The organism is Borrelia turcica IST7 (assembly GCF_003606285.1).
Lineage (GTDB): Bacteria > Spirochaetota > Spirochaetia > Borreliales > Borreliaceae > Borrelia > Borrelia turcica.
Genome location: NZ_CP028884.1, coordinates 749728 through 807398, shown reverse-complemented (window position 1 = coordinate 807398; position 57671 = coordinate 749728). Strand labels below are relative to the sequence as shown.

Sequence of the window (57671 nt, the reverse complement as noted above, 5' to 3'; positions counted from 1 at the left end):
TCCAAACATAGTCTCAGGTCTAGTAGTTGCAACCTCAATAAAATTACCATCATCTAATAAATACTTAATAAAATAAATTTTCCCAACAATTTCTATATACTCAACTTCTTCGTCGCTAACAACGCTTCCAGTACCAGGATCAAGATTTACAAGATATTCCCCCTTATAAATCAACCCCTTATTATACAAATCAACAAATGCTTTATTAACAGCTCTACAAGCTTCCTCATCAAGAGTAAATCTCTCTCTTGAATGGTCATAAGAAGCTCCAAGCTTTTCTATCTGGCTAACAATTATTTCTCTATGCTTGTCCTTTAATTTAAAAATTTCATCAATAAATTCTTCACGAGTAAAATCATCTTTATTCTTTCCAAGCTCTTTAAGCTGTTTTTCAAAAACTGATTGAGTCGCAATCCCAGCATGGTCTGTTCCAAAAAGCCAAAGTGTATTATTCCCTTTCATTCTCTTGTAGCGAATAAGAATATCCTGCAAGGTAAAATTAAGAGCATGTCCCATATGAAGAATGCCTGTAACATTTGGAGGAGGAGCTACCATGCTAAATTTGTGTTTAAAGCTATCATTGGGACTAAAAACCCCATTATCTAGCCATTTCTTATAAATTCTATCTTCAAAAACCTTAGAATCATATTTTTCTGAAACCTTACTACTCATTACTTAACATAATCTCCCTAAAATCCACTCGACCTAGATTTTCAAAAAGCTCCTCATAATTAGTTGAACTCATAATATTATGAAAATATTCACTATTCCTCTCACTTTCATTAAAATAAATCTTGAAGTATTTCTTAAGTTTATTAAAATCCTTAGTAAGGCTCCAAGTAGAATGAAAATCTTTTATATGAAATTTTAATATATTTAATCTAAAATTTAAATTATTACTCAAAAAGTTAGGAGAATCTTTTTTAAATAAATTTAAATTCTTAAAAATTCCACGCCCAAACATTACTCCATCAATAGAATAATCTCTTATAATTTGAACTGCTTGTTCCAAACTTAAAATATCTCCATTCCCAATAATTAATGTAGAAGGATTTATTTTGTCTCTAAGTTTAACAACTTCATCAAACACATTAATATCTATGGCACCTTCACTTTGATTGATAGCAAGCCTTGGATGAATTGTCAGCATATCAATACCCAATTCCAGTAAAAATCCTAACCAATCCTCAACTTCAGAACAAAAAAATCCATGTCTTGTCTTTACGCTAAGAGGTAATCCAAATTTTAAACACGCCTCCTTACTAGCCATGACTATTTCATAAGCTAAGGTTTTATTTAAAATTAAAGCAGAACATACTCCCTTTTTAACTATCTTTTTCTTAGGACAACCCATATTAAGGTCAATTCCCCAAAATCCTAGTTTGCTTAAAATTTCTATGGCATTAAAAAAATCATCGGGATTCTTACCCCAAATTTGAGCAAACAAAGGGCGAGTCAATTCATCATTTCTTGTTAAAACATGTTGCATTGACTGTCTAGATCCCCTTACAAGCCCCGCAGCAGAAATAAACTCAGTAAAGTAAATATCAGGTCCCTCTTTTCCATTACCTATTAAATGAATCAAATTCCTAAAAACAGTATCTGTTACATCTTCCATCGGAGCTAAAATCATAACCGGACGACTAACATTGTTTAAAAAATTCATAAAATAAATATATAATAAGAAAACACCATGGTAAAGAAGGACACAGAATGAATTTCAAAGAAATCAATAAAAGAATAGATAAAGCATATGATTCAATCAAAGACAAGTCAGAATTTAAACCCAAAACAGCAATAATACTTGGCTCTGGACTTAGCGACTTAAATTCAATATGTGAACATGGTATTGAAATTCCTTATAGAGACATAAAAGAATTTCCAATATCAACTGTAGATGGACATAAGGGTACATTAAACATTAATAAAGACATAGCTATTTTTTCTGGAAGATTTCATTATTATGAAGGTTATCACCCTAAAGAAATAATAATGCCTATACTGCTTGCAAAAAAAATCGGAATTCAAAATTTAATCATTACAAATTCCTCAGGAGCAATTAATAGTCAATTTAAAATAAATGATCTTATTTTAATAAACAATCACATAAATTTTATGGGAATCAATCCCTTAATTGGAACAAATGATGACAACTTGGGAGCAAGATTTCAAGAACTAAATTCAATTTACAGTAATTCAAGTTTAGTGGAATTAACAAGAAACGTTTATAAGAATATTTTTAAGGAAAACATTAAAGAAGGTGTTTATCTTGCCGTTTCAGGTCCTTGCTATGAAACAACAGCCGAAATAAGCTTTTTTAAAACAATAGGTGCAGATTTAGTTGGTATGTCAACAGTACCTGAAGTAATTACAGCAGCGTATCTTAAAATGAATACAGTAGCAATTTCAAATGTCACAAACCTAGCATCAGGTATGCAAAAGGAACCTTTGAGTCACGAGGAAGTTAAGATAAATTCATCAAAAATATCTAAAGAATTCGAAAAATTAATAAAAGGAATTATCAATACAATTGAATTTAATTGATTACATACTAAAAAAAGCCGAACTAAATATCAAAGGATTTGTAAAAAGAGAACCACAGCTCAGAATGATAGAGAAGGTCAGTAAAGCCTTCGATAATGAAAATTTTCTAGTTATTGAAGCACCAACAGGGACTGGCAAAAGCCTTGCTTATTTAATCTCTGCTATTGATTTCATTCAAAAAACACAAGAAAAGGTCATAATCTCAACAGCCTCTATTAATCTTCAAGAACAACTAATTAAAAAAGATATTAAATCTTTAGAGAAAATCATTCCTTTTAAAATAAAGTTTGGACTCATTAAAGGAATGAGAAACTACCTATGTCTTCGTCGACTTGAAGAACTTGAAAGAAGTCTACTAATACATACATTTAATAAAAACAATCTGGAATCATTATTCCATTGGGCAAAAAATACACAAACTGGTGATAAAGACGAACTTAATTTTGTAGACGAAAAAATTTGGGAAGAAGTATCAGCTAGCACTGAAACATGTTCGGGAATTACCTGCCCTGATGAGAATAAATGTTTCTTCAAAAAAGCAAGAAGAAAAGCATTAGAATGTGATATTATCATAACCAATCATCATTTACTCCTAAATGATCTTTATATAAGAAATGAAATATTGACAGAAAAAGAAAATTATGAAGATACTTCTGAAAAAGATGAGATAGAAGAGGACCTTAACTTAATTCTGCCTAATATAAAAAACATAATAATTGATGAAGCTCATTATCTAGAAGAAGCTGCAAGGGCTCTATTTAGCAAAAATTTTTCAAGAGTTGGTTTAAAACAACTTTTTGCAAAAGTAGATAAAATCATCAAAAGACAAAATATAAGTGGTATATACAAGAAAAATTTTGAAATTGCAACAATGCTAAGTTTTGAAAATATAGATTATATAATAAGAACAAAAAAAGATTTTCCCTCCGTTTACAGAATAACTAGTAATACACATAAAATCGATTTTTACATACGAATTAAAACACACTTAAAGGACATTGTCTATAATCTAGAAAATTATCGATCAGCTATGTCATCAATAACACAAGAACTTGAAAATAAAACAGCAAAAATTGAACTTGAAAGACTAGTTAGGAATATAGAAGAAAAAGAAACATTAATTAAAAATTTCATATCTTTAAATAAAGATGACAATCTTTGTTTTTGGATAGAAAATAAAAAAAATATAACCACATTCAAAACATCAGAAATTTATTTAGGTCCTGGACTAAATAAAATTATGTACAAAAGAGCAAAAAGAATAATTTTTACCTCAGCTACTCTGCTTATAAATCAATCATTTTCATATTTCCTAAACCAAACGGGATTAAACTTAAGCGATAAAGACATAGAAAAGGAAAAAATACCGTATTCTTTTCCTTACAAAGAAAAATCAATGCTAACAGTTACATCTGACATTGAAAACCCCAATAATGAAGAAAAATTTTTAAGTCAATCAATAAAATACATTAAAGAACTTGTATTACTAAATAAAGGCGGAACTTTAATTCTTTTAACATCATTTAAAAGCTTAAAATATACAGAAAAAACAATTAAAGATTTTCTACTTGAAAATGATATAAATCTTTTTATACAAGGAGATTTACCAAAACATGAGTTAATAAATTCTTTTAAAAAATCACAAAAAAAAAGCGTACTCATAGGGATTAAGAATTTCTGGGAAGGAATAGACATTAAAGGAGATAAATTGACAATGGTAATAATGCCCAAACTTCCATTCCAAACTCCCTCAGACCCTGTTTTAATAGCAAAAAATGAATTGGCTATTCAAACAGGAGAAAATTTTTTTAGAAAAGAAACACTACCTCAAGCAATCATGAAATTCAAACAAGGATTTGGAAGGCTAATTAGAGATTCAAAAGATTATGGCATTATAGTATGTTTTGATAAAAGAATTTTCGAGAAAACTTATGGGGAGCTTTTCCTAAAATCCTTACCTAATATAGAAGTCTATTATTCAAAGTTTGAAAACATAAAACTAAAAATAGATATATTTTTTCAAAAAATAGAACAAAATACTATTCTATAGTTAATCTATCTCCCAAAATCTTAGTCTTTCTTACTAAAACATCCTTGTACCCTGTAGATTTAATAAGTTCAACATTTTTATGTACATCATCAGCAGCAGTAGGAATAAAAACTGTAAAAAAAGGACCATGAACATTTACTAAGACATTCAAACCAACTTTCTGCAATGTTTTATACGCTCTCTCAGCATAATCTTTCATTTTATAAGAGCCTACTTGTATATAAAAATCTGGTTCCATCTCAGTTTCATTTAAAAGTTTCTCTGCAACAGCATTTTCTTTAGTTTCCTTTTTCTCTATAAGAACATCTTTATCTAACTTTGAACTAATAACAGAATCTTTCTTAGAAGAATCTACTGTATCTAAAGATTTCTTATTCTCTTGTGCCACAACTTTCTTTGCATCCAATTTTTCCAATATCTCAATTTTTACAGGAGCAACGCCTATTCCTAGAAAATCTAGTTTTTCAGCAGCAGATTTTGACAAATCAATGATTCTGTCTTTTCTAAAAGGACCCCTATCATTAATCCTTACAACAACAACCCTATTATTCAATAAATTAGTAACCCGTACAACAGTATTAAACGGGAGTTCCTTGTGAGCAGCTGTAAGAGCTGTCATATCAAATTTTTCACCATTAGCAGTAACCTTCCCATGAAAAGCTTCTCCATACCAAGAAGCAAGACCCACAGTAGCACTATCCAATTTAACAACAACAAAAGATAGGAGAGAAAAAATAAGAACAAAGTTACAAAGATTAAGCAAGCTTCTCATATTGCTTATTATAATATAAAATTTAAGATTTTCAACAGGAAAATTAAACTACACATTACCACAAATTATTTATTTGTAAATTTTTTGATTTAATAAAAAATATTTAATAAATAATAAATAAAATTATAAAATATGGTTATGGGTTCAAATAAATGAAAACAGAGATAATAGAATGGCAAGACATAGAGAGAGCAGCAAAGTATATAAGAGAGGGAGAATTAGTAGTATTTCCTACAGAAACAGTCTATGGAATTGGAGCTAATGCATACAGTGATGATGCTGTTCGGATGATCTTTTTAGTTAAAAAGCGTCCTATAACAAATCCATTGATAGTACATGTTGACTCAATAGAGAAAATAAGAGAACTTGTAGAATATATTCCCAGTAGTGCTTTGCTCTTAATGCAAAAGTTTACCCCAGGACCTATAACATTTGTATTAAAGAGTGCTGACAAGATATCTAGATTTGCAAGTGGAGGACTTAGTAGCATAGCCGTACGAATACCAAGAGAACCTATAGCCCTTAAGCTAATTAAGATGAGTGGAGTTCCAATAGTAGCACCATCCGCCAACTTGTCAAGACGCCCTAGTGCTACGAGTTCTGCAATGGCAAGTCGAGAGCTTAATGGGCTAGTCAAAGGAATAATTAAACATAATGGATGCTCAAACATTGGAATAGAATCAACTGTTGTAGGTTTTGATGATAAAGGGAATGTATTAATCTTGCGTCCAGGTTCAATTACAAGAGAGAAAATACAAGAAGTACTTAAGGAAGAATTTAGAGTAGATTACGCTGTAGATGAAGAAAGAATATCTGCATCTCCTGGCAACTTACTAGAACATTACAGACCTCGAATACCTGTTTATTTATTTAAAAAACAAGACAATATAAGAAGATATGCAGCAGACAAAGATACACGAATACTTATTATGAGAGATACTCTTAATTCATATTGGTTTAATAGGTTTTGGAATATGAAAAACATTTCCGTATACAACACCCTTGAAGAATATGCAAAAAACATATACAAGGAATTTGTAGAATCTGAGAGAGTATATAAACAAATACTTGCCGAATTTACCCACAACAGTGAACTTGGTTATTCAATTAACAATAGACTTATTAAAGCTAGTCTAAATAAATTCATTACTTCTTAAAAATACAATATATAAATTACTCATACCTTAAATACTTTCAAAATTCTTGTCCATTTTATACATTCGAATAAACCCCCCATAAAGAATTAATATTGAAATTATTGGGGGTCCAAATTTTAAAGAAATAACCTACTAATTAAAATAATCATGAATTAGCATAGTATATTCAATAGGAATTTCTTCCTCATGAAAGGCAATCCCTAAAGCTAAAACTTTACCATTAGGAGTCTGAATAACACTCAAATTCTTTGCCTTCCCCTTAATAGGCACTTCCTTATCTCTAATATTAAAATTCAAAGTTAAATTAATTTCCTTTTCTTCCAATTCCTCATATTCAAAATAAGAAATCAATAACGCCCCTCCATAAGATAAATCTTTAATTAAACATTTATGCTTATTTCCATTAAATTCAATAAAAGCCTTGTCTGAGTCAAGTTTAAGTTTTCTAAGTGAATCCTTATCAACAATAATACGCTCATGTATTCTTTGGTTTTGCCCAAGTTTTAAATCAAGAAGTTTACCAATCTTAATAGCAAACTCTTCCGGCATAGGAGATAAAAAATCCAAAGTTAGCAAATTATAATTCCTCTCTTGAGCTTGAGAAGGATAATCCGATGTATTTGCTAACTTGACAGTTAAGGATGGTATAAAAAAAGAATTATTTTCAAAATCATCGAATCTTCTAAGTTGAATATTTCCTGAATTTCTATTTTTAGATAAGGTCCGTAAAATTGAATCTTCTTGAAAAATAATCTTAATACTATTCATAGAAATAGAATAAATCACTCCATATGCTACATAACTGCCAACTTTCATCTCAACAGTATTTCTAATATTAAGAAAACTGTTTATCTCAGTACTCATTTTAATTTCTTTACCTTTATACTTAGCCTCATAATCCTTTATTTTCCTAGACAAAAGCATAAACCTCTCCTTTCAATCTAACAAACAATAAAAACACAGAATAATTAAAAATGACATTTAGGAACCTTATTGAAACAAAATCCAAAATTCTTAGGTCATTCATAAATTATTTAAAATAATTCCATTCAAAATACTAGGGACAATCCGTCACCCATAAGTTACTACAATAAACTCAAAAATAAAATTTTTACTCTAAAATAATAAAAAACTCAATTGCACTAAATAAAAATAATAATGAATAAACACTTTTAAAACCATATTCTTATTTACTGTTAACTTGCATTATAGAATCTACATAATACATATGAATAAAAACTATAGCAATATTTTTATATTATCACAATCTAAATAAAAATATTATTAATTCTATTTTATTTATAGTATAATTGCATAAGAGGATATAACTTGAAAAGTCTTAATTTAAATAATAAAGGCAATATACTCCTTTATTTAACATACTTTACTATTAGCTTTTCTATTATTTTACTCTCGTTTGCTTTAGTTGAAACTATTAACATACAAAAAGACAGAAATTTTGGTAATTCAAATCCTGCAATACCTTCAAAACTTTTTGATGCTAATGGCAGAATAATCACACAATTTATATCTGATGAGAACAGAGAATTACTCTCTTTAAAAGAAATGCCTGATAACCTAATAAAAACTCTATTAATACGTGAAGACACTGAATTTTATTCTCACAGAGGGTTCTCGTTAATAGGAATGCTTCGAGCTGCTCTTAATATTGCACTTGGTAGATATTTCTCAGGGGGAAGCACCTTAACACAACAACTAGCAAAACTCCTTTACACCAATCAAGCAAAAAGGTCTATTTTAAGAAAACTAAATGAAATTTGGTGGGCTATACAACTTGAAAAAAAGCTATCAAAGTACGAAATACTTGAGAGATATTTAAATAAGGTTTATTTTGGAAATGGAAACTACGGAGTAGTTGCAGCAGCTAATTTCTTTTTTAATAAAAGCGTTAAAGATATTAACACCGCAGAAGCTGTTTTAATGCTTATACAATTACCTAATGCAAAACTCTATTCTCCATTTTACAATCCCGAATTTTCTAAAAAAATACAAAAGGCAGTGCTAAATCAAGTAGTAGCCAATGGAATCATAAGTCCTGAACTAGCTGAGAGAGAGTTTAATGCATACTGGGAAAACTATGATTGGACTCGTATGGCAGACACATCTGCTATCTCATACAAGGAAGACAATGCCCCTTATTTCTCAGAATACATAAGACAGAGAATAGTTAAACATCTTCCAGCTGGAGCAAACATATATAAAGATGGGTATTCAATATATACAACACTTGACCTTGATGCACAAAAGTGTGCGGATGAAGTTACCCATGACATGATTTTGAAAGCTCGCAAAATGTACAATTCTACAAAATCATCTGAAACATTAATAATTAATTCAGAGATAGTTCCTGTTCTTGATACAATATCTGATTTGTTTGGCATAACAAGCACTAGAGTAAATGGTAGGCAATATAAAAAACTCAGAACAAGAAAATTTTATGAAGATAATATTGATTTGATTGCAAGCTTTGCTGCAATTTTAGGTATTGACACAGTAGATAAAGCAACAAAAGAATACACAATGAAAAATAAAACAAACCCAAACTCTGTAATACAACCGGAAGGTGCATTTATCGCAATAGATACTACAACAGGAGCAATAAAGGCAATGGTTGGCGGAAGCGGATATAGTAAAGGAAGTGAATTTAATAGAGCAACCCAAGCCAAGATACAACCTGGAAGTGCATTTAAATCTTTATACTTTTCAGCTGCTATTGACCTTAAAAAGATTACACCTGCAACAATGTTTTCAGATTCTCCAGTAGCTTTTTTCAATGAAACAGGAGATGTTTATGCTCCTGAAAATTATGGAGGAAAATGGAGAGGCAATGTATTAACACGCAAAGTGCTAGCTTTATCCCTAAACATCCCATCTCTTAGAGTATTAGATACATTAGGATTTGACGATGCTATTAGTTACTCTGCTAAATTACTAGGAATAAAAGATCAAAATGAAATTAATAAAACATTTCCCAAAGTTTATCCTCTTGCACTTGGTGTTATCTCAACATCACCAATACAAATGGCAAGAGCATTCGCAATTTTGGGAAACAGTGGTAAAGAAGTAGAGCCATATGGAATAAGGTATATTGAAGATAGAAATGGCAAAATAGTAGCAAATGTAGAATCCGATATTTTAACCGAAATAAAGAACAAGGGAGCTAATGCACAAATAATATCTCCTCAGGCTGCATACATTATGACAGACATGATGAAATCAACAATTCAATACGGAACTTTAGCAAACCAAAGATATACAAACCTTAAGGATTTCAGTTCTGACATTGCCGGTAAATCAGGAACCACACAAAACTGGGCAGACGGATGGGCAATAGGTTACTCTCCTTACATAACAACAGCTCTTTGGGTTGGTTTTGACAAAAAAGGATATTCACTCGGAACCGCTGGAACAGGGACAGGCCTTGCCGGTCCTAGTTGGGGTAAATTTATGGCAGAGTATCATAAGAATTTACCTAAAAAAGTTTTCATAAGACCCACAGGAATAATCAATGTCAATATACAAGCAGAAACAGGTTTGCTACCAGAAGGAGTTCCAAACGAAAAAATAATAAACGAGATTTTTATAGAAGGCACTCAACCATTTGAGAAGTCAAAATATTACGAAAATCAATCTGATTTTTTAAATAAAATGGAATTTAATGTATATGGAATTGATAACATTGATAGCAATGATGACTTAAATCTTGAAACACATGAATTTGAGTATCTAAACTACGATTTTGATAAATTAAATGAAGTAAAAAAAGAAGATCAAAACAACCTAAACAAGGACAATAATAATAGTTTTGAAAGCGAGTATAACAACAAAGTTGATTCTCAGAATACACAAGATGCAACAACAAATGCTAATATTAATACGGATAAGGTAGAGGAAGAAAATACCTCAAGTATTAAAGAAAGTGATGTTAAAGAAAATGATACTAAGGAAGAAAGTTCTCTTATTTACGAAAATGGAAACAAAGATGTAAATGGAGAAAATATTCAATTGGATTAATAACAATGTTAATAGACTTAGAACAAATAAAAATAAAAGGCAGAATCAGACAAAATATAGGAGATACAACAACTCTTAAAGAAAGCATAAAAAAGCATGGCTTAATTTATCCAATAATAATAGACAAAAACAAAAATTTAGTAGCAGGATTTAGAAGATATCAAGTTTTAAAAGAACTTGGTTACAAAGAAGTTGAAGTTAAGGTAATACCCATAGAAGATAAAAAAACTCTACTTGAAATTGAACTCGATGAAAATAATGCTAGAAAATCATTTACAAGAAGTGAATCAAATGCTGGAGAAGAGCAACTAAAAATTTACTCAGAAAAAAATATAATAATAAAATTTTTAAAATTTATTATTTTAAAACTAAAAAAATTCTTTAAAAGAACAAAAACACACTAAAATTTAAATTATATAACAACATTATTGGAGGAAATTTATGCCCAATTACCAAAATCTTAATAAACTTAAAAATTTTCAAGCGCTAACAAAAATCAACCCCGAAGTACTAAGTCAAACTTTAAGTTCAGATAGAATAAAAAACTACGATATTAAAATAGACGGTAATAATGTACATTACAACTATGCTACAAAACAAATTAATGAGGCTCATCTAAAAATATTTCAAAATTTAAGTGATGAAGCAAACTTAATAGAAAAATATAAAGAAATAATTGATGGGAATAATATTAACATCAGTGAAAACAGAAAAGTTTTACACCATTTAACAAGAGGCCAGCTGGGTACAGAAGTAACAGAGAATAATGAAAATATGCGAGAATTTTTTAACAGAGAGCTTAAAAGAATTTTCGAATTTGCAAAACAAGTTCACAATGGGTCAATTAAAAGCATAAAAGGCAAGACATTTAAAAATGTGGTACAGATTGGTATTGGTGGTTCAAGTCTTGGTCCAAAAGCACTATATACAGCAATTAAAAATTATGCTAAGCAGAAAGACTTACATCTAATGAAAGCTTATTTCATTTCAAATGTTGATCCAGACGAATCTGAAGAAGTTTTAAGCGAAATAGACCTTAATGAGACTCTATTTATTATAGTATCAAAAAGCGGAACAACACTAGAAACTGCCTCTAATATGCAATTTTTAATTAAAAAATTAGAAGATAATGGCATTACAGAATACCAAAAACAAATTATAATCATTACCTCAAAGGGAAGTATGCTAGCACTTGAAAAGGGATATCTTGAATACTTCTTTATGCACGATTCAATTGGTGGAAGATTTTCACCAACATCCGCCGTTGGAATTACTCTTATTACTCTTTGCTTTACAGAACATGTTACAAAAGAAATATTGCAAGGAGCTCATGAAGTTGATAAGAGAGCATTAAACAAAAACGTAAGAGAAAATGCGCCTCTTCTGGCAGCTCTAATTAGCATATACGAAAGTAATATACTTAATTATAGTAGCAATTGTATTGTTGCATACTCAAAAGCAATGGAAAACTTTTATCTTCACTTACAACAACTTGAAATGGAAAGCAATGGAAAAAGCGTAAACCGATTTGGAGAAATAATAGATTATAAAACAGTCAGAATCATTTGGGGAGGAATTGGCACAGATGTGCAACATTCATTTTTCCAAATGCTTCACCAAGGAACAGAAATTGTACCAATGGATTTAATTGGGTTTAGTGAATCTCAACTAAAGAAAGATGTAATTGTAGAGGGAACGTCAAACAATGACAAGTTAAAAGCAAATTTAATAGCTCAAATCATTGCATTCTCTCAAGGTAAAGAAGACATAAACAGAAATAAAAACTTTGAAGGAGGGAGACCTTCATCATTAATATATTCAAAAGAACTTACTGCTTATGTAGTGGGTGCACTACTAGCTCACTATGAAAACAAAGTAATGTTTGAAGGCTTTTTACTTAACATAAATTCATTTGACCAAGAAGGAGTTCAACTTGGGAAGATAATTGCAACTCAAATCCTAAATAAAAATGATATCAAAAACGAAATAATAACATCTTACGAGAACTTACTGTAATGATAAAAATTTAGAAAGATTTTAAAAAAATATTATAATATCATTATTATTAAACAATTATTTAAGTTTAGATATAAGAGGCAAAAATGAATATAAGAATAATATACACATTATCAAACATAGTGATTATGTTTGGTCTACTAGGACTACTCTATTTTTTTCATAAAAAACATATCTCATTTACAAAAAGAATATTTATAGCGCTAGGTCTAGGATTAATTTTTGGTATGTCTATGCAATATTTTTATGAATCAGAGCCTATGATAATAAAAGAAAGCGTTAAGTGGATTAATATTTTAGGAACTGGTTATGTAAGACTTCTTAAAATGATTGTAATACCTCTCATAATTGTCTCAATAATATCTGCAATAATAAAATTAACAAACACCCAAGATGTTTGGAAAATGAGTTTATCTGTAATATTAGTACTTGTATTTACAGCAGGAATTGCATCCATAATTGGAATTTACACATCCTTATTCTTTAATTTAACAGCAGAATCACTTCAATTTGGTGAAGATGAAATTGCATATGGAAAAAATTTAAACCAAGGTCTTGATCGACTAAACCATACTTCAATTACACAAAGACTATCAGAACTTATTCCTGAAAACATATTTGAAGACATGGCAGGAATGAGACCAAGCTCAACAATTGGAGTAGTAATATTTGCTGCTTTAGTAGGCATAGCTGCTCTTAGAGTTTCAAGGAAAAAACCAGAATCAATAGAATTTTTCAAACAAATAATGGCAACAGCACAAGATTTAACTTCAGGAATACTAGTTTTAATTTTAAAGTTAACACCCTACGCCATATTAGCAATGATTACAAAAATATCGGCAACAAGCGATATTTCAAGCATAATGAACCTTGGAAAATTTGTACTTGCTTCTTATGTTGCTATTGGTATTACCATTTTAATGCACATGACATTAATTGCCCTTAATAGACTAAATCCAATTACTTTCATTAAAAAAGCATTTCCTGTTTTAACATTTGCATTCATATCTCGTTCTAGCTCAGCAACAATACCTGTTAATGTAGAAGTACAAACTGAACAATTAGGAGTTAGCGAAGGTATTGCTAATCTTTCTAGTTCATTTGGAGCTTCAATCGGACAGAATGGTTGTGCGGCACTCCATCCTGCTATGTTAGCAATAATGATTGCCCCTACTCAAGGGATAAATCCAACAGATCCCTCATTTATACTTCAACTCATAGGAATAATAATAATAACCTCATTTGGAGTAGCTGGAGTCGGAGGAGGAGCAACAATGGCATCTTTAATGGTTCTCTCTTCAATGAATCTACCTGTAGAACTAGTTGGACTTTTAATATCTATTGAACCTCTAATTGATATGGGGCGAACATCTGCTAATGTAAGTGACTCAATGGTTGCAGGAGTAATTACGGCAAAAAATCTAAATCAATTAGACATCAACATTTACAACAACAAAAATAAAATAGAAAATAAGGAATTTGAATGAAAATAATCATTATCGGAGGCACTGCTGCGGGTACAAGTGCTGCTGCTAAAGCAAAAAGAATAAATAAAGAATTAAATATTACTATTTATGAAAAAACAGATACTACATCTTTCGGAGCTTGTGGACTACCGTACTTTATTGGCGGATTCTTTGATGATGCAAATAAAATGATAGCTAGAACACCTGATGAATTTGAGCAAAATGGAATATCTGTATGTACCAGACATGAAGTTATTCAAGTAGACATCAAAAATAGTACTCTTAAAGTTAAAAATCTAAAAACTGGGGAAATATTTAATGATACTTATGATAAATTAGTGATTGCAACAGGAGGTAACCCTATTATTCCTCCTATTAGTAATATCCAACTAAGTAATTTTTATACACTAAGAAACATGCAAGACGGAAAAGAAATAAGAGAACTCTTTAAGAAAAAAGAAATAAATGACATAGCAATCATTGGAGCTGGATATATTGGAATTGAAATGGTAGATGCCGCTAAAAATAGAGGGAAAAATGTAAGAATTATTCAACTAGATAAGCGAATACTTATTGAATCATTTGACAAAGAAATTACTAATATAATGGAAGAAGAACTAATTAAGAACAACGTTTTACTCCATACAAATGAATTTGTAAAAAGTTTAGTAGGAAAAGAAAAAGTTGAAGGCATCGTTACAAACAAAGGTGAATATAAGGCAGACCTTGTAATTCTCTCTACGGGAATACGTCCTGCTACTGAATTTTTAGAAGGACAACTTGAGACTTTTAAAAACGGTGCTATAGTTATTAATGAATATGGCGAAACTAGTGTAGCGAATGTTTTCTCTGCAGGAGATTGTGCTACAGTATACAATATTGTAAGCAAGCAGAATGATTATATTCCTCTTGCAACAACAGCTAGCAAAATAGGCAAAATAATAGGTGAAAATTTATCAGGACAACGCGTTTCTTTTAAAGGAACGCTAGGGTCCGCATCCATTAAGGTTTTGTCTCTTGAAGCAGCAAGGACTGGTCTTACGGAAGAAGCCGCTTTAAGGCTTGGTATAAAATATAAAACAGTATTTATAAAAGATAAAAATCACACAAATTATTACCCAACACAAGAAGACCTATACATTAAGTTAATCTACAATGAAGAAACAGAAGAAATAATCGGAGCACAAGCGATCGGAAAGAACGGAGCCGCTTTAAGAATGCATGCACTATCTCTTGCAATTTATTCAAAAATTACAACAAAGGAACTTGGAATGCTAGATTTTGCATATTCACCTCCTTTCTCAAAAACTTGGGATGCTCTAAATGTCGCGGGTAACGCAGCAAAGTAAATATAAAAAAGGACCTTGCAAAACGGTAAGCCCCTTTTTATGCTAAACGGACTGGTTCTTATCAATAAGAAGTAAGAATCCTACTCATGGTACTCAAGATTAATAAAAAAGAAAATCAACATTCAAAAATAGGTAAAATAATAGAAAAGGTCTTATACAAGCAAGACCTTTTAGTCCAGCCCACACACGTTTTATCAAATCTGTTAGATTTTTATCTTAGTTCTTCATACTAAATGGCTGACCAGTACTTGCAAGAACATCTCTCCAAAAAGAACCATTTATATTAACTTTATTTCTGTCAATTACTGCCATTTCTATTGGGATATGCACAAATTTTGTACTCCACAAGCTAACTAATAATTTTGTTTTCCCCGCCATAGCAGCATGAACAGCATTTGAGCCAAGGCGAGCACAATAAAGAGAATCACTAGCATTAGCTGGTGAACTTCTAATAATATAACTAGGGTCAATATACTTAAGAGTGATTGGAATATTTTTAACCTTAAAATACTCTGTAATCTTATCTTTAAGGTAAAGCCCAATATCCTCATAAAGCAAATTACCAGAATCATCTCTTCTGCGACTACTAGGATCAAAATATTTTTGTCCCGCTCCTTCTGCTATTAATATTACTGCATGAGGTATTTCATCTAAACTCTCTTTTTCCAAAAGTCTCCTCTCAAGATGCGCAAGAAATCCATTAGGGCCTTCAATGTCAAAATCTAACTCTGGTATTAAACAAAAGTTAACATCATTCGAAGATAAAGCAGTATAAGCAGCAATAAACCCAGAATCCCTACCCATAACCTTAACAAGACCAATTCCATTATAAGCACTATTTGCCTCAAAATGTGCACCAGCAACAGCAGAAACTGCCTGCTCTACTGCTGTTTCAAATCCAAATGATTTTTGAACAAACATAAAGTCATTATCAACTGTCTTAGGTATTCCCACAACAGCAATTTTTAAATTTCTCCTAGCTATCTCCTCAGCAATTAAAATAGAACCCTTCTGTGTTCCATCTCCACCAATATTAAAGATCATATTAATATTCATTCTCTCTAAAGTATCAACTATTTCAACAGGTTTAATTCCTCCCCTTGAGGAACCAAGTATTGTACCGCCAAACTGATTAATATCATCCACTATATCCGGATTAAGTTGAACAAAAGGCGAGTTAGACTCTGGTAAAAGCCCTTGATACCCAAATTTAACACCATAAATATTACGAACTCCGTACACTTTCCATAATGTCCTCACAATGGAACGAATAACATCATTAAATCCAGGACAAAGCCCCCCACAAGTAGTAATAGCCGCCTTAACATGTTTTGGAATAAAATATATCTTATCTCTAGGTCCAGCTTTCTCTAAAAGAATATCTTCATATTTATCACAACTTTCTTCATTTTTATAAACACTAAATCTAATTTTATTAATCTCATTAGCAAAATGAACATGACTTTCACTAGCATAAAAATTAATTAAAGGATTATTTTGTTTACATTCTCCTAAACTTTCTATTCTAAAATCTAATTCCTTATCCTTAATCCTATACATTATATTATTCCTCCATCATAAATCATTATAATTCAACTAGTTTCTAATAAATTGACTTTGATCCTTAATCATATCGTATATGTCGTCATAAATATAAGGCGACCCTTCAAGAGGAGACTTAATCAAATTGTTCGCAATAAACTCGAAATACTTATTGAGTTTTGAATTTTTATCAAAATCAATAAATGGAATTCTATTATTAACAGATTCTCTAAAACTCTTTGCAAATGGAACAAATCCAATAAATTCTATTGGTATATTAATATTATTCTTAACCACATTTATTAAATTTTCACACATACCTATTTCTTCACTAGACTCTATTCTATTAAGCACAACTCTAGGGTAAAAATTATTCATCATCTTTTTTACCTTAAGAGATGAACTTAAAGATATAAGCTCAATTCCTGTAACTAAATCTTTAAACTTAACATTTGCTCCTTCTATTTTTTCTTTAAAGAAATTACTAATATATTCACGCTCAGCGCTCTTTGGGGGAAAACCTAAATACAAAAGACGATAAAGTGCATTTTTTAAAAACGAATATGCATTAAGTATGGAAGGAGTCTCTGGTACAGTAACAATAATACCACTGTAAGCTACCAAATAAAAATCTACCGTATTATAAGATGTTCCTGAACCTAAATCTATGAAAACAAAATCCGCAACAAGATCTCTTTGAATTGAATCAATTATCTTCTTTTTGATAGAAAAAGGAAGATTGGCTGTCCCTGCATAAAGAGCATCCCCTGGAATTAAATAAAGCTTATTATAAGGTGTTTCAACAATTAAATTTGAAAAATTTTTTTCACGCTTATTAATAAAAGACCCTATTCCAACCCCAGTATTTTTAACCCCTAAACATGTATGTAGATTAGAACCACCAAGGTCAAGATCAACTAGTATTACAGTCTTTCCTAAACTTGAAAGTTTATAGCCAATATTTGCAACAAAAGAGGTCTTACCAACACCACCTTTTCCGCTTGCAATAGGAATAATCTTAGTCATCCTAATATCCTTTAATCGCTCTTCTTATCTTTATTAAACTTTTTCATGAAATCAAAAAACCTTAAAACCCCCAACCTCTTAGCCTCTTCCCTGTATGAAGCCCCCTCTTCTTTAGAAGCCGCAATTAAGTCCTTAATCAAATCTTTATTATTTGTAAAATTCTCAATACTATCAGGCTTCCCACAAATCACAATTTTATCATCTTTTAAAAAAAAATAATCACCATCCACAAACTCATATCTAGAATTACTTAAATTTCTAACAGCAATCACAGTAATACCCTTTTCTCTTCTCAAATCAGCCTCAAGAACTGTCTTTCCCACATATTCTTTAGGAATAACAGTTTCAGCAACAATAATATCATACCCAATAATATTATATGTCGAAAGATTGGGAGAAACCAATAATGGAGTTAATCTCCTTGCCGCATCCTTACTTGGAAATATAATTTTTGTAGCTCCAAGGGTTTTTAATATTTCAGCATCATCCCTATCCTCAGTTTTAACACATATTTCTCTCATACCTAAAAGATTACAATAATGAGTAACAAGAGCGCTCTTTCCAAGATCATCATCAAAATCAATAATGACAGCATCCGTATCTACAGGAATTACTTTTTTCAAAGCATTTTTAGTAAATTGATCAAGAATAAAGCTCTCAGTAGCAATCACATCATATTCTTCAACTAACTCTTTTGATGTATCAACAATAATAATTTGACAATCAAGTTTACTCAAATCCTCAAGAAGATGTATGCCTAGGTTACTAAGACCAATAATAACAAATGTTTTCACTCTATATCTAACCCACTAGAATATCTTGTCTTGGCCTTGTAAATTCTTCAAAACGAGATTTCCGTGAAACAAAAATTGCCATAGAAAAAAGACCTATTCTACCTGCAAACATAGTAAAAATTATAATTATTTTACCTAAAAATGACAATTCCTGAGTAACCCCTACTGAAAGACCAACAGTACCAAAAGCAGAAAAAACTTCATATCCTAAATCAATTACCTTCCAATTGCCTCCACCCTCAGTAGCAAGAAGCATAAAGAATGAAAAACATACAATAAAAATAGCTCTTACAAAAAATAAAAGAGCAAACCTTATACTATCAATTGATACTTTATATGAACCTATAATATAGCCATTACCATCTTGTGATTTTATTACTGCAAGTATAATTAAAAAAAATGTAGTTATCTTAATTCCTCCAGCAGTTGAGCCAGGCGCACCCCCAATAAACATAAAGGGTAAAGTAATCATCTGAGTTCTACTTGTAATAACAGAATTCTCAAGATAATTAAACCCTGCTGTTCTTGTACTTATTGAATAAAATATTGAATTTAATATGAGAGTTCCAAGTGAATAACCTTCCTTTATTTTATGAATTTCAGATAAAAAAAATATAATTGCCCCAAAAACAATTAAAAAGAAACTAAAACTAAACACAACTTTAGCATGAAGAGATAGTTTTTTTTTATCTCTAATAGTATTATTAACATCACGATATACCATAAACCCAAGCCCTCCACATATAATTAAAACAGCAATAACAACTATTGCCTCAGGTACATCCCGCCAAGCATAAATACTCTCAGAATGCATAGAAAAACCTGCATTACAAAAGGCTGAAATTACAGTAAATAAAGCCTCAAACAATGAAATCTTAACACCTCGAAGTTTAAAACAAACTAATATTAATATTAGTCCAATCAGTTCAATTAAAAAAGTTACAAGAAGTATACTTTTTAAAATTTTAATGGGATTATATTCAATATTTGAAAGAGAATATTGCTTGATTATCCTGGCATCTGTCATCTTCAACTTACGCTTAGGTATAAGCAAATAAAAGGTAGTAATAGTTATAAACCCAAGACCCCCAAATTGAATTAACAACATGATAACAGTAAATCCAAAAGTAGAAAAATTTTCTATTTCAACAGTAACAAGACCTGTAATACTAACAGCAGATACAGATGTAAATAAAGCATCTATGTATTCCAACTTTTCTTCACCCTTCCAAGCAATAGGTAATGATAATAAGAGAGAACCAAAAAACATAATTAGGATGAAATAACTAAAAAGGAAAAATCTATCACTAAACTCAAACTTCAACATAAAAGCAATAAAGACATAAAAACACTATTTAAAATATAATTATAAAACATTGAAATATTATCACAATTTTACTATTTTTAATACATGTTAGAAATCGAATCTAAAGCCTTCATTCCAAAAAATGAAATTAAAAGAATTTTAAAATTAGCTAATCAAAAATTTAAATTTATCAAAGAAGAACTTAAAGATGATGTATATTATTGCAACACCAAAAAAACAATTAGAATAAGAAAGTTTGATACTTCAACAGAAATTGTAACATTTAAAACCAAAAATTTAGATTCTGATATAGAAGTCAATAAAGAAATTGAATTTAGAGTAGATAATATAAATAATTTTGTATTACTTTTAGAAGAAATGGATTTTAAAATCCTATATAAAAAAACAAAAAAAAGTCTAATTTATAAAAAAGAAAATTTGACTATAGAAATCAATGAAATTAAAAACCTTGGATTCTTCTTAGAAGTAGAAAAAATCATTAAAGATAAAAGTGAATTAGCTCTAGCCAAAACAGAAATTTATGAGATAATAGAATATTTTCAATTAAAAAACAATATTGAAAAAAAATCATATTTTGAACTACTAAGTAATCAACTTAAAATATAAACTCTTAAAATCCAAACTCAAATATGACAATATAAATCCTTCCCCTCCATACTGTTCAACTTTGGGATTAAGAGCAGATTTCTGGAAAATCTCAGATTCATTCAAAAAATACCAATTATTATCATCAAAGTAAATAACCCTAATATTATTGCCATCTTCATAAGCTAAGAACAAATTATTTCTATAGTCTATAATATCACTTCTTATCCCATCTATCTTAATATTTGGACTTATATTATGCCATTTATCACACTTCAAGGTAGATACACTAATAATAGGTCTACCCTTTGTTACATAACTTAAAACAACTTGGTTAGACTTAGTATTAGAAAGAATTTTTATTGAATTTGCCATATTGGCAGACTGCGTATTTGTATTTGCCCAAGTCTTGCCCTTATCAATAATAAATTCAGACTTTATATACTCATCTATTTGATAATTATAAAAAATTCCTAAGAAAGGTTCAGAAATAATACCAATATTTGAAGTGTCAACATTAGCATTTCCCTTAGAAACATAAGAACCCCCAGTACTACCCCAAATATTTCCATATCCTTTATTTGTAACAAAATTTATTTTATATTCTTTTCCAATTTTTCTTAGATAGGCTAAATATAAATTATCTCTCTTATCAATACTAATATTTACCAAAAATCCAATACTATCTCTAAACTTAGGACTAACATCAATCCACTTTCTACTATTAAATTTTTTAACTATAAGTTCTCCAGAAAAATTATCTGTTTCCTTAGTAGTAAAAGCAACATATAACTCTCCTTTAGAATTGATTGCAAAATCAAAGCAAGCAACACCAGTAATATTTTCATTAACAGCAGAGGCTATATCAAACCAACCAATATTTTCAATAAATGCAGAAACTTTAATATTATCACTAGCTTCCATCTGATAGGCAACATAAATATTGCTTTTATATGTTCTTAATATATATTTTTTTAGTTTCAAGTCCAAACGAAAACTTGGTAATTCCCTTAATAGAAAAGTCTTATCTTGCGTTTTTATATTAGATGGTTTTGCTTTCAAAGAAGCATCACTTATTATTGATAAATCTAGATCCGTAAGAGAAAAATTAATACTTACATTTTCAGATGTGATATAGATTACCGCATAAAGAACATCTTTATCTAATTTGATTTTAACATCTCTCTTTCTCACCTTATCTGTCATATACTTCTTCTTTACAACATCATAAATCATGTAAACAAAATCTGATTTTAAAGAACTATCAAAAGTTAAGATATAATTAGAAGACTTGTTAACTTTTAAATAAACACTTCCCTTCCCACTCTTACTTGAAATACTTAAAGGACTTATTTCAGTTAACATTTGCTTTTCTTGAGCATAAGAATAAGAAACAATTATTAACAAAAATAATAATATCTTACTTTTCATACTTTCTGAGATCCAAAAATACCACTACATAGTCAATAAAAGATACAACAACTAAAAAGGCAGATATGGCGTATATTACTCCAATAATAAAAGAAAAATTAAAATTTATGTTTAAAACAAATCCCACATATTTTTCAACCAACACAGTAACTTTCAATTTATCTAAACTATAAAGAAAAAGACTAGCAAATGTTGCAATAGCATAAAATAATGATTTTAATTTACCCGAAAATTTAGCTTGTTGAACTATATTAAATTGGATAATTAAATTTCTAATAAAACCAATAGAAATTTCACGGTACACAAAGATCACAAAAAAATAATACGGAGTAATACCTTTATAAAAGAAAAAAACAAAATATGTTAAGTGTTGTAACACATCTGCATAAGGATCTAAAACCTTTCCCATATTACTAATCAACCCATATTTTCTAGCAATATATCCATCTACAACATCTGTTATTTCATTCAAAATAATTAAAAACCAAATCAAAATTAAAAATAAATAAGGATTCCAAAAATCTTCAAGAAAGAATAAAAATAATATAATGAAAGACAATATAATCCTAAAAAAAGTTACTTTATTTGGACTAATTATACTCATATGATTCAATTTATAAAATTTCCTTACGATTTATCTTTAATTTCACAAATTCAAGAGCTTCTTCAAGGCCAAGTCCATTAATCTGTTCATTAGTTCTAGTTCTAATAGAAACTCTCTCTGTCTCTACTTCTCTCTCTCCTATTATAAACATATAAGGTACTTTTTTCACCTGATATTCTCTAATCTTCGCATTCATTCTTGTATTACAATCATTATCAAGTTTGATCCTAATACCTTCTTTCTTAAATAGAGATAATACTTTAAGGGCATATTCTTCCACAATATTATTTACAGGAATAATTATAACTTGAAGAGGTGCCAGCCACACAGGAAATGCACCACCATAATGTTCTACTAAAATTCCAAAAAATCTTTCAATAGAACCAAGAAGAGCACGATGAATCATAAAAGGTCTCTTGTCCTTACCATCATCTGCCGTATAAGTCATTTTAAATCTTTCAGGAAGATTAAAATCAAACTGAATTGTACTCATCTGCCATTCTCTCTCAAGAGAATCTATTATTTTAAGATCAATCTTAGGCCCATAAAAGGCCCCACCTCCATCATCGATATCATACGAAATATGAAGATCAATTAAGGCCTCCTCTAATACTCTTACAGACATATCCCAATCATCACTGCTCCCTACAGATTTTTCCGGCTTTGTAGAAAGATATGCTTTTAAGTTTGTAAAACCAAATTTATCCCACATATAAAGTGCAAATCTTAAAACCTCTTTAACCTCAGCCTTAACTTGCTCATAAGTACATATAATATGAGCATCATCTTGAGTAAATCCCCTAACGCGCATAGTGCCATGAAGAGCACCTATTTTCTCGTAACGATACACTGTACCAAGCTCAGCCCACCTAAAGGGTAAATCTTTGTAAGAATGCTTCCCTTCATTATAAATTGCAATATGAAACGGACAATTCATAGGCTTAACATAATAATTACTCTTATCCATCTCGATTTTCTCAAACATACTCTCTTTATAAAAATCTAAGTGCCCAGAAGTTTCCCAAAGCCAAGATTTACCCACATGAGGCGTAAAAAGAATATCATAGCCATTTTTAAAATGTTCTTCTCTCCAAAAATCTTCTACTAAAGTTCTTACTCTAGCCCCATTAGGATGAAAAAATATAAGTCCAGGACCTATTTCTTCATGCACAGAAAATAAATCAAGCTCGCGCCCAAGTTTTCTGTGGTCCCTCCTTTTTATCTCTTCTCTTAAGTTAAGATATGCCTTAAGCTCCTTCTCATTATTCCATAAAGTCCCATAAATACGAGTAAGCATTTTATTCTTCTCATTGCCACGCCAATAAGCACCAGCAATGCTAGTTAACTTAAATGCCTTCGGATCAATTTTACGCATATCATCAACATGGGGGCCTCTACAAAGGTCAACGAAATTATGACTCTTATATATCGAAATCTCTTCTTCAATATCAAGGTTACTAATTAAATCTAATTTATAAGGCTGATCTTTAAACAAAACTAAAGCATGTTCTTGGGTAATTACTTCCTTTATAAAAGAACTACCTGTCTTTAAAATTTCTCGCATCTTTTGCTCTATCAATAAAAGAACATCTTCTGTTATATGATTTTCAAAATCAAAATCATAATAAAAACCATCTTTAATTGGAGGACCTATCGCAATTTTAGTATTTGGAAACAATTCAAGTACTGCTTCTGCCATAACATGAGCAACTGAATGCCTCTTTTTATATAAAATACTATCTCTTTCTAACTCTTTACTCATAAAAATACCTTTTCAACCCTACCCTTTGAAATACAAACACTACATCTTGGATCCCTAACAATAACCAAAAATAAATAAAAAAACCCCAAATAAAATATACAAAAAAACTTATTAAAAAAATAGATAAAAAAACAAACACTAATCAATAAAGTATTTAATCCACAGTTACTATAGATTCAATATTAAAATAAAGAGCCATAGCTAAAAAGAAAGTAATACTAGAAGAACCCCCATAAGAGAGGAAAGGCAAAGGTATTCCTGTAATCGGTAAGAGACCTAAACACATTCCAATATTAAAAGAAGTGTGAAAAAATAAAAGGCCCAATACACCCGATAAAACCAAGGACATATACCTATCTTTACTCTTATCCATTATTATTAAAATCTTAAAGAAAATAAAGAAAAATAATATTAAAACTGCACTAACTCCCAAAAAGCCAAACTCCTCAGCAAGAATTGAGAAAATAAAATCTGTACTCTGAGAAGGTACATAGTTTGCATGGGTATAAGGCCCCTTTAAAAACCCCTTCCCAAAAACACCGCCAGAACCAATAGCAATCTTTACTTGATTTAAATTCCATCCAGCTCCCTTAAGGTCAATATTTGGGTCTAAAAAAACTAAAAATCTCTTAATTTGATAAGGCTTCATCATTTTAGAAAGAAACTTAGATGAAAAAGCAGCAATTAATAAAATTGAACTTATAAACATAATATAAAAATAAGAAAGTCTAATGTTCAGATTGTACTTTGAAATAAAAAAGCCTATAACAGAGGCTAAAAACACTAAAATTAATACTAAAAAAGCTATTTGAAAATAAAAATTATTTGAAAAAATTAAATATACTATATTCCCCATATCTGACTTATATTCATACCAAACAGGTAACACTACGAAGAGAAACGAAAAAAATCCTACCAAAGTAAAATACAAAATATAATGTACATCCACACCAGCAAAAAAGGAAATAAATATAAATATACTCAAGTAAACCACAGCAGTTCCAAAGTCAGGTTGTAAAAATACAAGCAAAATAACAGGAGAAATTAAAAGAAAAGCAAAAATAAAAACAAAAATACTACTATCATCCCTCCTACTACTGTAAAATTTAGCAAGAGTTAAAATACTAATAATCTTACCAAATTCTGAAGGCTGTCCTCCTAACCTCCAAATTCCAATCCAAGATTTAGCTCCATTAACAGTAACACCAAAAAGGGCAGTAAAAATCAAAGAAGCTACCAATAAAAAATACAAGGGATAAATCATTCCTTGTATTATCTTAAGATCATATCTTCCTATTATAAAAATCAGCAAAAAGCCACTAAGAACCCATATAGTTTGCTTAACATACTCAATTTTAATCAAAGAACCATTAGAAGTATAGTCACTAGAATATATAAGCAAAATCCCAATAAAAGATATAATTGCCAAACTAATTAATGCCCAAAAATCATAGCCTTTCCTAAAAACCGCCACTTCACTTTACCTAATATACCACGGTCTATATCCTCTAAGGATATCCTCATAACTTTGCTTAGCAAAAATTCCCTGCATCATTAAATCCACAGCTTTAGCAGGCCACATATCAGCATTACTTCTTCCTTCAACCAAACTAAAAACAATAACTTGTTCATTAGAAGTATGATTATAAGGAGCAAGTCCTACAAAAGAACTATTCTCAAATCCAATTACACCAGTTTGACCCGTTCCTGTCTTCCCTCCTACTGCCACAGCCTTAGTAAGGACTGAATTTCTTGCAGTACCATAAGTTATGACACCTCTCATATATTTCTTTAAAAGCTTAAAAGTATTCTTACTAATAAGTTTACTCTTTCTAAGAACCTCTGGAGAATTTTCAAGAACAATCTCATTAGTATTTCCATCCAAAATTCTATTGACAACTCTTGGCTTATAAACAACACCTTCATTTGCAATCATAGCTATCATATTAGCAATCTGAATAGGAGTAGCATTTAAAAATCCTTGTCCTATTGAAAAATTTACAGTATCACCACCCACCCAAGGTTGCTTAAAAGTTTTTTCCTTCCATTCTGGACTTGGAAGAAGTCCAGCTACCTCATTTGGCAAATCAATACCTGTTTTCTCACCAAATCCATATTCTCTTGCATATTTTAAAATTTTCTCGACACCAAGATATTTAAGTCCCAATGTATAAAAATATACATTACATGAATGTGCAATAGCTTCTTCTAAATTAACATACCCATGTCCACCACGCTGCCAACAATGAAAAATTCTATTACCTACCTTAAAATATCCCGGACAATGTATCTTTCTGTCCTTATCAAAAACTTTTTCTTCCAATATTGCGGTAGCCATAACCAATTTAAAAATAGAAGCCGGGGGATAAACTGACTGTACTGCCCTATTTAGAAAAGAATAATCTTCTCTAGAATATTTATTATAAACATCTTTCATTGAATAGTAAGGATAATTATGAAGAGCCAGAATACCTCCCGTTGAAGGTTTTAATACCACTACAGTACCATACCTATCCCCTAAAGTATTTTTGGCAAGCATTTGAATATCTTTATTAATATTTAAAACAATATTATTCCCAGGAGTCATATTCTCTATAATAGAGCCACTATCTATTTTTCTTTCTTTAGAATCTACTCTATATTTAATTAAACCTTCCCTGCCTCTAATATAGCTATCATAAATTTGTTCAATACCCGACTTTCCTATCGTAGAATTATTATCATACCCTTTAACATTGTAGAAAGAACGAAGTTCTCTTTGATTAATCCTACCAACATACCCAATAGGATGAGAATAAGAATCATCCACCAAATAATTTCTTTTAAAAGAATATGACCATAAAAGTGCAGGATAATAACTTCTTTTTTCAGATATTCTAAATAACATTTCCGGACTAAGTTCAACTATTTCTACATCTTTAAGATATCCTCTAGGAGCTTCAATCTTAGAAAAAATAAGTTCTCGATCTATGTTTAAAGTATTTGATAAAAAATCTAGCATCTCGTCTCTATCTTCAAGAGACATACCATAATATTGTTCCAAACTAATTTTTAAAACAAATGCCGTAATATTATTTGCAATAACATTTAAATTTGAATCTAAAATTTCACCTCTTGAAGCATTAATTTTTTCAACTCTAGATAAAAGAACTGTTGCTTCTCTATCGTAAAATAAGTGTTTCCCAATCTGCATCTTAAATAAAGTAAAAAAATATATAAAAAACACCAAAGAAACAAGCAGTAGCCCAAATCTATATCTTTCCTTAAAGATAACCTTCATTTTAATATTCCTCTCTAAAAGTATAAAGATTTCGAGTAAAATAACTTAAGATTGGATACAAAAAATTTATAAATACTATATTTACAATAAGATTAAGATTAAATATTTCATAATTAAATCCTTTAAGATCCACAAAATCTGAAAAAGTCATTGCAACAAACCAAATTATAAATTTTGACAGAACAAAAAATATTGTCATGCTAAGCATACTTTTAGGAATTAAAATCTTAATTTTACCAAGAATATAAAATATTAAAACATAACTAAACACAAAAAACCCAAGTGGCAATCCTGTAAAATACTCCATAATAAAACCATGTAAAATACTCGATATTAAACCTACATTAAAAATAAAATTTAGAGAATTAAAAATTAAAATAATTAAAAATATATCTATTGAAAAAGAAAAATTAACCGCAAAATAATACTGAAAAATCTGACCCAAAAATACGCTAATAATATAATACAGAACAAAAGATATCAATCTTGTATCCTCTTTTCGCCTTTAATCAAAAAAACATATTCCAATTTATCCAAGACCATTATAGGTTCTATTTTAATACTTAAAAGCGAATTATATTCAAGAATATTAAAATGAATAATCTTGCCTATATAAATCCCACCGGGATAATCACTAAACCCAGCGGTAACTACAGAGTCTCCCACTTTTAAATCATTTTCAGCTAATCGATTAACATAGTTCATCTCAAGAGACTCACCATATCCCTTACCTTCAACAAGACCAATAAACTTGCTATTTTGAATTCTTGCAGAGACAAAATTCTCATAACTAGTTAAAGGCAAAATTTTAGCAGTATTTGCATAAACTTTAACAACTTTTCCAACCAAACCACTAAACCCATCTTGATAAGCAACAGCTACCATATCTTTTTGAACACCGTCATTATAACCCTTGTTAATTGCCATTAAAGAAGAAATGTTTGAATAATTTAAATAAATTATTTCAGCTGGAATAAACTCACTAGAATTTGATGAATAAAAACCAAGTTGTTCCTTAAGCCTAGAATTTTCTTGTCTTAATATTTGAACATTTTGAGTAACTATCTCAAGTTGCTGTATTCTTTTCTTATACTCTTCTATTCTCTCGCCATAATCCTTGTATTCATTTATTGCCTTAAAAATACTAGCAATAAAACTAACAAATTCATGCATATTATCTTGAATATATGAATTTAAGGTAAAAACAAAAAAATCATCTTTTCTTTTCTTTCTATGACCACTAGAATCATATACCATAAGAACAACGGCAAGTATTAATATACTTAGTACCTTAACAAAATTCTTGAACTTAACAAGAAACTTCATATCTATTCATTAATAAAACTATATATATTCTTACTAATATCTATCCTATTAGCATAGTCATAAAATAAACCTGCTCCAACAGCTACAGAAAGAAGAGGATTGTCTGCAACATAAACCGGAACTCCTGTTTCTTTTGATAAAAGTCTATTAAGTCCCTTAAGAAGGGCTCCACCGCCTGTTAATATAATCCCACGCTCAACAATATCCGTTGCAAGTTCTGGAGGCGTTGCACCAAGAGTTCTCTTAACCTCATCAACAACGGTACTAATAGGCTCCTTTAAAGATTCTCTTACTTCCATAGAATCAACAATCTGCTTTCTAGGAAGACCCGTAACAGCATCTGTTCCCTTAATATCTATTGTTTCTACCTTCAAATTATGAGTATCTGGATAAACATTACCTATCTTAATTTTTAATTTTTCTGCCGTCTGTTGTCCAATAATAATGTTATGTGCATTTCTCATATACTTTATTATACTCTCATCAAACTCATCTCCACCAGTTCTAATAGCTCTACTTACCACCATCCCACCAAGAGAAATAACAGATATCTCAGTAGTTCCTCCCCCTATATCACATACCATATGGCCTGTTGGCTCAAAAATGGGAATATCCGACCCAATAGCAGCGGCAAGAGATTCTTCAATAACCTTAACTTCACGAGCACCCGCATTCATTGCGCTCTCTTTAACAGCTCTCCTCTCAACCTCCGTAATGCAAGTTGGCACACCTATTACCATCCTAGGTTTAAAAAACAATTTTTTTCGAGAAAAAATATGATTTATAAAATACTTAATCATTTTTTCTGTATTTTCAATGTCAGCAATAACACCATCACGAAGAGGCCTTACTGCCTTAATATTCTCTGGAGTTTTCCAAAGCATCTTCTTAGCATTGCGACCAACAGCAACAACTCTATTACCCTTAGTAACATCAATAGCAACAACCGAAGGCTCACTCATCACTACACCATAATCCTTAATGTAAACCAAAGTATTGCACGTACCAAGATCAATGCCAATATCTATCAAAAAAGACTTAAATAAATTCAAATCAAGCCCCCTAAAAATCTTCTAAGTTAATTCTAAGCCTTTCCCTTGCTTCCTCTAAATAAGGATTAATGCTCAATGCTTCTCTCCAATATTTTCGAGCTTTAGGATAATCTTTATCTCTCTTTCTATATATATCCCCTATTTTAACATAAACATTGGGATTTAAACTATTAATTTTTAAGACTTTATCATAGCAATTAAAAGCTTCATCATAAACGCCCTGATCCAAATATATATCGCCATATAACAAATACACCTTTTGCATCAAATTATCATCGCTTTTTTCACTGTTAAAAGACTCATTCTCTTCTTTTATAAATTTACTTATATATTCAATACTCTTATCAATGTCTCCTATTTTATAATTAATATATGCCAAACTCCAAAGAACAAGATCCGACTTATTCTCGCTATAAGCTTTCATAAAAAACCTTAAACTAGACTTATAATCTCTTAAAAGTTGATAAGAATACCCCAAATATTCAAAAATATCTTCTTTTATACTCATGAAATCAAAATTATTCGAATATAAGGCTTTGTTTAAATATTTAACAGAAAGCTCACTATAATATTCACCCTTATGGGAATAAGCTTTACCTAAAATATAATAAAGCGAACTCATAGGAATATCAGCATTAATTGACATTAAAAACCTTAATCTTTCTATTGAATTATCCAAAAAATGAGTTTTTAAAGAGCTATCATTTAGCATTAAGGAATAATAAAAATACGAAAACCCAAGAAGCAAATTTAGATTAAAATCAAACTTGTTTGTCTTAAGTTCATTCTCAGCATAATCTATTATTTCTTTATATTCCTTATTTTCCCAAAGAACAAGTAAATTTACCTCAGTAGGCCCCGCTCTTAAATAAGAATTGGAAAAGGCTTTAAAATAAGATAAAATATAAAAAATAAAGAAAAAAAGTATTAAAACTACAATCAAATAAAAAATATGTCTTATATACCTTATTCCCATAAAACTCTCTATAAAAATTTAAGTTAATACCCATAAGCCGAGTTCTGTTTTATGTCATCATCTATCTAATTTTTCCATCACTGGAAAAATCATGCAATCCACCCGCAAGTCCTCAAGAGCTAAGAAAACTTGCATACTTGATTTTGCTCCTAATGAGGTTTGTCTTGACCTTATTTATCACTAAATAAGCGGTGAGCTCTTACCTCACCTTTTCACCCTTACCCTAAGGCGGTTATTTTCTGTGACACTCTCTTAAGTTTAAAACTCCTAGGCATTACCTAGCATTACGCTCTTATTGGAGCTCGGACTTTCCTCTTAAAATACCTTAACATAAATTAAGCGATGACTGGGCATTAACTCAAACTAAATTCTTATTCAATAAGATCTGCCAAACTTCCAGGAATCATTCCCAAACCAACTTCAAATTTCTCTTGATAATAAAGTATTCTACTACAATAAGGACAAAACTTAACATCATCTGGCTCACGCCTCACCTTATTTGCAAATTCAACAGGAAGTATCATATGACACCCCTTACAAACATTTTCAACCAAAGGAACAACTCCATTAGATTTATTTCTAATAATCCTCTGAAACTTAAACAAAAAATCCTCATCCATTCGAGAAGCATATTTTTCTTCTTCATTTGCAATATCAAAAAGTTTTTGTTTAATCTCTAAAAGCTCATTTTCAAGATTAGTACTCTCAGTAGCATATATATCTTGTTCTCCCTCAAGTTTACTCTTTATTTCCGCTATTTCTCTATCTACCCTTGTCTTAAGCCCAGTAACATGTGTCATCTTTTTCCTAATGGCAACTTCATCATCAATAATAGTCTGTAATTCTTTCTCAAGAGCCTCATATTCCCTTTGAGTTTTAATACTATCTATTTTTTCCTCTGCTTTAGTTTTTCTTACATTAATGTCTTGAATGCCTAGTTTTAAAGAAGCATCTTCTTTTTGGCATTCTTTAAATTTAATCTGTAATTCATCAAGAGCTCCAATAAGTTCATCAATTTGAGACTTCTTGGATTGCAAATACTTAGGAATATTTTTTTGCCTTTCCTCAAGCTTAAACTTAGCTTTATATATGCCTTCAAGGTTTTTTAATATATCAATATTACTTTCCACAAATCCCCCATTAATTTAAATCTTCTAAATAATCTTTAAGTTTTTGAGTCTTCTTAGGATTTTTAAGTCTCCTTAAAGCCTTTGATTCAATCTGTCTAATCCTTTCCCTTGTAACATTAAAATGAAGTCCAACTTCCTCAAGAGTTAAAGAATATCCATCTTCAAGTCCAAATCTCATCTTAACTACTTCCTGCTCTCTCTCGGGAAGAGTACCAAGAATTGATCTTATTTGATCTTGCAAAACTACAAAAGATGTATGCTTTGCTGGATTTTTTATTGCCTTATCCTCTATAAAATCACTAAGAACAGAGTCTTCCTCTTCTCCAATTGGCGTTTCAAGTGATACAGGTTCCCTTGAAACATTTTTAACAGTCTTAACCTTCTTTAGTTCCCATCCAAGTCTCACTGAAAGTTCCTCATCTGTTGGATCTTTACCCAAAACTTGCACCAAATATCTTGTTTCTCTATTCAATCTATTTATTTGCTCAATCATATGTACAGGAACACGTATTGTGCGTGCCTGATCTGAGATTGACCTTGTTATCGCTTGACGAATCCACCATGTAGCATAAGTAGAAAATTTAAACCCTCTCTTATACTCAAATTTTTCAACAGCCTTAATTAAACCAATATTACCCTCTTGCACAAGATCAAAAAAATGAAGCCCCCTATTAGCATACTTCTTAGCAATACTTACCACAAGTCTTAAATTAGCCTTAATAAGCTGATCTTTAGCATGTTGCATCATCTGCTTACCCTTAAGAATTTCTTCCGACATCCTTATTATTCTATCTATTGGGTACTCATAATACATCTCGATTCTTTCAAGCTCTTTTTGAGCAAGCTGAGCTTCTGTAATTTGCTCCTTAATAAGATCTTCTCGTATATTTAAAGATTTTTCTATCCTCTCCCGTCTCTCAGGAATAGCTAAATCTCTTCCAAGAACCCTAAGATTCCTAATTTTGTCCACCTTTAATCTATCCAATATAGACTTTTGCTGTCTCTTCAAATCCCTTATCTTACTAGCAGAGTCAATATAATCATCTGAAAAAACTCTTAACTCCTCCTGATATAAAGGAACAGATTTAAGCATCTCTTTTATATAAAGCCTTTCATTATTAATACTTTCTTCAAAAATATCTTCCCCAAGTTCATATAATTTATGCTTATTTTCAATATAACTTACTAAACGCTCCTGGAATGGCTTTAATGAAGCTTTATAAAAAGATGTGATTCTTTTTTTTTTGTTATAGTAGTCAGCGTTATTATCCTTTTCTCTTTCCTTCTCTCTTTTAAAAAATTCTTCTCTATCTACTCTTGAATAAATAGCATTAACCAAATTATAATAATTCTCTATAACAAGTCCCTCACTCTTAAGAATGTTTTCAATTATAGATTCACCAGAATCCATTTGTTTTGCAAGCTCAACTTCTTGATCTCCAGTTAACAAAAATTCTTTCCCTATCTCTTTCAAATAAAGCCTTATTGGATCTTCGGTATTGTTATCTTTTAACAACCCACTCTTAATGCACCCTGAAAAATCTTCCTTGTCTAAAATATCATCATCAAATTCTTCTAATTTATCATCAACCTCATCATCACCATCAACAGAATCACCTAAGACCATAAACTGGCTATCCATTTTACTTGACTCTTCTAATTCGGAACTATCACTAACACTAGAGTTCTTAGACTCTACTCTTTCATCAATCAAACTTATTCCCTCATCCTCAAGTATTCCATAAATAAAATCAATGTTTTCCGGCTCCAACATATCTTCTGAAAGCAAAGTAGATAAATCTCCAAATGTAATCTCTTTTCTACCCCTCAAATAATCCAATATGGCTTTTATTACTTTTGAATTCTTCTTTCTAAAGCATTGCAAATCTTTATTTTCTATACTATTCATTCAAATATATCCTTAAACTCTCTCTTTGCATATTCAAAAACATTAATTCTCTTATTTGAGTCTTAGCATCTATTTCCATTAAAGCACTATTTCTGTTCATTTCCCTAAAAGCCAAAACGCGGTCTTCCAATTTTCTTTTTTTAATTGCAAATAAAATTTGCATAACCATCTCATTATCTACTTCAAATTCTATCCTTAACATATCTTCAAAAAAAACTTCACTAACACCATACCTATCTTTTAAAAACTCTTTTAAATTAAGCAATGAAAAAATCTCATTATTATCAAATAAGTTTTCAAAGCACATAAAAACTTTTCTTACATCAATGTCATGTAAATCACTATCACTAATATTACGCCTTATTATATTAAAATAATTAAAGTCTTTCAACAAGGCAATTACTAAATACCTCTCATATGTATTTGGTTGATAAGAATATGTACTTTTCTTAGAGCTCTCAATTGCATTTCTTTCTCTAATATCATAGTAATCTTTTCTTAAGGTCTCAAGTCTAACTCCAACCTTACTCTCTATTTTTTCTAAAAGAATATCTCTTTGAGTATTAGTGCTTGATAAACTTATTAATTTTATAAAGATACCAATCATATGATTTAAATCTGATGTTTTATTTAAATCATATTTAGCAGAATATTTTTCCAAAAGATACTCAAATGCATCACACTTATCACCAACCATACCTCTTAAATAAGATGCCCCCTTACTCTTCAAAACATCTGCAGGGTCAAGTCCATCCTCCATCTTAATTACACTTACATCAATGCCAAAGGGCAAACAAATTTGATATGCCTTAAGCGTAGCTAAAAGTCCAGCATCATCACCATCAAAACATATTATTATTTTATCCGCATATCTTCTAATTAAAGCAAGATGCTCTCTTGAAAAGGATGTACCGAGTGTAGATACCGCAATTCTTACATCAGCTGTAAAAAAAGAAAGAACATCTATATACCCCTCTGTTAATATTACCGACTTATTTTCCTTAATCACAGAAAACCCTTCATAAAATCCATAAAGTAGCTCTCTTTTTTTAAAAGCATCTGTTTCGCTCAAATTGATATACTTGGGACCATTATTTAAGCCTAAACTTCGTCCCCCAAATCCCACCACATTTCCTTTAAAATCTCTGATTGGAAAAATTAATCTACCAGATAAAATTGAAAACTTTTGTTTTTTTCTTGAAAAGAAACCACTCTTGCTCAATATTTCAGCAGAATATCCCTTTGAAATTAAAAAATTATAAAAACTAAATCCACCCTCCACATCACATTTCAAATATCCAATATTAAATAAATTAATAACTTTTTCTGATATACTTCTCTTCCTAAGAATATAATTCAAAACTTCACTATTATTACAAAAAGAAGCCAAAAAAAACTTCACTAACTTAGCATTCAAGCTATATATTTTTGAAATTATTTCCTTATTCTGAATTCCATCCTTAAGCTTAAGAGGTTTCTTAATATCGTCATACGAAATTCCTACTCTACTACATAAAAACTTAACAGCATTATCATAGCTAAATTTTTCAATATCCATCAAAAATTTTATAACATCCCCTCCCCTTTTACATCCAAAACAATAAAAAAACCCCTGAGAAGGATTTACAAAAAAAGAAGCTGTTTTCTCAGCATGAAAAGGACAAAGTCCCTTATAAGATGATCCTGATTTGACTAATTTAACTCGTTCACCTATAAAATCCACAATATCTACTCTATTTCTGATCAAATCTATAACTTTAGCATGTTCCATATTTTTCAATCCTTAGTAACAAAATTATAAATATAACTATTTGCAGCTAAGAGATGGTCACTATAGCCTGAAGAAAATTTATGAGTTCCAGTCTTAGGATTTTTTAAAACAAAAAATAAATAATTTGTTTTATCCGGGAAAAAAGCTGCCCGCAAAGATACAGCACCTGCATTAGAAATTGGAGTTGGAGGATAACCTCTGTTGACATAAGTATTATAATCAGACTTAATCTCTAAATCTGAAAAATAAATCCTCCTAGGATGAGGCCTTTTTAACTCTTCAGTAATAATATACTCAACCGTAGCACAAGATTGCAAAGCCATATTAGACTTTATCCTATTGTAAAAAACAGAAGCCATTACTGCTGCTTCACTCTTAACTCTATATTCTCTCTCTACAATAGAAGCAATAATTACTCTATGATAAAGATCTTCACTAGAATAAGACTTATAATCTATTCCCATAGAAATAAGTTTACTAAAAAAATTACCAACAAAAACTCGAATTATTTCTTTCATGTCCATATCCTTATAAAATTTATAAGTATCTGGAAATAAAAACCCTTCAAGAGAATAATAATCAAGTCCAAGCTCATTAATAAATCTAGCATCATTTATCAAATCAACAAAACTCTGAACATCATCAATAATACCAAATTTACTAAGCTTTAAAGCTATCCTTCTGGCCGTATATCCCTCAGGTATCGTAACACTAATGTCAAGCGCAGGACTTCCCTTCAAAAGCTCCTTATACACATCAAAGGTTGAAAAATTCCTACTAATTAAATATTTGCCTTCTTTAAAATTTTTATCACTATCAAAAAGATAGGAAATAGCTACCAACAGTTTCTCAGATCTAATAAATCCTTGCCTTTTAAGCTCCCTAGCTATCCTCTTTACTCCCCATCCTTTCTGAACTTCAAATTCATATAACAATTCAGATTCAAAAGGAGAAGAATTTAAAAAATATAAAAAAAATGCTAAGATAAAAAGTATAATAATCAAAACAAAAGAAGAAATAAAAAAATTTTTTATTTTCATAAGAATTTAAAATCTCTTTACAAGAGTAACACTCTCACATACTTTGCTTAAAAACCTAAAAAGTAAATCTCCTATATAAAACACAAATACTCACCTATAATTATTAAAATGAACATCAAAAACCAAAAGAAATCCAACTTTTAACATAAATAAAGCAAAGAAAACCCAAAACTCTTACAATACCAACAGACTGTCTTAAATTGGGGAGGGTGGGATTCGAACCCACGTAGGCAATGCCAACAGATTTACAGTCTGCCCCGGTTAACCACTTCGGTACCGCCCCAAAAAGCCGACTGTCGGATTCGAACCGACGACCTGCGGTTTACAAGACCGCTGCTCTGGCCAGCTGAGCTAAGTCGGCATAACACTAATGGCTAGTTTATAATAAATAAAGGATATTAGTCAATAGTAAGTTTTTAAAATCAACAAGCTACATACCAACAGAAAGAAAAATTTTTATAAAAAAAGCAAAAAAACAAACTATAAAACTAGAAACCAAAATCACATAATACCTAATCTTTTTTCTCATAAGCAAATAAAAAAATATTAATCTGGTAGCCTCAAGTCCAAAAGAAACAGAGCTTAGTACAATCGCAAAATCAAGAGAAAACTCTTGAAAAGAGTACATAAAAGTATTATAAGCACCTGCCAAAAACATAAATAAACTAAGTAAAGAATTTAAAAATAATATTATTACCAAACCTCTAATAAAAATTGATAACAATCTAAATTTATCTGTCCTAAAAGCTCTCATAATAATCTATAAACTCTCAAGTATAAAAAGAGTTTGGTCTATTAGAGATAAAACATTACTAATAACATAAGCTAAGCTAATGCTTTCATTATCTCCTGTAGATAATTTATAAGAAGTATTTAAAGCACTTTGTATGAAAGTATTACTGTTTTCTAAAAGAATACAATACCTTTTCCTAAGGTCAATAAAACAATCTATAAAATTAAGAACTAATTTTTCAATATAACAATTCTCATTCAAGCACCATTCCAAAATTTTCTCCCTACAAGAATTATCATTATCTTCCTGACTACATCGCTCATATTCTTCATTTTTATAATTAATCTCAAAACAAAAATCATAAATTTCCTTTCTCATCAAATTAACATTTTTCTCAAGAGCAACATAAGCACTTCTCAATTCAACATTATTTACAAGCACCACATTAGCTACAGTTTTTAATACTTCCATCATTCTTACATCATAAATGGTCTTAAAGAATTCATTCATAAAGTAAAGTTTTTTAAAGTTAGAATATTCAATTTTAAGGCCTATAAAAATTATATTATTTAAATCCACAATAATACTATAATTTTTAATTAAACTCTTAATCTCTTTATTCATAAGAATTTTTAAGTCCGAATCATGCCTACTAATAATCTGGCCACTAACATTTAAGAACAAAATATTTTCATAAAAACTTTTAAGATCTAGATACGAAACACATTTCTTAGGTTGTAAAACTGGATTTTTATAATAAAGTTTAAAAACTTCCATATAAGGCAAAGTTTTTGCCAAACTAATAATGTTTGACATAATGTTTAAAACATTTTTATACATTATGTCAAACTTTAAAAGACTCTCATCCCCCAAAATTTCATCCTCATTGGAATCTATTGTTAAAAAATAATGTCTAATAATAATTTTTAAGATTTCTTCATTCACTTCAATATCTCTTAATGTATGCAAAATGTCAAAGAAAGAATTAAGATATTTATCAACACTATCAAAACTAGCATTACCTAAGCCATTAAAGTTAACAATATCTAAATTCTCATTATCATCTAAAAATTCTATGTTAAAGAAAGAAAAAAAAGACTTATAAGGAAAAAAGGCAACACTATTTAGAACATAAAAAAATTTAAATATATCTTCTACTGTTTTATATGTTTGCAAAGGAATTAAATTAACATAAGCACTAATGTTTGTTTTAATAGCATACTCTAAATCATTCTGACTTGTATCTTTTTTCAAATATTTCTCATATTCTTCCGAGTCTAAAAAATCTTCCATTTTATGCTTAAAATCAGGAATTTTACTATTAATAACTTCAAACATTGCCCTCTCAACAGAATTTCTGTCATCTAAAATCTGAAAAAATTTCTTAAGTTTCATAGAATAACGATACAATCCAAAAAACATCTCTACAAAACCCATATATAAAATTCTCTTTCTAAAATCTATTACAGGCTTTTTGTAAATGTTGTTAATACCATTTTCCAAGCTTTTTAGATAATAATTTTTATATATATCTTTCTTACTAATATCTTTTTGAAAAAACTTTAAAATAGATATCCATATCCTTACTAAAAAGGATTCCCCCTTTAAATTCTCTGACAGAAAATTTTCAACTTGTAATGCAGAATCTGAGTCCAAACGACTAGAATTATTCATAAACAATCCTGAAGAATTTAAGCTTAGATTTTTTTTAATCTCATTTATTAGTCTAACCCTTGATTCTTTTGAAAGCTTGGCAATAGAGTCACGTATATTAATTTCAATCTTGTTCATAAACCTCCATTTATAAAAAATTAAACCAAAATTTAACAAATACTTTTTTATAAATTTCAGGATAAATTAAAATTATAGTCTAGTTATAGAAAAATCAGTATTTCAATATAATATATTTTGGTATGAATTTAGGATCTAATAGTAAAGACATAATAAGTATTGGTAAAATTTTCAATAATAATAACTATGATTTTTTCCTAGTAGGAGGTGCTTTAAGAGATTTACTCCTTAAAAAGATACCTTATGATTTTGACTTTACAACTAATGCAACTCCAGAAGAAATAATGCAACTATTTCCAAACAACATACAAACAGGTATCAAACATGGAACAATAAGTATAATTTTTAATAAAAAAATTTTTGAAGTTACTACTTATAGAATAGACAAAGAATATGAAAATAAAAGATTTCCCAAAAAAATAGAATTTACAAAAAGTTTAAATGAAGACCTAAAAAGAAGAGATTTTACAATAAACTCAATTGTAATGAATATACTCAACTGTAAAATAATAGATTATTACAATGGGGAAAGAGACCTTAATAAAAAAATAATCAAATGTATAGGTGATGCGAATAAAAGGTTTGAAGAGGATGCTCTTAGAATATTAAGAGCATCAAGATTTGCATCTACGCTTGACTTTATAATAGATAAGCAAACATTAATCTCTATGAAATACAAAAAAGAAAACATCTTACTCTTATCAAAGGAAAGAATAAATAATGAATTTATTAAACTTTTAGAAGGAAAAAATCCAATAAAGGGAATCAACTATCTACAAAAAGTAAACTTTTTCAAATATTTCTTTAATATGGAAATAAATAAAAAATTAAAAAACAAAATTACCCTCTTAGAGAAAAAAAAATTTTATCTCAAAGCAATAGTTATTCTTACAATCAAACAAGACGCACTGCCCTTAAGAGATACTTTAAAATTACTTAAATTTTCCAACAAAGATATAAAATTAATCTTATTCTATAAATGCATTTTTAATGAAATTAACACTTCTCAAATCAAAACATTAAAAGACATAAGAATACTGCTAAGTAAGGCAACCAAAGAAGATTATAAGGAAATATTTGATATATATAAAGCTCTTAAAGGCAAAGATCACAAACTCAAATTCATATTAAATAAAATCAAAAGCAAAAAATTAACAAATAATCCATTATCTTTAAAAGAATTAGCAATAAATGGTGATGACATTAAAAAGCTTAAAATAACAGAAAGTAAAAATATTGGACAAATACTAAACAATTTATTAGATAAAGTACTAAGTAATCCTAAATTAAATAAAAAAGAAATTCTACTAAAAGAGGTAAAGCAAATCAAAGGTCAATATTCTCAACATTCTTAAGTGCCATCTCAGCGGCTCTCATCTCAGCTTCTTTTTTAGATTTTCCCTTGCCATTTGATATAAATTTATCATCAACATAAAGTTCCACACAAAAAATCTTATTATGGTCAGGACCTATCTCTTTGGCTAATTTATAACTTGGTGAAATCTTATATTTCTTTTGAACATATTCTTGAAAAAGACTTTTATAATCCTTAAAATCCCCACGATTAAACATCAATCTTATATGTACATCAAAAAGCTCTACCACAAAAGCCGAAACTTTTAAAAACCCACTATCAAGATAAAGAGCCCCAACAAAAGCTTCAATAGCATCAGCAAGAATGCCCTTCTTATTCCGTCCATCATTACTCTCCTCTCCCCGACCAAGTAAAAGATAACTTCCAAGGTCAAGTTCTCGAGCAAGACTAGAAAGAGAATCTTCACTTACAATATAAGATCTAGCTTTACTAAGCTCACCCTCACTCTTCTCAGGATACAATCTATATAAATAATCTGTAATAATAAGGTTGAGAACAGAATCTCCTAAAAACTCTAATCTCTCATTATTAATAGACTTTTGTTCTAGTTCATTAGCATATGATGAATGGCTTAAAGCTGTATTTAACAAATCAAAATCATTAAAACCAATATGCAAACTCATTAAAAATTCATCTAATTGTTTCTTCCGTTCCTCATCAAACTTCATCCAATAGGACTCCTTTTAATTAATCCTTCCTCTTCTCAATAAAGGTAACAACATCACCTACCGTTTCAAACTCACTAGCTTCATTTTCTGGAATCTTATCATCAAATGCTTCCTCTAGTAAATATAAAAGTTCATAAATATCAAGGCTGTCTGCTCCAAGATCTTCAACAAACCTAGACTCCATAGTGATTTCATCTTCCCTTTTATCAAGCTGCTCAGATATAATAGACCTAATCTTTTTAAAAATTTCACTTTGTTCCATAAATACACAATCCTCGTTCAATCTACAAACCCAATTCTAAATATTGATTATTTCTATAATAACCACACTTTAAGCAAACCCTATGCCTTACACCAAGATTACCACAGTTTGAACATTCTTGCAGTTGTGGTATTTTTTTCCTCATATTTATACTACGCCTTGTCCTACTTCTAGACTTTGAAGGCTTAAACTTTGGAACAGCCATTTCTTTGTCTCCTTACAAATAACAAATTTATCTTAATAATATATATATTATTAAGACCATTTGTCAATAAATTTAGATTTTAACTTATTTTGAACTAATTCCGGAACAAACCTTGAGAGATCAAAATTTTTATTTTTTATTAATTCTTTAACAAAATCTGACCTTACAAACAAATATTTAGAACTACTCGGCAGAAAAACTGTATCTATCTCAGAATTAAGTTCACTATTAATGATATACCTCTCAAACTCACACTCAAAATCATGAAAAGCCCTAATACCTCTTACAATAAACCTAGCACTATTCTTTAAAGCATAATCAACAATTAATCCATTATGCTTATCTACAAATATTTTTGCAATAGATAAAGTCTTTATAACCTCACAAGTGAGTTCAAACCTCTCAACATCACTAAGTAAATAACTTTTACTACTATTCTTAGCAACAAGAACAATAACCTTATCAAAAATAAGTGAAGCTCTCTTCACTAAATCAATATGTCCCCAAGTAATAGGATCAAATGAACCAGGAAATACTGCTATTCTCATAATCAATATAATTTAAATCCTTTATTCATATCTTCAAGAATTTTTTTTCTCCAAAGAGGACGGTCTTCTAAATTTTCAAAATCTATTTCTCTAATTATCTTAAAAGCTAAATTACTCCCTCTAATAAGTTTGTTAACAACAAAAAATTTACCAATTCCTCTATACACCAGATCTTCATTCTTTAAAAGATTATTTTCTAGCCTTACCTTATTAATGGCACAATCAAAATGTATAGGTTTATCTTCATTATCAAATTTCATAGACATACAGGAAGCAAGCTCTTTGATTTGTTTCTCACATAAAGGGCAAATCTTTGTAGTAATTATTCGCGTTCTAAATCCTCTGTCTAATTCTTTTGGTTTATTAACCTTATGATTTCCCTGCTTGCTAAAATGAGTATTAACAGATTTATTATTCGTACCAAAAGATTCAATCTTTTGTTTTTTAATATCAGGTCTTGTCTTTTTTCTCTTCCAATAAGGAACTCTATTAATTTTTTGAAAATTATTTCGATTATCATTGCCTTGCCCAGATTTCAACCATTATCTCCTTCATTTATACCAAAAAATAAGCATTAATCTCTTTAAGGCTAAAAATAGAAACAAGAAAATATCCTAAATAATTTAAATTATTTAACATACTTAATATCTGAAAAATACTTATATTATTTAAGTTTCTTAATGTCAAGACGCTCCTTTACCTTCATAGCAGCCTTACCAATTCTACCTCTCATATAATAAAGCTTAGCCTTCCTTACCTTTCCTCGCTTTAAAACCTGAACCTTCTCTATAATAGGAGAATGCATTGGAAATATTTTTTCAACTCCAATCCCCGAAGAAATCTTTCTAACCAAAAAAGTTTGCCCAATACCTTTATTTTGAATAGAAATAACAAGTCCTTCAAAATTTTGGGTCCTCTCATTACTTCCCTCAATAATCCTATAGCTAACACGCACAGTGTCTCCTACTCTAAAATCAAAAACTTCTGTTCTCTTTTCCTTAGCTTCAATTTGCTTTATTAGATCCATTATCTTCTCCCTTCACTTCTAAATATTTAAGGTACAAATCATATCGATTCTTCTTTGTTTTTTCAACAGCCTTAATAAACCTCCATCTCCTTATTTCTTCATGATGCCCTGAAAGAAGTACACTAGGCACTTCCATTCCCTTAAACTCATAAGGCCTGGTATAATGAGGATATTCAAGAAGACTATACTCACTACCAAAAGACTCCTCAATCAAGGATTTTGGATTTATTACACCATCTAATAATCTATATATACTATCTATTAAAACAAGAGCAGCAACTTCACCTGAAGAGAGTACATAATCTCCAACTGAAATTTCAAAATCAACATACAAATCAATGACACGTTGATCTAGCCCTTCATATCTTCCACAAATTATAACAAGTTCCTTTTCCCTTGACAAGTCATAGGCTAATTTCTGATTATACTTTAAACCAGACGGACTTAAAAATATTGTAGTTTTATCTTTTGAATTCACATAATCAAGAGCATCTGACACAGGTTGAGCCTTTAAAACCATTCCTGCACCACCACCATAAGATATATCATCACACCTTTTATGTTTATCTTTAGAAAAATCACGAATAGAAATAAGTTCATAACTCACAATACCTCTATCCACAACTTTCTTCATTATTGAATTTTCAAAAAATGGAGCAATTATTGACGGAAATAAAGAAAGAATAGTAATTTTCATCTTAAAAGCTCTAACATTTTAAGCTCAATAGTTTTCAATTCTCTATTAATCTCACCAAGATAAATTTCTAAAAAGGGAATAAAAAATAATTTATCCCCTGCCTTAACTTCAAGAAGAACAGAATTTCCACATTCCAAAAAAGAAACAACAACTCCTAATTTTTCCCCACTGCTTACAATGCTATAACCAATAAGTTCTCCAAAATAATATTCACCTTCCTCCAACTTAGATGCAAATTCATCACCCACCCATAATTCAAAACCAATCAAATCTTTAATATTCTCAGGGGAATTAAATTCTTCAAATTTTAATAACAACACATTATTAATTAAGGATACATTTTCAACCTTAACCTCAATTGAAGAACAACATTTTTTCTTTAAAATTAATTTATTTCCCTTTAGCCCTAAAAACCCATCAAAATCATTGGATATGCTTTTAACCTTAGCATATCCATTAATTCCATAAGACGACATTATTACGCCTTTTATAAACATAAATTAGTCCAAAATTTCTAGCTGAACTCTCCTATTTGTCTTTGCAGCGCAAGCACTAAGTAACGTCCTAATAGCCCTTGCAATGCGACCTCTTCTCCCTATTATCTTTCCAACATCACTTGTAGAAACTCTCAATTCCAAAATAGTTGACTTTTCACCCTCAACCACATTTAATTTAACCTCATCTCTTTTATCTACAAGAGATTTTACTACAAACTCTATAAGTTCTATTTCGTTGCCGTATTCTTTCATTAAGTCCTCCTAATTCTCTTCTTTAAACCCATTTTTATTTAAAAGTTTCTTAACTGTATCACTTGGAATAGCTCCTTTACTTATCCAATCTTTGAATTTATTTTCATTTATTTTAATTTGATTTTGTTTTTCAACAGGATGATAGTACCCAAGTTCTTCAATAGCTCGTCCATCTCTAGGCGAAGCAGAATCCATCACTACAATTCGATAATAAGGCCTTTTCTTTGCCCCCATCCTTTTCAATCTTATTCTAACACTCAATTTATCATTCCTCCTTTTCCTCCCAAAAGAGATGCTATCTTATTTTGAAAGCTTTTATTTTTCATTTTTTTCATCATTAAAGTTGTCTGACTAAACTTTTTAATAAGTTTATTTACCTCAAAAACTGTTGTCCCACTTCCCAAAGCTATTCTTCTCTTCCTCGAAGGATTATTTAAAAAAACAGGATTTAATCTCTCTTTTTTAGTCATAGAACAAATGATTGCCTCCTCTCTCTTAAGCTCACTCTCATTAACTTTAGAACTCAACATTTCTGAAGAAACACCCGGAAGCATTCCCATTAAACTAGAGACTCCACCCATATCCTTCATGTATTTAAATTGACTTAAGTAATCTTCAAAATTAAAATTAGCCTTCTTAATCTTCTCTTCAAGTTTTAATGCTTCTTCCTTATCTATAACAGCTTGAGCCTTCTCAACAAGACCAACAACATCGCCCATACCAAGAATGCGTGAAGCAACTCTATCTGGATAAAAAATATCAAGATCTTCCGGCTTCTCTCCAATCCCCACAAATTTAATAGGAGCCCCACAAATAGTCTTAAGCGATATAACTGCTCCGCCCCTAGCATCAGAATCAAATTTTGTGAAAATTACACCTGTAATTCCAACTCTATCATTAAATTCTTTTGCAATATTTACAGCAATCTGACCTGTCATAGCATCGGCCACTAATATTGTTTCCACAGGAGCCAACATTTCCTTAATTTCTTTTATTTCTCTTAATAATAACTCTTCAACTTCAAGACGACCTCTAGTATCTACTATCACAGTATCGAAAAGCTCCACTCTAGCATATTTAACAGCTTCCTCTACAACCCTAATAGGATTTTCCTCACCCTCAAGCGCAAAAACAGAAATACCAATTTGACTACCCAGAATCTTTAATTGATCAACTGCGGCCGCTCTAAAAGTATCTGCAGCTACAAGAAGAACTTTTCTATTCTCTTTTTTAAGTCTCATTGCAAGTTTTGCACAAGTCGTAGTTTTACCAGAACCCTGAAGACCAACCATCAAAATACATGATTGTTTATTAACAGGATTTAGAATAAGTTCAGAATGCCTATCTCCCAGAAAACTTACAAGTTTATCATTAACAATCTTAATAAACTGAGACTTAGGATCAACATTCCTTAAAACTTTAATTCCCTTCGCCTCTTCGACAACAGAATTTATAAAACGTCTAACAACCCTTAAATTAACATCAGCATCAATTAAAGCACTCTTAATAGTGTCTACAGCCTCTTCAATATTTTTTTCACTTATTACAGATTTTCCAGAAACATACTTTACAAAATTCCTAAAACCTGCACCTAGATCATCAAACACTAAAAATTATCCTCATTTGAAAAAATGTTACAAAGTATACAATACAAAAAAAGAAAATATTAATCAATATCTCCTCCTGTTAAATAAAACTTATTAAAAATAACGCTAGATGCAGGGCCAATAACGGATACTTCCGTATCAAGAGAACTAAGCTTTAATATGATACTCTCTTTATTTAACTTTTTGATTTCCTCTTTTAATAAGTCAAAAAAGCTTTTAAGCTTAAAGCTTTGCCCATAAAGCACCAAATAATTAAAATCAAGAACTCTTTGAATATTTATAATAACTATTGCTAAATACTTTACTGTATCCTCCATTATTTTCCGTACAAATTCATATTTTTCATGAAGAGAAAAAATATCATATATAGTAACTTTTTTAAGCCTACCTTCATATTTGTCATAAAGCTCAGGTATCTCCCCATTCATAAATTCTTTTGATATTAAACGTTGGAGTGCAAAATTAGATATCAACATATTAACACACCCCTTATTCCCACAAGTAGGACAATTTTTCTCACCTCCATAATCAATAACCATATGACTAACCATGCCAGATTTATTATTAAATCCAGAATAAACATTACCCTCAGACCAAATAGAAAGCTCAGCAGTATCCGTATAATCAAAAAACATGATATTATCTACATTTTTACCCATAAATTCAGCAAGAGAAAGGTTTTTAACATAACTTTCAAGATACACTGTAAGTGAAAAATATTCCTCTAATATAGCCTTAACGGGAACATCCTTTTCAATCCATGCTCCATGACTATCATTAACAATACCAGATTCCTTATCCTTAATTATTCCAGTAATACTAAATCCTAGTCCAATAAACTTATCTCTTGAAAAATTATGCTTCCATATAATCTCAATCATATGATCCTTAATTTTTTCCAAAATTTCATAAGCACTAACTGGAGGTTCAAAAGAATAAGTTTCACTTATTAAAACCTCACATTTAAGATTTGCAATTCCTATTTGAAAATAATTACTAGAGATAATTACTCCCATTGAATATGCAAAATCCTTATTAATGTCAAGAAGTATTTCTTTTCGTCCATGTTTTTTAATATCCGTTTCTTTTGAGCCAACTTCAACTAAAATACTTTCCTTAATCATCTGATTAGTAAGAATTGTAACAGCAGCATTTGTTAATGATAATTTACGAGCTAAATCTGTTCTTGAATGCTGCATATTTTTTAAGCTAAGGAGTATCTTTTTTCTATTGCCACCTCTAATTGAAACCATGTTCTCACCTTGCATAACATAACCTCCTTTTATTTTTAAAATAAAAAAATATTAATAATAAGACATGATATCAAAAAACCACCCTAATATTCTAGTAGAACTTAAAAGACAAAAAATCTTTTTTTTAAAGAATAAAATTATATTTTAATATTATTACAATATAAATAACAAAATGTTTAAATATTAGAGCTCACACACTTAAATATAAAGTTTAAAATCTTAAAAGAATAAAAAATGAAATTATGAAACAAATATGTAGATTTTTATTCAGACCCAACTTTTAACTAGTTGGATCTGAATAAAAATAAGAAAATTGAACCTACATTTTTGCCGTTAAAAATTAATCTGCAAAACGTGTATGCTCAACTTTCCATTTTGCAACCCTAACTCCTATCCACAAAGTATAAATTCCGAAGGTAATAAAGCAAAGAATCCACCAAACAATCCAATGCCCCAAAAGATTTGCTCCATCTCCATTAAACTTTAAACGACGTCCTTCAATAACAGTATGATCAACATGAAACTTGCACACCATACAATAAGCCCAAGGAAAACAAAACCCAAGGGTAAAACAAGTCATAAAGGCTGCTCCCATATATACACAAACTGATTCAAAAACACTCCCATCAAAATATGATTTACTTGACATGTTAAAATGCTCCTTAATTTATTATTTTTAATAAAACTAAAATAGTTTCTTTTTAATAAATACAACATTTTCAACAATAATCAATCTCACTTTTCCCTAAAGTAAGAAAATTCCATAGTAAAGACTCCCCTCCCCTTAGTAGAGCTTCTTAAAGTAGAAGTATACCCAAAAAGTTTTTCAAAAGCTGCCTCGGCTTTTATTATCTCACAATCCTCAACATTACTAATAGAATGAATAATTCCACCAATATAATTTAATGTAGAAACAACTTCTCCTGTATATTCAATAGGAGTTCTAATTTCTAAAATCATTATCGGTTCTAGCTTAATAGGATTAGCCCTTTTGAAAAGCTCATGGAAAGCAAGCCCTGCTATTGACTCAACAGCAAACTCACTAATCTTGCCTTTATCATAATTTAATGAAGTAATCTTAACTCCTGTATCTATAATAGGATATCCAATAACACCACTTGAAAAAGCAGAAGTAATTCCTTTAACTATTACAGCTCTAAACAAAGGATCAATATCACATTTAAAATCAATTTTATTACCTTCGCCCCTATTTAAAGGACTAATAACCATACCAATTTTTAAGTTAAGCTCTTTACCTGCAAAAATATTACTAAACTCAAATACATCATCAATCTCTAAACTCAAACTCTCTCTATAACTTACCTGAGGCCTTCCCGTATAAACATTAAGTTTAAACTCATCTCTAATTCTTGTAATAATAATATCAAGATGTAACTCCCCCATTCCAGAAACAAGTAGTTGTCCTGTCTCCTTACTTTCTTTATAACTAAAAGTAGGATCTTCTCTAGCTATTATCTCAAGCACTTCTTTAAGCCTAGAATCATCAGACGTCCTTTCCGGCTCAATAGATATTAATACAACTGGCTCTGGAAATATTAAAGGCTCAAGTAAAATTTCATTTCCCTCCTCAACAAGAGTATCTCCCGTTACAGAATGCCTAAGCCCAATAACTGCTCCAATATCTCCTGCCTTAACCTCATCAATCTGCTCATTTTTATTTGAAAAAACCCTAAAAATTCTTGTAAACTTTTCAAGCTTATTCTTAGCAACATTAATAACCTTTTTTGACGAATTAATTTCACCTGAATACACTCTAATAAAATAAAGATGTGCAGCAATTGCACTAAAATATTGAACTTTAAAAACAAGTGCCGATAACTTTCCCTCATGACTAGGATCAATTAGTATGTCTTTATTCTCTTTTAAAGAATATGCATTAAAACTTTTCTCAAAAGGACCTGGAAGATAATCCACAACAGCATCTATTAAAGGTTCTATCCCAATATTTTTAAGACTAGTTCCCATTAAAACAGGTATAATAGATCCGCTAATAGTATTCTTTCTAATCTCTTCTACTATAAGAGAATTGTCAATATCAGTATTTTCAAGAAAAAGTTCAGTAATCCTCTCACTAAAATTACTAAGAGCATCTATTAACCTCTCTTTAAAAATTTTAACATCTTCAGCAAGCTCTTCACGAACCTCCCTCTCAATCACAACCGGCTTACCATCTTCAAGCTCAAAATGCAATTCTTTATTGCCAATAATATCTATTACTCCTTCAAAATTATTCTCACTCCCAATTGGAATCTGCAAGATTATTGGAGTAATATTAAACTTATTTTTTATATCCTCAACAACCTTAAAAAAATCAGCGCCTACTCTATCCATTTTATTAATATAAGCAAGTCTTGGAATTCCATACTTTGACGCTTGTTTCCATACTGTTTCCGTTTGTGCCTGTACTCCATCAACAGCACTAAAAATAACAACCCCTCCATCAAGAACACGAAGAGATCTCTCAACCTCAGCTGTAAAATCAACATGCCCAGGAGTATCAATAATATTTATCTGATGCCCTCGCCAATAACAAGTAATAGCAGCAGAACTAATTGTAATGCCTCTATCTTGTTCTTGAGCCATCCAGTCAGTAACTGTATTACCAGAATCAACATTTCCTATCTTATGAGTTTTGCCAGTATAGTATATTATCCTTTCTGTAGTAGTAGTTTTTCCAGCATCAATATGTGCCATAATTCCAATATTCCTAATTTCCATAGAGCCCTCAAACATAAGATTAAAGCTATAGACTTACTATAGCTTTATCTAAATCAAATATAATTATATTATTAATTAACACATATAAAAATAAATTTTTAAAATTATTTTTTATGTCATACCAAAAAGATTAATGTTTATCTTTACAACACTCATCTTCATGACACGGACATTCACATGAATCCTTATCCTCGCATAAATCACTTTTCTTCCCCTCGTGACATGGGCATTCACAATGGTTTACCAAAGATTTATACATCCATAAATATTTTTCAAGAGCTACCATAATATCATCTAAAACATTAGCCGTTCCATAATCAGATGCATCATCAACAATACCTCTTGTTTCAAAAATATTTTTAAGAATGTGACTAAGATCACGAACAATACTGTTCACTGAAAGAACAAAATCTGAGGTTGACTCCATACCAAGTTCCTTAATAAAAGAGCTTTTAGCAAATTCAGAATATCTAAACTCAGAATCATAACCCAACGCTCTAGATCTCTCAGCTAAAACATCAATAACCTCTGCAATGTATTCATAAAGTTTTTGTGTTTTTTTATGAATCACAAAAAAATTAACATCTTTTATATTCCAATGAATACCTCTTAAATTAGAATAAAAAACATGAAGCCCTGATAACAGCTCTTGAAGCTTTAAGTTTATCTTATCTGAATCATCCTTTTTTAAATAATCTAAATGATTTAACATATTTCCTCCCTATTAAAATCAATTAGATGTATGGTATGATAATATCATTTTATTATAGGTAAGGTAATTATGCAAAGAAAAATCATTTTCATTATTTTAATTCTTACAACTCAATTTATCCCATTAAGTGCAGATCAAGACCTACAATTTCTGTACTCCTCCATTCATAAATTAAGAGATAGCCTAAATTTAAAAAAATTAGAAATAGATGAAACTCTTGAGATGGTAGCAAAAGAATACATAACAAACCTTAGTAAACATAATGTATTAACACATACTCTTTTTGGAACAACTCCACTACAAAGAGTTAAAAAATACGACAAATATTTTTGCAGAATAAAAGAAATTCTAGCAGCGGAAATGGATGTTAAAGATGTAACAGATGCTTGGCTTAAAAGCCCACCTCACAAAGAAGCTCTTTTAAATAAAGATACAAGTAGGATGGGTGGACATATTTTACAAACACAGAATAATAAATACATATTCATAATCATCTTTGGAGAAAAATTTCAAACAAATTGACATAAATAAAACTTATCCTATATAATAACTCTTAGCATTAAAAGGGGTTCATAGCTCAGTTGGTCAGAGCGCCTGCCTTACAAGCAGGATGTCGGGGGTTCGACTCCCTCTGGACCCAAAATTCTTTTTTACGATTAAGTTTTTTGTGCTTTAATAAAGCTTATGTTTAAGTTTCTCTCTTGTTCTATATTAGTAGAAAATCCATGACCCGGATATATTTTAAAATTACTCTCCACTACGCTATTAATCTTCTTTAAACTAGAACATAAAACACCATAATCCCCATGAAAAAAATCTGTCCTACCAATAGAACCCCTGAAAAGTACATCCCCTGAAAAAAACATATCTGCTATTCTATAAGAAAGACTTCCTGGAGAATGCCCTGGAACAAAAAAAATCTCAACTTTACTACCTAAAAATTCAACCAAATCACCTTCACAAACAAATTTATATTCAAAAACAATGTCTTTTTCAAGATAAAAAATATTATCTCCCCTTAAATAAGAAAGATTATCTTTGGGTGAAAAAAATCCATTAAAATCATTTTTATGAAGATATACCTTAATGTCTTTATATTTATTTAATAAAAAAGGCAATCCTCCAATATGATCGAAATGTGTATGAGTTAAAAATAAATTTTTAGGAATAAGCTCCTCACTCTCTAAAAAATCCATCAACTTAATGGGATTCTCTCCAATATCAATAATAGAAGCATCTCTTATGCTTTTATCTTTACTATAAATAACATACACATTAGTTCTAGCTTCACCTAATATAAAATTCTTTAACTTCAAAATATTTTCCCTATCGTAAACTTACACTTTAAATACTCTAAGCTTTAAAATCAAGCTAATATTATTCTTATCTAAATCTTTACTCAATTTTTTCAAGGCCAATCTAGCCTCATGTTCTTCTTTAAAAGCTAAAATAAAAGCTCCACCTCGCCCTGCACCACTCAATTTACCAGCAAGAGCTTTAAATTCTCTCCCTCTTTTTATTATATAATCAAGGGAATCTGAGGATAAATCTAAAGAATTTAAGCAGTTATTTGCAATATTTATATTATTGACTAAAGAACAAAAATCTCGCCTAGAAAAAGCAGAATAAGAATCTTTAGCAATGACTCCTAACTCTTCAACAATTTCAAATAAACTGTTATTAAGAGATATTTTTTGATTTAAATCAGATATTATTTTACTAGTTTCAACTTCCCTTTTTACCGCTCCTATCAAGAAGTAAAAATCACAAGGTTCTATTTTTTGAGCACTCAAAGCATTATTATTATTTTCTAAATAAAAAGTTCCATTTAACTCAATTAGTAAAATATCCATGCCAGAAGACTTCCCATGAAAAATATTTTCAATTTCACGTGCCAGCAATATTTTATCGAAAGTTTCATATTCCTTATGCGTTATAATATATTCGGCAAAACATAAGCTAAGACTAGCAGAAGAGCCAAGACCAACTCCAACTGGAACCTCTGAAAATATTAAAAATTCGATAGGCCTAACTTTATTAAATCTCTTATTAATAAAATGTATTACTTTATCTATTTTTAAAGAAGGAGCTCCTAAGTACTTCCAAGAATTAGAAAACATATAGACTAAATACATGTAAAGGGGCATTGTTGTACCAATGACTGGAAAACCATAAACAGCACTATGTTCGCCCAAGAATATTATTTTAGAAGGTTTTTTGATTACAAACATCCGCTTTTAAAATCTGACACCATCCAAATCTAAATTTATTGAATCAATATCAAATTGCTTAAAAACTTCAAAATTTGGTTTATAAACTAAAAAAGTTTCATTTCCAGCTCCCAAAGCTTTAATTAAACAACATTCCTTCTTAAGATAAGCAAGACTTAAAGGTAGATCAGCAGAAATCCCTATCCTTTTCCCAATTTCTAATCCCAAATTCTTAGCTTCCTTTAAACTAGACAGAAAACAAGAATAAGAATTATTTGATTTAAGAACAATTTCTCTCATCATAATATTCATATTCTCTATAAAATCAATTAAAGAAGCTCTATGTTCATTGTATTTAATAATTGAACTAGTAGTTTTCACTGTTTTACTACCCTGCATTAAATAAAACTCACTAAAATCTATTTTCTCTAAAAGTTTATATGTAGGTACATTCCCTCCCTTAAATTGAACAACACCCCCAAAAATGCTAGTTGCAATATCATACCCACTACCCATACCCCCTTGAGCATATCTATAAGCTTCTAGGCAGTACATAAAAATCTTATCTTTTTCAAAATGATTAATGTTACTCAATAGTAAAAAAATCCCAGAAACAATTCCAACAGCAACAACTGCACTAGACCCAAATCCCTTCTTTACGCCACTATTCAAAAAAAAACCACTCGTATCAATATAAACATCACAAGAAAAATCTTCTAAATTAACAAAATATTTTTGTTGTAAATATCTATACATTTTAAAAACGAAATCATTTTCATTTTCTATTAAAGCAAAATCCTCAATTTTAGTTTTCCTACTAAAAAAACGCCACCTACTACTCCTTTTAAAAGTAAAATAAGCTCTCTCACTAATTGCTATTGAAAGTCCAAGACCACCTTCTTCCAAGATAGAATATTCGCCCATTAAAAGTAAATTACCAGGCACAGAAAAATTAATTAAATCCATTCCAATCCACTTCCAATCTTTGAGACAACAAAATTAACATCCCTAAAATTTCTATTAAGTCCATCTAAAATTAATTTTAAATCTTTCCTCAAGCAAAATATCTTCACCTGTGGACCAGCATCCATCGTCTCAAAAACAGGAATACCACTACCCCTAAGAGTAGCAACATATTTTATTAATTCTATAGTACTACTTTTAAAATAAATAATAGAAGATGACAACATTAAAGCAAACATATCCTGATAACTCTTTACAATATTGAGTCCAAGCCTATAAAAATCGCCTTTTAAAAAAAAATATAAAGCTTCCTTAAATATTTTTCGACTAGACTTAATCCAAGCATCCCAATAAAATTCATTCTGCATGCAAATCTTCATGGCAACTCTTGAAGAAATCTCTTTTTCCCTACTGTCAACTATAGCAAATATTATGCACAAATCATTAAAATGATTGCCATTATTTATATGAAATGCACTTCTAGCTCCTTCCTTTAAAATTGTAAATCCACCATAAATAGCTCTGGCTCCTGATGCTGACCCTACTCTTGCAAGCTCTGAAGCTTTTTGATGAGAATATTGATTAAAGTATTTTAAAATACAGGCAGAAATAGATGCAAAACCAGAACTTGAACTTGCAAGCCCTGCAGCTGTTGGAAAATTATTCTTACTACTAACTTTAAAACCAACATTTGGTTCATTTAAGATTTTTCTTGCATAATTGAAAAACCTTGTCTCTCTATCCTTCAAGATAACATTCTTTGAATTTAGAATTATTTCATCCTTATCTGAAATTTCAAGTTCACTTGTTGAATAAAATTTATCAACACTTACAGCAATGCTAGAGGTAGCTGGAATATTTAGCAAAATATCCCTTTTCCCCCAATACTTAATTAACGCTAAGCTAGCGTTAACCTTGCATCCAACCTTCATTTTGCTCTTAATTCCTCTAAAACATTAAGACCAAAATCAAGAGAATAAACTTCATTATGCCTCATTTTCAATAATATTTTTTCTCTCTCATCACTAGTTATATTATAATCCCTTTCAAGCATATATAAAATCTTATTAGCATGCAATCTCATATGTCCCTTTTGAATTCCATCAAGAGCAAGCGCCCTTAAAGCTGCAAAATTACTTGCAAGTCCAACACAAGAGAGTACACCCATAAATTCCTTTTTAGTATCTATGCCCATAATCTTAAAGCTCAATATACCAGCTTCATGAGTACTTACAGCTCCTCCTTTAACTCCAACTTGTAAAGGAATCTCTATCTCTCCAACTAAATTATCCCCTAAGAGATAAAATTTACTAAGAGGTAAATACTTGCCACTCCTTGATGCAAACTTATGTATGCATGCCTCAAGAGCTCTTGTATCATTAAGTGTTGCAACACATAATCCCGTAATTCCATTCATAATCCCCTTATTGTGAGTAACAGCACGCTCTTCTTCAAAAAAGCCTATCTTAGATATCAGAGAAATATTTTGAGCCAAGTTTAAAGATTCATCTGCATCTTCAAGCATTTCACTAATATTTAATTTAAAATTAGCTTTTACAATAAACTCATTTAAATCATTGCTTAAAATTTTTAAAACACATTCATATCCAAACTCCAAAGTAAGATGATGTGCTACTCTCTCAGCCACTGCATTAAGCAAATTTGAACCCATAGCATCGCAAGTATCAATATAAATATTTAACTTTTGAATACCAATTTCCCCAATGAACTTAGTTGTAATTCTTTTAAGTCCTCCACCTCTCTTTTCCATATTACATAAAAGAGGTTTAGACCAAATATCAATTTTATCAAAAAGGGCAAGCACTATATTACTTAAATCTTTATTTGTCTTGATATATATTTGAGAAATACCTAATACCTCACCTACAGAATATGCTAAATTAGCATTCTCAAGTATTTTGGCTGCACCATTTAATGCAGCTATAACTGAAGGTTCTTCTGTGGCAATAGGTATAGCATAATATTTGCCATTTATCTTTAAATTCTTAACAATACCAATAGGTAAGGACAAATAACCAACATAATTTTCTATCATACTGAAAAGAAAATCTTCATCAACAGAATCATAAAAGTAATCACTTACACCTAACTTTAAAAGACTCTTTATTTCTTCTCTTTTCTCTGTAGTACTTTTATTTCTAAAATTTTCACTAAGTCTCATAAAAATCTTTAAATTGTTTTAAATTTAACAACAAAGGATAACTTAAATAATATTTATTTGACCTAAATTCTGATATATCTTTACTATTACTTAAAAGCATAGACATTTTTAAAACATATTTATAATCACTTAAAAGCTTATACACAGCATCCTCACCACCAGCATAAAAAGTTTTAAGAATGGCGGATGCAATACCTACTAATTTAGCTCCAAGAGCAATTCCTTTTGCAATATCCATTCCATTCTCATATCCACCTGATGCAAATACTTTATCTTTAAGAGAATCATTAATACTCATCAATGTTAAAACTGAAGAAATACCCCAATTAGAGAAACAAGAAGCAACATCCAAATTTCCCTCCTTAATTCCTTCAACCAAAACCCAATTAGTCCCACCACTACCTGCAAGATCAACATAAGATACGCCAAAGTTTAACAAGCTAACAACTGTCTCAGGTAACATTCCAAAACCTGTTTCCTTCACAATTACCGGCAAACTTGACGAAGAACAAAGCCTAGCTATTGAATCCTTTATTCCTTTAAAACTTCTCTCCCCCTTAGAATTCATTAATTCTTGTCCTGTATTCAAGTGTACAATCACAGCATCAACCTCAAGCCTCTTATTCATCTCAATTATTTTTAAAATTCCAAATTCTCTTACCTGAGTAGCACCAATATTTGAAAATAAAGGAATATTATTAGCATATTTCCTTAATGCAAAATCTTTAATATATTCAGGATATTTAAATAAGAGTTTAAAAGAGCCCAAACCCAGTGGAATTTTTAAATCATTTGAAATATTAACAAGAGACTTATTAAACTTATTCCCTTCTCTAATACCTCCTGTCATTGATGATATAAAAATAGGCATATCAATTTTGTAACCCAATATGCTCTCACTAGTATCTATCTCATCAAAATCAAGTTCGCTGAGTGCATCATGTTTTAAATTAACAAAACTTAAAAGATTATCACTCTTACTAACATCTTCCTTTTTTAAACAAAT

At 30.0% G+C, this 57671-nt stretch carries 55 protein-coding genes, 3 tRNA genes and 1 other RNA gene (2 of these 59 only partly in view); 12 read left to right on the top strand and 47 right to left on the bottom strand.

What is annotated here, in order from left to right; all coding sequences use genetic code 11:
• Both valS and DB313_RS03855 read right to left on the bottom strand, forming a co-directional pair.
• On the bottom strand, positions 1-672 hold the 5' end (the start) of the coding sequence (gene valS / locus DB313_RS03860) for a valine--tRNA ligase (RefSeq protein WP_120104507.1). Its footprint begins 1953 nt before the window's first position; 672 of the gene's 2625 nt are visible here — the first part of the coding sequence; its start codon is at positions 670-672; its stop codon lies beyond the left edge, outside the window.
• Positions 665-1666, bottom strand: a complete 1002-nt coding sequence (locus tag DB313_RS03855; protein ID WP_120104506.1) for a tRNA dihydrouridine synthase — start codon at positions 1664-1666, stop codon at positions 665-667. The genes valS and DB313_RS03855 overlap by 8 nt, the downstream gene beginning before the upstream one ends.
• A 47-nt stretch (positions 1667-1713) precedes the next feature.
• Here DB313_RS03855 and DB313_RS03850 point away from each other — a divergent pair, with 47 nt between their 5' ends.
• Positions 1714-2544, top strand: coding sequence for a purine-nucleoside phosphorylase (locus tag DB313_RS03850; protein WP_120104505.1), 831 nt, complete (start codon positions 1714-1716; stop codon positions 2542-2544).
• Entirely contained in the window at positions 2531-4594 is a 2064-nt protein-coding gene (locus DB313_RS03845; RefSeq protein WP_120104504.1) for an ATP-dependent DNA helicase, read from the top strand. The genes DB313_RS03850 and DB313_RS03845 overlap by 14 nt, the downstream gene beginning before the upstream one ends.
• Here the strand turns inward: DB313_RS03845 and DB313_RS03840 are convergent.
• A complete protein-coding gene (locus DB313_RS03840) occupies positions 4584-5366 on the bottom strand; it encodes a septal ring lytic transglycosylase RlpA family protein (RefSeq protein ID WP_120104503.1) in 783 nt (260 codons plus the stop codon). The genes DB313_RS03845 and DB313_RS03840 overlap by 11 nt on opposite strands.
• A 152-nt stretch (positions 5367-5518) precedes the next feature.
• Between DB313_RS03840 and DB313_RS03835 the strand changes: the two genes are divergently transcribed.
• A complete protein-coding gene (locus DB313_RS03835; RefSeq protein ID WP_120104502.1) occupies positions 5519-6523 on the top strand; it encodes an L-threonylcarbamoyladenylate synthase in 1005 nt (334 codons plus the stop codon).
• Between the two features lie 132 nt (positions 6524-6655).
• Here the strand turns inward: DB313_RS03835 and plzA are convergent, their stop codons facing one another.
• Positions 6656-7447, bottom strand: a complete 792-nt coding sequence (gene plzA / locus DB313_RS03830) for a c-di-GMP-binding receptor PlzA (protein WP_120104501.1) — start codon at positions 7445-7447, stop codon at positions 6656-6658.
• Between the two features lie 405 nt (positions 7448-7852).
• Here plzA and DB313_RS03825 point away from each other — a divergent pair, with 405 nt between their 5' ends.
• The 5 genes from DB313_RS03825 to DB313_RS03805 all read left to right on the top strand — a co-directional run bounded on the left by DB313_RS03825 (position 7853) and on the right by DB313_RS03805 (position 15389).
• Positions 7853-10558 (top strand): penicillin-binding protein 1A, encoded by a 2706-nt coding sequence (locus tag DB313_RS03825; protein WP_120104500.1) that lies wholly within the window; start codon positions 7853-7855, stop codon positions 10556-10558.
• Positions 10559-10563: 5 nt separating this feature from the next.
• The gene (locus DB313_RS03820; protein ID WP_120104499.1) at positions 10564-10962 is read left to right on the top strand and encodes a ParB N-terminal domain-containing protein; all 399 of its coding nucleotides are present in this window, start codon (positions 10564-10566) and stop codon (positions 10960-10962) included.
• A gap of 37 nt (positions 10963-10999) precedes the next feature.
• Complete coding sequence (locus tag DB313_RS03815; protein WP_120104498.1) at positions 11000-12574, top strand: glucose-6-phosphate isomerase; 1575 nt, start codon at positions 11000-11002, stop codon at positions 12572-12574.
• Between the two features lie 86 nt (positions 12575-12660).
• Entirely contained in the window at positions 12661-14061 is a 1401-nt protein-coding gene (locus DB313_RS03810; RefSeq protein ID WP_120104497.1) for an L-cystine transporter, read from the top strand.
• Positions 14058-15389 carry a CoA-disulfide reductase gene (locus DB313_RS03805; RefSeq protein WP_120104496.1) on the top strand — a complete coding sequence of 444 codons (1332 nt, stop codon included), beginning with the start codon at positions 14058-14060 and terminating at the stop codon, positions 15387-15389. Before DB313_RS03810 ends, DB313_RS03805 begins: the two co-directional genes overlap by 4 nt.
• Positions 15390-15605: 216 nt before the next feature.
• Here the strand turns inward: DB313_RS03805 and DB313_RS03800 are convergent, their stop codons facing one another.
• Genes DB313_RS03800 through DB313_RS03785 form a run of 4 tightly spaced genes read right to left on the bottom strand, consistent with a single transcriptional unit; the run spans position 15606 to position 20078 of the window.
• The gene (locus DB313_RS03800; protein WP_120104495.1) at positions 15606-16949 is read right to left on the bottom strand and encodes an ATP-dependent 6-phosphofructokinase; all 1344 of its coding nucleotides are present in this window, start codon (positions 16947-16949) and stop codon (positions 15606-15608) included.
• A 36-nt stretch (positions 16950-16985) separates the two neighbouring features.
• Complete coding sequence (locus DB313_RS03795; protein ID WP_120104494.1) at positions 16986-17957, bottom strand: MinD/ParA family protein; 972 nt, start codon at positions 17955-17957, stop codon at positions 16986-16988.
• Between the two features lie 11 nt (positions 17958-17968).
• Positions 17969-18751, bottom strand: a complete 783-nt coding sequence (locus DB313_RS03790; RefSeq protein ID WP_120104493.1) for a potassium channel family protein — start codon at positions 18749-18751, stop codon at positions 17969-17971.
• 7 nt (positions 18752-18758) lie between these two features.
• Entirely contained in the window at positions 18759-20078 is a 1320-nt protein-coding gene (locus DB313_RS03785) for a TrkH family potassium uptake protein (RefSeq protein WP_120104492.1), read from the bottom strand.
• 84 nt (positions 20079-20162) lie between these two features.
• On the opposite strand from DB313_RS03785, the gene cyaB reads away from it, so the two are divergent.
• Positions 20163-20684, top strand: a complete 522-nt coding sequence (cyaB, locus tag DB313_RS03780) for a class IV adenylate cyclase (RefSeq protein ID WP_120104491.1) — start codon at positions 20163-20165, stop codon at positions 20682-20684.
• Here cyaB and DB313_RS03775 read toward each other — a convergent pair.
• The 18 genes from DB313_RS03775 to DB313_RS03690 all read right to left on the bottom strand — a co-directional run bounded on the left by DB313_RS03775 (position 20661) and on the right by DB313_RS03690 (position 39468).
• A complete protein-coding gene (locus DB313_RS03775) occupies positions 20661-22094 on the bottom strand; it encodes a hypothetical protein (protein ID WP_120104490.1) in 1434 nt (477 codons plus the stop codon). The genes cyaB and DB313_RS03775 overlap by 24 nt on opposite strands.
• Positions 22084-22698, bottom strand: coding sequence for a CDP-diacylglycerol--glycerol-3-phosphate 3-phosphatidyltransferase (pgsA, locus tag DB313_RS03770; protein ID WP_174220851.1), 615 nt, complete (start codon positions 22696-22698; stop codon positions 22084-22086). Before pgsA ends, DB313_RS03775 begins: the two co-directional genes overlap by 11 nt.
• 10 nt (positions 22699-22708) lie before the next feature.
• Positions 22709-24460, bottom strand: a complete 1752-nt coding sequence (thrS, locus tag DB313_RS03765) for a threonine--tRNA ligase (RefSeq protein ID WP_120104488.1) — start codon at positions 24458-24460, stop codon at positions 22709-22711.
• Between the two features lie 154 nt (positions 24461-24614).
• Complete coding sequence (gene rodA / locus DB313_RS03760; RefSeq protein ID WP_120104487.1) at positions 24615-25934, bottom strand: rod shape-determining protein RodA; 1320 nt, start codon at positions 25932-25934, stop codon at positions 24615-24617.
• 6 nt (positions 25935-25940) lie between these two features.
• Positions 25941-27740 (bottom strand): penicillin-binding protein 2, encoded by a 1800-nt coding sequence (gene mrdA, locus DB313_RS03755; RefSeq protein ID WP_120104486.1) that lies wholly within the window; start codon positions 27738-27740, stop codon positions 25941-25943.
• Position 27741: 1 nt separating this feature from the next.
• A complete protein-coding gene (locus DB313_RS03750) occupies positions 27742-28224 on the bottom strand; it encodes a rod shape-determining protein MreD (RefSeq protein ID WP_120104485.1) in 483 nt (160 codons plus the stop codon).
• Positions 28221-29066: a rod shape-determining protein MreC gene (mreC, locus tag DB313_RS03745; protein ID WP_120104484.1), complete on the bottom strand. Its 846-nt coding sequence runs from the start codon at positions 29064-29066 to the stop codon at positions 28221-28223. The genes DB313_RS03750 and mreC overlap by 4 nt, the downstream gene beginning before the upstream one ends.
• Before the next feature lie 2 nt (positions 29067-29068).
• Positions 29069-30118, bottom strand: a complete 1050-nt coding sequence (locus DB313_RS03740) for a rod shape-determining protein (RefSeq protein ID WP_120104483.1) — start codon at positions 30116-30118, stop codon at positions 29069-29071.
• 10 nt (positions 30119-30128) lie between these two features.
• Complete coding sequence (locus tag DB313_RS03735; protein ID WP_120104482.1) at positions 30129-31094, bottom strand: tetratricopeptide repeat protein; 966 nt, start codon at positions 31092-31094, stop codon at positions 30129-30131.
• A gap of 17 nt (positions 31095-31111) precedes the next feature.
• Positions 31112-31453, bottom strand: an RNA gene (gene rnpB, locus DB313_RS03730) — RNase P RNA component class A.
• 12 nt (positions 31454-31465) lie between these two features.
• Complete coding sequence (locus tag DB313_RS03725; RefSeq protein WP_120104481.1) at positions 31466-32224, bottom strand: zinc ribbon domain-containing protein; 759 nt, start codon at positions 32222-32224, stop codon at positions 31466-31468.
• Positions 32225-32234: 10 nt separating this feature from the next.
• Positions 32235-34133 carry an RNA polymerase sigma factor RpoD gene (gene rpoD / locus DB313_RS03720; protein ID WP_120104480.1) on the bottom strand — a complete coding sequence of 633 codons (1899 nt, stop codon included), beginning with the start codon at positions 34131-34133 and terminating at the stop codon, positions 32235-32237.
• Positions 34126-35904, bottom strand: coding sequence for a DNA primase (gene dnaG, locus DB313_RS03715; protein ID WP_120104479.1), 1779 nt, complete (start codon positions 35902-35904; stop codon positions 34126-34128). The genes rpoD and dnaG overlap by 8 nt, the downstream gene beginning before the upstream one ends.
• 5 nt (positions 35905-35909) lie before the next feature.
• A complete protein-coding gene (gene mltG / locus DB313_RS03710; RefSeq protein WP_174220868.1) occupies positions 35910-36950 on the bottom strand; it encodes an endolytic transglycosylase MltG in 1041 nt (346 codons plus the stop codon).
• A gap of 195 nt (positions 36951-37145) precedes the next feature.
• Positions 37146-37227: transfer RNA gene (locus DB313_RS03705), tRNA-Tyr, on the bottom strand.
• 4 nt (positions 37228-37231) lie between these two features.
• Positions 37232-37305, bottom strand: a tRNA-Thr gene (locus tag DB313_RS03700).
• A 69-nt stretch (positions 37306-37374) separates the two neighbouring features.
• Positions 37375-37698, bottom strand: a complete 324-nt coding sequence (locus tag DB313_RS03695) for a hypothetical protein (RefSeq protein WP_120104477.1) — start codon at positions 37696-37698, stop codon at positions 37375-37377.
• Positions 37699-37704: 6 nt separating this feature from the next.
• The gene (locus DB313_RS03690) at positions 37705-39468 is read right to left on the bottom strand and encodes a hypothetical protein (protein WP_120104476.1); all 1764 of its coding nucleotides are present in this window, start codon (positions 39466-39468) and stop codon (positions 37705-37707) included.
• Between the two features lie 122 nt (positions 39469-39590).
• Here DB313_RS03690 and DB313_RS03685 point away from each other — a divergent pair, with 122 nt between their 5' ends.
• A complete protein-coding gene (locus DB313_RS03685; protein ID WP_120104475.1) occupies positions 39591-40823 on the top strand; it encodes a CCA tRNA nucleotidyltransferase in 1233 nt (410 codons plus the stop codon).
• Here the strand turns inward: DB313_RS03685 and rnc are convergent.
• From rnc to DB313_RS03610, 15 genes are all read right to left on the bottom strand, one after another.
• Positions 40795-41511, bottom strand: coding sequence for a ribonuclease III (gene rnc / locus DB313_RS03680; RefSeq protein ID WP_120104474.1), 717 nt, complete (start codon positions 41509-41511; stop codon positions 40795-40797). The two genes, DB313_RS03685 and rnc, sit on opposite strands and share 29 nt — an antisense overlap.
• A 19-nt stretch (positions 41512-41530) precedes the next feature.
• Complete coding sequence (gene acpP, locus DB313_RS03675; protein ID WP_120104473.1) at positions 41531-41773, bottom strand: acyl carrier protein; 243 nt, start codon at positions 41771-41773, stop codon at positions 41531-41533.
• Between the two features lie 22 nt (positions 41774-41795).
• Positions 41796-41978 carry a 50S ribosomal protein L32 gene (gene rpmF / locus DB313_RS03670; RefSeq protein ID WP_120104472.1) on the bottom strand — a complete coding sequence of 61 codons (183 nt, stop codon included), beginning with the start codon at positions 41976-41978 and terminating at the stop codon, positions 41796-41798.
• 50 nt (positions 41979-42028) lie between these two features.
• Positions 42029-42526, bottom strand: a complete 498-nt coding sequence (coaD, locus tag DB313_RS03665; protein ID WP_120104471.1) for a pantetheine-phosphate adenylyltransferase — start codon at positions 42524-42526, stop codon at positions 42029-42031.
• Positions 42527-42528: 2 nt separating this feature from the next.
• Complete coding sequence (locus DB313_RS03660; protein ID WP_120104470.1) at positions 42529-43065, bottom strand: hypothetical protein; 537 nt, start codon at positions 43063-43065, stop codon at positions 42529-42531.
• Between the two features lie 125 nt (positions 43066-43190).
• Positions 43191-43553, bottom strand: a complete 363-nt coding sequence (gene rplS, locus DB313_RS03655) for a 50S ribosomal protein L19 (RefSeq protein ID WP_120104469.1) — start codon at positions 43551-43553, stop codon at positions 43191-43193.
• Positions 43531-44250 carry a tRNA (guanosine(37)-N1)-methyltransferase TrmD gene (trmD, locus tag DB313_RS03650; protein WP_120104468.1) on the bottom strand — a complete coding sequence of 240 codons (720 nt, stop codon included), beginning with the start codon at positions 44248-44250 and terminating at the stop codon, positions 43531-43533. The genes rplS and trmD overlap by 23 nt, the downstream gene beginning before the upstream one ends.
• A complete protein-coding gene (gene rimM / locus DB313_RS03645) occupies positions 44247-44747 on the bottom strand; it encodes a ribosome maturation factor RimM (protein ID WP_120104467.1) in 501 nt (166 codons plus the stop codon). The genes trmD and rimM overlap by 4 nt, the downstream gene beginning before the upstream one ends.
• A gap of 3 nt (positions 44748-44750) precedes the next feature.
• Complete coding sequence (locus tag DB313_RS03640; protein WP_120104466.1) at positions 44751-44999, bottom strand: KH domain-containing protein; 249 nt, start codon at positions 44997-44999, stop codon at positions 44751-44753.
• Between the two features lie 9 nt (positions 45000-45008).
• Entirely contained in the window at positions 45009-45260 is a 252-nt protein-coding gene (rpsP, locus tag DB313_RS03635; RefSeq protein WP_120104465.1) for a 30S ribosomal protein S16, read from the bottom strand.
• Positions 45257-46606 carry a signal recognition particle protein gene (gene ffh, locus DB313_RS03630; RefSeq protein WP_120104464.1) on the bottom strand — a complete coding sequence of 450 codons (1350 nt, stop codon included), beginning with the start codon at positions 46604-46606 and terminating at the stop codon, positions 45257-45259. Before ffh ends, rpsP begins: the two co-directional genes overlap by 4 nt.
• 59 nt (positions 46607-46665) lie before the next feature.
• Positions 46666-47874: a host adaptation transcriptional regulator BadR gene (gene badR, locus DB313_RS03625; protein ID WP_120104463.1), complete on the bottom strand. Its 1209-nt coding sequence runs from the start codon at positions 47872-47874 to the stop codon at positions 46666-46668.
• Between the two features lie 325 nt (positions 47875-48199).
• A complete protein-coding gene (locus tag DB313_RS03620) occupies positions 48200-48508 on the bottom strand; it encodes a DUF6693 family protein (protein WP_120104462.1) in 309 nt (102 codons plus the stop codon).
• A gap of 86 nt (positions 48509-48594) precedes the next feature.
• On the bottom strand, positions 48595-50598 hold the full coding sequence (gene fusA, locus DB313_RS03615; RefSeq protein WP_174220850.1) for an elongation factor G: 2004 nt from the start codon (positions 50596-50598) through the stop codon (positions 48595-48597).
• Between the two features lie 130 nt (positions 50599-50728).
• Positions 50729-51310: a Dps family protein gene (locus DB313_RS03610; RefSeq protein WP_120104460.1), complete on the bottom strand. Its 582-nt coding sequence runs from the start codon at positions 51308-51310 to the stop codon at positions 50729-50731.
• A 69-nt stretch (positions 51311-51379) separates the two neighbouring features.
• Here DB313_RS03610 and DB313_RS03605 point away from each other — a divergent pair, with 69 nt between their 5' ends.
• Positions 51380-51832, top strand: coding sequence for a CAP domain-containing protein (locus DB313_RS03605; RefSeq protein ID WP_120104459.1), 453 nt, complete (start codon positions 51380-51382; stop codon positions 51830-51832).
• Between the two features lie 44 nt (positions 51833-51876).
• Positions 51877-51950 (top strand) — tRNA-Val (locus tag DB313_RS03600).
• A 16-nt stretch (positions 51951-51966) separates the two neighbouring features.
• Here DB313_RS03600 and DB313_RS03595 read toward each other — a convergent pair.
• The 6 genes in view from DB313_RS03595 to fni are tightly spaced (at most 21 nt apart) and all read right to left on the bottom strand, a layout consistent with a single transcriptional unit that may run on beyond the window.
• The gene (locus DB313_RS03595; RefSeq protein ID WP_161555014.1) at positions 51967-52626 is read right to left on the bottom strand and encodes an MBL fold metallo-hydrolase; all 660 of its coding nucleotides are present in this window, start codon (positions 52624-52626) and stop codon (positions 51967-51969) included.
• Between the two features lie 21 nt (positions 52627-52647).
• A complete protein-coding gene (gene mvk, locus DB313_RS03590; RefSeq protein ID WP_120104457.1) occupies positions 52648-53541 on the bottom strand; it encodes a mevalonate kinase in 894 nt (297 codons plus the stop codon).
• 6 nt (positions 53542-53547) lie between these two features.
• The gene (locus DB313_RS03585; protein ID WP_120104456.1) at positions 53548-54486 is read right to left on the bottom strand and encodes a GHMP family kinase ATP-binding protein; all 939 of its coding nucleotides are present in this window, start codon (positions 54484-54486) and stop codon (positions 53548-53550) included.
• Entirely contained in the window at positions 54477-55415 is a 939-nt protein-coding gene (mvaD, locus tag DB313_RS03580; protein WP_120104455.1) for a diphosphomevalonate decarboxylase, read from the bottom strand. Before mvaD ends, DB313_RS03585 begins: the two co-directional genes overlap by 10 nt.
• Positions 55412-56665: a hydroxymethylglutaryl-CoA reductase, degradative gene (locus DB313_RS03575; RefSeq protein WP_120104454.1), complete on the bottom strand. Its 1254-nt coding sequence runs from the start codon at positions 56663-56665 to the stop codon at positions 55412-55414. Before DB313_RS03575 ends, mvaD begins: the two co-directional genes overlap by 4 nt.
• Positions 56655-57671, bottom strand: partial view of a type 2 isopentenyl-diphosphate Delta-isomerase gene (gene fni / locus DB313_RS03570; protein ID WP_174220867.1) — the 3' portion only. Its footprint extends 48 nt past the window's final position; 1017 of the gene's 1065 nt are visible here — the last part of the coding sequence; its start codon lies off the right edge, out of view — the gene reads right to left on this strand; it ends in the stop codon at positions 56655-56657. Before fni ends, DB313_RS03575 begins: the two co-directional genes overlap by 11 nt.

What these genes read in the sequence shown, in the direction of transcription:
- DB313_RS03575 (WP_120104454.1), bottom strand. Translation starts at nt 56,665, where the DNA reads ATGAGACTTAGTGAAAATTTTAGAAATAAAAGTACTACAGAGAAAAGA.
- DB313_RS03820 (WP_120104499.1), top strand. Translation starts at nt 10,564, where the DNA reads ATGTTAATAGACTTAGAACAAATAAAAATAAAAGGCAGAATCAGACAA.
- pgsA (WP_174220851.1), bottom strand. Translation starts at nt 22,698, where the DNA reads ATGAGTATAATTAGTCCAAATAAAGTAACTTTTTTTAGGATTATATTG.
- DB313_RS03585 (WP_120104456.1), bottom strand. Translation starts at nt 54,486, where the DNA reads ATGGATTTAATTAATTTTTCTGTGCCTGGTAATTTACTTTTAATGGGC.
- trmD (WP_120104468.1), bottom strand. Translation starts at nt 44,250, where the DNA reads ATGAAAATTACTATTCTTTCTTTATTTCCGTCAATAATTGCTCCATTT.
- badR (WP_120104463.1), bottom strand. Translation starts at nt 47,874, where the DNA reads ATGCAAGGTGAGAACATGGTTTCAATTAGAGGTGGCAATAGAAAAAAG.
- DB313_RS03695 (WP_120104477.1), bottom strand. Translation starts at nt 37,698, where the DNA reads ATGAGAGCTTTTAGGACAGATAAATTTAGATTGTTATCAATTTTTATT.
- DB313_RS03775 (WP_120104490.1), bottom strand. Translation starts at nt 22,094, where the DNA reads ATGAAAAGTAAGATATTATTATTTTTGTTAATAATTGTTTCTTATTCT.
- dnaG (WP_120104479.1), bottom strand. Translation starts at nt 35,904, where the DNA reads ATGGAACATGCTAAAGTTATAGATTTGATCAGAAATAGAGTAGATATT.
- DB313_RS03850 (WP_120104505.1), top strand. Translation starts at nt 1,714, where the DNA reads ATGAATTTCAAAGAAATCAATAAAAGAATAGATAAAGCATATGATTCA.
- plzA (WP_120104501.1), bottom strand. Translation starts at nt 7,447, where the DNA reads ATGCTTTTGTCTAGGAAAATAAAGGATTATGAGGCTAAGTATAAAGGT.
- rimM (WP_120104467.1), bottom strand. Translation starts at nt 44,747, where the DNA reads ATGTTTATAAAAGGCGTAATAATGTCGTCTTATGGAATTAATGGATAT.
- coaD (WP_120104471.1), bottom strand. Translation starts at nt 42,526, where the DNA reads ATGAGAATAGCAGTATTTCCTGGTTCATTTGATCCTATTACTTGGGGA.
- DB313_RS03605 (WP_120104459.1), top strand. Translation starts at nt 51,380, where the DNA reads ATGCAAAGAAAAATCATTTTCATTATTTTAATTCTTACAACTCAATTT.
- mvk (WP_120104457.1), bottom strand. Translation starts at nt 53,541, where the DNA reads ATGTTTGTAATCAAAAAACCTTCTAAAATAATATTCTTGGGCGAACAT.
- rnc (WP_120104474.1), bottom strand. Translation starts at nt 41,511, where the DNA reads ATGAAGTTTGATGAGGAACGGAAGAAACAATTAGATGAATTTTTAATG.
- thrS (WP_120104488.1), bottom strand. Translation starts at nt 24,460, where the DNA reads ATGAGTAAAGAGTTAGAAAGAGATAGTATTTTATATAAAAAGAGGCAT.
- DB313_RS03835 (WP_120104502.1), top strand. Translation starts at nt 5,519, where the DNA reads ATGAAAACAGAGATAATAGAATGGCAAGACATAGAGAGAGCAGCAAAG.
- fusA (WP_174220850.1), bottom strand. Translation starts at nt 50,598, where the DNA reads ATGGAAATTAGGAATATTGGAATTATGGCACATATTGATGCTGGAAAA.
- mrdA (WP_120104486.1), bottom strand. Translation starts at nt 27,740, where the DNA reads ATGAAGGTTATCTTTAAGGAAAGATATAGATTTGGGCTACTGCTTGTT.
- DB313_RS03610 (WP_120104460.1), bottom strand. Translation starts at nt 51,310, where the DNA reads ATGTTAAATCATTTAGATTATTTAAAAAAGGATGATTCAGATAAGATA.
- DB313_RS03690 (WP_120104476.1), bottom strand. Translation starts at nt 39,468, where the DNA reads ATGAACAAGATTGAAATTAATATACGTGACTCTATTGCCAAGCTTTCA.
- DB313_RS03795 (WP_120104494.1), bottom strand. Translation starts at nt 17,957, where the DNA reads ATGACTAAGATTATTCCTATTGCAAGCGGAAAAGGTGGTGTTGGTAAG.
- rpoD (WP_120104480.1), bottom strand. Translation starts at nt 34,133, where the DNA reads ATGAATAGTATAGAAAATAAAGATTTGCAATGCTTTAGAAAGAAGAAT.
- mreC (WP_120104484.1), bottom strand. Translation starts at nt 29,066, where the DNA reads ATGAAGTTTCTTGTTAAGTTCAAGAATTTTGTTAAGGTACTAAGTATA.
- DB313_RS03785 (WP_120104492.1), bottom strand. Translation starts at nt 20,078, where the DNA reads ATGTTGAAGTTTGAGTTTAGTGATAGATTTTTCCTTTTTAGTTATTTC.
- DB313_RS03685 (WP_120104475.1), top strand. Translation starts at nt 39,591, where the DNA reads ATGAATTTAGGATCTAATAGTAAAGACATAATAAGTATTGGTAAAATT.
- DB313_RS03805 (WP_120104496.1), top strand. Translation starts at nt 14,058, where the DNA reads ATGAAAATAATCATTATCGGAGGCACTGCTGCGGGTACAAGTGCTGCT.
- DB313_RS03840 (WP_120104503.1), bottom strand. Translation starts at nt 5,366, where the DNA reads ATGAGAAGCTTGCTTAATCTTTGTAACTTTGTTCTTATTTTTTCTCTC.
- rpmF (WP_120104472.1), bottom strand. Translation starts at nt 41,978, where the DNA reads ATGGCTGTTCCAAAGTTTAAGCCTTCAAAGTCTAGAAGTAGGACAAGG.
- DB313_RS03810 (WP_120104497.1), top strand. Translation starts at nt 12,661, where the DNA reads ATGAATATAAGAATAATATACACATTATCAAACATAGTGATTATGTTT.
- DB313_RS03640 (WP_120104466.1), bottom strand. Translation starts at nt 44,999, where the DNA reads ATGAAAGAATACGGCAACGAAATAGAACTTATAGAGTTTGTAGTAAAA.
- DB313_RS03800 (WP_120104495.1), bottom strand. Translation starts at nt 16,949, where the DNA reads ATGTATAGGATTAAGGATAAGGAATTAGATTTTAGAATAGAAAGTTTA.
- DB313_RS03735 (WP_120104482.1), bottom strand. Translation starts at nt 31,094, where the DNA reads ATGGGAATAAGGTATATAAGACATATTTTTTATTTGATTGTAGTTTTA.
- DB313_RS03855 (WP_120104506.1), bottom strand. Translation starts at nt 1,666, where the DNA reads ATGAATTTTTTAAACAATGTTAGTCGTCCGGTTATGATTTTAGCTCCG.
- acpP (WP_120104473.1), bottom strand. Translation starts at nt 41,773, where the DNA reads ATGGAACAAAGTGAAATTTTTAAAAAGATTAGGTCTATTATATCTGAG.
- DB313_RS03815 (WP_120104498.1), top strand. Translation starts at nt 11,000, where the DNA reads ATGCCCAATTACCAAAATCTTAATAAACTTAAAAATTTTCAAGCGCTA.
- DB313_RS03620 (WP_120104462.1), bottom strand. Translation starts at nt 48,508, where the DNA reads ATGTCAAGTAAATCATATTTTGATGGGAGTGTTTTTGAATCAGTTTGT.
- rplS (WP_120104469.1), bottom strand. Translation starts at nt 43,553, where the DNA reads ATGGATCTAATAAAGCAAATTGAAGCTAAGGAAAAGAGAACAGAAGTT.
- mvaD (WP_120104455.1), bottom strand. Translation starts at nt 55,415, where the DNA reads ATGAAGGTTGGATGCAAGGTTAACGCTAGCTTAGCGTTAATTAAGTAT.
- cyaB (WP_120104491.1), top strand. Translation starts at nt 20,163, where the DNA reads ATGTTAGAAATCGAATCTAAAGCCTTCATTCCAAAAAATGAAATTAAA.